Origin of the sequence: Streptomyces sp. NPDC050704 (genome assembly GCF_040654355.1) — a bacterium.
In the GTDB taxonomy this organism is placed as follows: domain Bacteria; phylum Actinomycetota; class Actinomycetes; order Streptomycetales; family Streptomycetaceae; genus Streptomyces.
In genome coordinates, this window is record NZ_JBFAHW010000087.1 from 1 (window position 1) to 44493 (window position 44493).

General features: G+C 70.9%; 41 protein-coding genes and 2 pseudogenes. 29 read left to right on the plus strand and 14 right to left on the minus strand.

The genetic code is table 11. The features are described from left to right. Window positions 1-571 (minus strand): annotated as a pseudogene (locus tag AB0I18_RS36835) (hypothetical protein); the annotation flags it as partial. Here AB0I18_RS36835 and AB0I18_RS36840 point away from each other — a divergent pair. Both AB0I18_RS36840 and mycP read left to right on the plus strand, forming a co-directional pair. Beyond that, window positions 549-1643 carry a hypothetical protein gene (locus AB0I18_RS36840; protein ID WP_363110054.1) on the plus strand — a complete coding sequence of 365 codons (1095 nt, stop codon included), beginning with the start codon at window positions 549-551 and terminating at the stop codon, window positions 1641-1643. The pseudogene AB0I18_RS36835 and the gene AB0I18_RS36840 sit on opposite strands and share 23 nt — an antisense overlap. Then, the gene (mycP, locus tag AB0I18_RS36845; protein ID WP_363110055.1) at window positions 1640-2887 is read left to right on the plus strand and encodes a type VII secretion-associated serine protease mycosin; all 1248 of its coding nucleotides are present in this window, start codon (window positions 1640-1642) and stop codon (window positions 2885-2887) included. Before AB0I18_RS36840 ends, mycP begins: the two co-directional genes overlap by 4 nt. A gap of 22 nt (window positions 2888-2909) precedes the next feature. Here the strand turns inward: mycP and AB0I18_RS36850 are convergent, their stop codons facing one another. After that, window positions 2910-3872 carry a serine hydrolase gene (locus tag AB0I18_RS36850; RefSeq protein ID WP_363110056.1) on the minus strand — a complete coding sequence of 321 codons (963 nt, stop codon included), beginning with the start codon at window positions 3870-3872 and terminating at the stop codon, window positions 2910-2912. A gap of 171 nt (window positions 3873-4043) precedes the next feature. On the opposite strand from AB0I18_RS36850, the gene AB0I18_RS36855 reads away from it, so the two are divergent. Next, the gene (locus AB0I18_RS36855) at window positions 4044-4775 is read left to right on the plus strand and encodes an SseB family protein (RefSeq protein WP_363110057.1); all 732 of its coding nucleotides are present in this window, start codon (window positions 4044-4046) and stop codon (window positions 4773-4775) included. 48 nt (window positions 4776-4823) lie between these two features. Here AB0I18_RS36855 and AB0I18_RS36860 read toward each other — a convergent pair whose 3' ends face one another. Further along, the gene (locus tag AB0I18_RS36860; RefSeq protein WP_363110058.1) at window positions 4824-5180 is read right to left on the minus strand and encodes a DUF1844 domain-containing protein; all 357 of its coding nucleotides are present in this window, start codon (window positions 5178-5180) and stop codon (window positions 4824-4826) included. A gap of 337 nt (window positions 5181-5517) precedes the next feature. Between AB0I18_RS36860 and infC the strand changes: the two are divergent. The 10 genes and pseudogenes from infC to AB0I18_RS36910 all read left to right on the plus strand — a co-directional run bounded on the left by infC (window position 5518) and on the right by AB0I18_RS36910 (window position 17281). After that, window positions 5518-6220, plus strand: a pseudogene (infC, locus tag AB0I18_RS36865) (translation initiation factor IF-3). Window positions 6221-6350: 130 nt separating this feature from the next. Next, a complete protein-coding gene (gene rpmI, locus AB0I18_RS36870; RefSeq protein ID WP_003947156.1) occupies window positions 6351-6545 on the plus strand; it encodes a 50S ribosomal protein L35 in 195 nt (64 codons plus the stop codon). A gap of 95 nt (window positions 6546-6640) precedes the next feature. Then, window positions 6641-7024, plus strand: coding sequence for a 50S ribosomal protein L20 (rplT, locus tag AB0I18_RS36875; RefSeq protein WP_003970214.1), 384 nt, complete (start codon window positions 6641-6643; stop codon window positions 7022-7024). 542 nt (window positions 7025-7566) lie between these two features. Next, entirely contained in the window at window positions 7567-8409 is an 843-nt protein-coding gene (locus tag AB0I18_RS36880) for an RNA methyltransferase (RefSeq protein ID WP_363110059.1), read from the plus strand. 80 nt (window positions 8410-8489) lie between these two features. After that, a complete protein-coding gene (locus AB0I18_RS36885) occupies window positions 8490-9635 on the plus strand; it encodes an ATP-binding protein (RefSeq protein WP_363110060.1) in 1146 nt (381 codons plus the stop codon). A gap of 159 nt (window positions 9636-9794) precedes the next feature. Further along, entirely contained in the window at window positions 9795-10934 is a 1140-nt protein-coding gene (gene pheS / locus AB0I18_RS36890) for a phenylalanine--tRNA ligase subunit alpha (RefSeq protein WP_363110061.1), read from the plus strand. After that, complete coding sequence (gene pheT / locus AB0I18_RS36895) at window positions 10934-13441, plus strand: phenylalanine--tRNA ligase subunit beta (RefSeq protein ID WP_363110062.1); 2508 nt, start codon at window positions 10934-10936, stop codon at window positions 13439-13441. Before pheS ends, pheT begins: the two co-directional genes overlap by 1 nt. A 391-nt stretch (window positions 13442-13832) precedes the next feature. Next, on the plus strand, window positions 13833-14858 hold the full coding sequence (locus AB0I18_RS36900) for a PP2C family protein-serine/threonine phosphatase (RefSeq protein WP_363110091.1): 1026 nt from the start codon (window positions 13833-13835) through the stop codon (window positions 14856-14858). Between the two features lie 340 nt (window positions 14859-15198). Continuing rightward, window positions 15199-16539 (plus strand): transcriptional regulator, encoded by a 1341-nt coding sequence (locus AB0I18_RS36905; RefSeq protein WP_363110063.1) that lies wholly within the window; start codon window positions 15199-15201, stop codon window positions 16537-16539. Between the two features lie 196 nt (window positions 16540-16735). Beyond that, window positions 16736-17281 carry an NUDIX hydrolase gene (locus tag AB0I18_RS36910; RefSeq protein ID WP_363110064.1) on the plus strand — a complete coding sequence of 182 codons (546 nt, stop codon included), beginning with the start codon at window positions 16736-16738 and terminating at the stop codon, window positions 17279-17281. A gap of 24 nt (window positions 17282-17305) precedes the next feature. Here the strand turns inward: AB0I18_RS36910 and AB0I18_RS36915 are convergent, their stop codons facing one another. Beyond that, entirely contained in the window at window positions 17306-17563 is a 258-nt protein-coding gene (locus tag AB0I18_RS36915) for a hypothetical protein (RefSeq protein ID WP_363110065.1), read from the minus strand. A 207-nt stretch (window positions 17564-17770) separates the two neighbouring features. Then, a complete protein-coding gene (locus AB0I18_RS36920; protein ID WP_363110066.1) occupies window positions 17771-18643 on the minus strand; it encodes a 3-hydroxybutyryl-CoA dehydrogenase in 873 nt (290 codons plus the stop codon). Window positions 18644-18834: 191 nt separating this feature from the next. Between AB0I18_RS36920 and AB0I18_RS36925 the strand changes: the two genes are divergently transcribed. Further along, a complete protein-coding gene (locus AB0I18_RS36925; RefSeq protein ID WP_363110067.1) occupies window positions 18835-20070 on the plus strand; it encodes a family 10 glycosylhydrolase in 1236 nt (411 codons plus the stop codon). A gap of 13 nt (window positions 20071-20083) precedes the next feature. On the opposite strand, the gene AB0I18_RS36930 is transcribed toward AB0I18_RS36925, so the two are convergent. Further along, window positions 20084-20278, minus strand: coding sequence for a DUF1918 domain-containing protein (locus tag AB0I18_RS36930; RefSeq protein ID WP_363110068.1), 195 nt, complete (start codon window positions 20276-20278; stop codon window positions 20084-20086). Window positions 20279-20371: 93 nt separating this feature from the next. Next, window positions 20372-21361, minus strand: coding sequence for a DMT family transporter (locus tag AB0I18_RS36935; protein ID WP_363110069.1), 990 nt, complete (start codon window positions 21359-21361; stop codon window positions 20372-20374). On the opposite strand from AB0I18_RS36935, the gene AB0I18_RS36940 reads away from it, so the two are divergent. From AB0I18_RS36940 to AB0I18_RS36950, 3 genes are all read left to right on the plus strand, one after another. Beyond that, window positions 21360-22808 carry a PLP-dependent aminotransferase family protein gene (locus AB0I18_RS36940; protein ID WP_363110070.1) on the plus strand — a complete coding sequence of 483 codons (1449 nt, stop codon included), beginning with the start codon at window positions 21360-21362 and terminating at the stop codon, window positions 22806-22808. The two genes, AB0I18_RS36935 and AB0I18_RS36940, sit on opposite strands and share 2 nt — an antisense overlap. Window positions 22809-22825: 17 nt before the next feature. Continuing rightward, window positions 22826-23263, plus strand: coding sequence for a GNAT family N-acetyltransferase (locus tag AB0I18_RS36945; RefSeq protein WP_363110071.1), 438 nt, complete (start codon window positions 22826-22828; stop codon window positions 23261-23263). 77 nt (window positions 23264-23340) lie between these two features. Beyond that, window positions 23341-23925: a histidine phosphatase family protein gene (locus AB0I18_RS36950; RefSeq protein ID WP_363110072.1), complete on the plus strand. Its 585-nt coding sequence runs from the start codon at window positions 23341-23343 to the stop codon at window positions 23923-23925. Here AB0I18_RS36950 and AB0I18_RS36955 read toward each other — a convergent pair. After that, complete coding sequence (locus AB0I18_RS36955; RefSeq protein WP_363110073.1) at window positions 23907-24392, minus strand: DUF6314 family protein; 486 nt, start codon at window positions 24390-24392, stop codon at window positions 23907-23909. The two genes, AB0I18_RS36950 and AB0I18_RS36955, sit on opposite strands and share 19 nt — an antisense overlap. A gap of 134 nt (window positions 24393-24526) precedes the next feature. Here AB0I18_RS36955 and AB0I18_RS36960 point away from each other — a divergent pair, with 134 nt between their 5' ends. From AB0I18_RS36960 to AB0I18_RS36990, 7 genes are all read left to right on the plus strand, one after another. Next, entirely contained in the window at window positions 24527-27022 is a 2496-nt protein-coding gene (locus AB0I18_RS36960) for an alpha-L-arabinofuranosidase C-terminal domain-containing protein (protein WP_363110074.1), read from the plus strand. A gap of 68 nt (window positions 27023-27090) precedes the next feature. Beyond that, the gene (locus AB0I18_RS36965) at window positions 27091-27615 is read left to right on the plus strand and encodes an ATP-binding protein (protein ID WP_363110075.1); all 525 of its coding nucleotides are present in this window, start codon (window positions 27091-27093) and stop codon (window positions 27613-27615) included. A gap of 89 nt (window positions 27616-27704) precedes the next feature. Further along, the gene (gene argC, locus AB0I18_RS36970) at window positions 27705-28733 is read left to right on the plus strand and encodes an N-acetyl-gamma-glutamyl-phosphate reductase (protein ID WP_363110076.1); all 1029 of its coding nucleotides are present in this window, start codon (window positions 27705-27707) and stop codon (window positions 28731-28733) included. After that, window positions 28730-29881: a bifunctional glutamate N-acetyltransferase/amino-acid acetyltransferase ArgJ gene (argJ, locus tag AB0I18_RS36975; protein ID WP_363110077.1), complete on the plus strand. Its 1152-nt coding sequence runs from the start codon at window positions 28730-28732 to the stop codon at window positions 29879-29881. Before argC ends, argJ begins: the two co-directional genes overlap by 4 nt. After that, window positions 29878-30804: an acetylglutamate kinase gene (gene argB / locus AB0I18_RS36980; RefSeq protein WP_363110078.1), complete on the plus strand. Its 927-nt coding sequence runs from the start codon at window positions 29878-29880 to the stop codon at window positions 30802-30804. The genes argJ and argB overlap by 4 nt, the downstream gene beginning before the upstream one ends. Next, window positions 30801-32027 carry an acetylornithine transaminase gene (locus AB0I18_RS36985; RefSeq protein ID WP_363110079.1) on the plus strand — a complete coding sequence of 409 codons (1227 nt, stop codon included), beginning with the start codon at window positions 30801-30803 and terminating at the stop codon, window positions 32025-32027. The genes argB and AB0I18_RS36985 overlap by 4 nt, the downstream gene beginning before the upstream one ends. 7 nt (window positions 32028-32034) lie before the next feature. Beyond that, window positions 32035-32571: an arginine repressor gene (locus AB0I18_RS36990; protein ID WP_363110080.1), complete on the plus strand. Its 537-nt coding sequence runs from the start codon at window positions 32035-32037 to the stop codon at window positions 32569-32571. 131 nt (window positions 32572-32702) lie between these two features. On the opposite strand, the gene AB0I18_RS36995 is transcribed toward AB0I18_RS36990, so the two are convergent. The 6 genes from AB0I18_RS36995 to AB0I18_RS37020 all read right to left on the minus strand — a co-directional run bounded on the left by AB0I18_RS36995 (window position 32703) and on the right by AB0I18_RS37020 (window position 38164). Then, window positions 32703-33440, minus strand: a complete 738-nt coding sequence (locus AB0I18_RS36995; protein WP_363110092.1) for an FAD:protein FMN transferase — start codon at window positions 33438-33440, stop codon at window positions 32703-32705. Between the two features lie 61 nt (window positions 33441-33501). Then, window positions 33502-34329 carry an FMN-binding protein gene (locus tag AB0I18_RS37000; RefSeq protein WP_363110081.1) on the minus strand — a complete coding sequence of 276 codons (828 nt, stop codon included), beginning with the start codon at window positions 34327-34329 and terminating at the stop codon, window positions 33502-33504. A gap of 40 nt (window positions 34330-34369) precedes the next feature. Then, window positions 34370-35740, minus strand: coding sequence for a ferredoxin reductase family protein (locus AB0I18_RS37005; protein ID WP_363110082.1), 1371 nt, complete (start codon window positions 35738-35740; stop codon window positions 34370-34372). Window positions 35741-35891: 151 nt separating this feature from the next. After that, window positions 35892-36590: a L,D-transpeptidase family protein gene (locus AB0I18_RS37010; RefSeq protein WP_363110083.1), complete on the minus strand. Its 699-nt coding sequence runs from the start codon at window positions 36588-36590 to the stop codon at window positions 35892-35894. Window positions 36591-36593: 3 nt separating this feature from the next. Beyond that, the gene (locus AB0I18_RS37015) at window positions 36594-37181 is read right to left on the minus strand and encodes a pyridoxamine 5'-phosphate oxidase family protein (RefSeq protein ID WP_363110084.1); all 588 of its coding nucleotides are present in this window, start codon (window positions 37179-37181) and stop codon (window positions 36594-36596) included. Between the two features lie 110 nt (window positions 37182-37291). Beyond that, window positions 37292-38164, minus strand: coding sequence for a hypothetical protein (locus tag AB0I18_RS37020; RefSeq protein ID WP_363110085.1), 873 nt, complete (start codon window positions 38162-38164; stop codon window positions 37292-37294). Between the two features lie 218 nt (window positions 38165-38382). Here AB0I18_RS37020 and AB0I18_RS37025 point away from each other — a divergent pair, with 218 nt between their 5' ends. From AB0I18_RS37025 to AB0I18_RS37045, 5 genes are all read left to right on the plus strand, one after another. After that, the gene (locus AB0I18_RS37025; protein ID WP_363110086.1) at window positions 38383-39576 is read left to right on the plus strand and encodes an argininosuccinate synthase; all 1194 of its coding nucleotides are present in this window, start codon (window positions 38383-38385) and stop codon (window positions 39574-39576) included. A gap of 98 nt (window positions 39577-39674) precedes the next feature. Further along, window positions 39675-41108 carry an argininosuccinate lyase gene (gene argH, locus AB0I18_RS37030; RefSeq protein WP_363110087.1) on the plus strand — a complete coding sequence of 478 codons (1434 nt, stop codon included), beginning with the start codon at window positions 39675-39677 and terminating at the stop codon, window positions 41106-41108. Between the two features lie 166 nt (window positions 41109-41274). Next, a complete protein-coding gene (locus tag AB0I18_RS37035) occupies window positions 41275-42261 on the plus strand; it encodes an aldo/keto reductase (protein ID WP_363110088.1) in 987 nt (328 codons plus the stop codon). Between the two features lie 88 nt (window positions 42262-42349). Then, a complete protein-coding gene (locus tag AB0I18_RS37040) occupies window positions 42350-42901 on the plus strand; it encodes a helix-turn-helix domain-containing protein (protein ID WP_363110089.1) in 552 nt (183 codons plus the stop codon). After that, window positions 42898-44436, plus strand: a complete 1539-nt coding sequence (locus AB0I18_RS37045) for an MFS transporter (RefSeq protein WP_363110090.1) — start codon at window positions 42898-42900, stop codon at window positions 44434-44436. The genes AB0I18_RS37040 and AB0I18_RS37045 overlap by 4 nt, the downstream gene beginning before the upstream one ends. Window positions 44437-44493 lie beyond the last annotated feature (57 nt).

Here is a 44493-nt window from a genome sequence, read left to right on the forward strand (position 1 = left end):
GCACCCCGCCGCGTCCGGCGACCGCGTCGCGTACCCCGGTGCGGAGCCCCGCGGACACCGGCGCCCCGCCCCGCCCCCCGGCCGGGCCGGGGATAGGTACGAGGAGCGCCGGCCCGGCGGGCACCCCGCCGCGTCCGGCCGCGGAGCCGCAGGCGAGCACGAGGACCGGGGCCCCGGGGACGGGGGTTCCGCCCCGGCCCGGCACCGAGCCGAGGGCGACCACCGGCAACGTCCAGGAGCGGCCCGGCTCCGGTACGCCGGAGCGGCCCTTCGTCCCGCCGAGGGCGAACGCCCCGGAGCGCCCGCTCACGCCACCCCGGTCAGGGGCCGCGGAGCGCCCGGGCGCACAGTCCGGGCCCGGCGCCACGGAACGCCCGCCGAGGGCGACCACCGGCAACGTCCAGGAGCGGCCGGGCTCCGGTACGCCCGAGCGGCCCTTCGCCCCGCCGGGGCCGGGTGCCCCGGAGCGCCCGCTCACGCCACCCCGGTCAGGCGCCGCGGAGCGCCCGCCGAGGGCGCCCATGCCGAGGGCCGGGGAGCGCTCGTTCGTGCCGCAGCCCCGGCCGGGCACCGTGCCTCCCGCCGCCACGCGGCGCGTCGGCGAGTCCTGGGAGAGCCTGTCGGAGACCACGAGGCGGCTCCGGCCCATCCCGGCCGCCCCCTCCGCGACACGCACCGCCGTCACCACGCCACCCACCGCGCCACCACCCGGCGTGGCCCCGGCGGCTCCGGCGACACACTCCTCGGGCTCCTCGGGCCTCCCCCGACACCTCGCCGAAGACGAGGACCTGAGGCTGGGCGGCGCCCCTGTCCACCGTCCCTTCGTCTCCCTCGCGCCCCCGGACACGTACGACCCCGACGCCGCCCGCCCGTCCGCCGGGGGCACCCGGATCCGGCCCCGGGTCGCGGCCGCCGCGGCCTGTGTCGTACTGGGACTCGGGCTCATCGGCGGTGCGGTGACGGGGAGTTGGCTCACCGGGGACAACGATGGAGCGCCCGGGGCGCGGGACGCCTTCACGGCGGCCGGGGACCTGTGGCACAGCATCCCCGTGGACGAACTCTTCCCGCCGACCGTCAAGGGCGAGGGCGCGGGACCAGGCGGCGCCGACCGTACGTGGATCCGGGTCGCCGTGGCCCCGGCCAGTGGCTGCGAGGACGCCTTCGACCCGCTTCTGCGCAAGGTCCTCACCCCCGTGGGCTGCCTGCGCCTGCTGCGCGCGACCTACACGGACGCGACCCGCAGCCACGTCACCACCGTCGGCCTGCTGTTCACCAAGGCGGACTCGGCGGCGATGAGCGCCCTGAACAGCCGGTTCACGGCGCAGGGTCTCGACCGGCGGCGCGATCTCATGCCCCGCCCGTACGCCCCGAAGGACAGCGCCGCCGCCGGGTTCGGCGACGACCAGCGGGCGTCGTGGACGGTGTCGGTCCTGACCGACGCCCCGGTCGTCGTCTACGCGGTCTCCGGCTTCGCGGACGGCCGTGCCGTCACCGACCCGCAGCCCGCCGAGGAGGCGATGAAGACCGACGCCGGCACGCCCCCCGCGCAGGCCGGCCTCGGCCACGACGCGCAGGGCCTCGCCGACCGCGTCGAGCGAAGCCTCCGCAAGACCGTCAACTCGGCCACGGAGAAGCCGTCATGACCCGCAGATCCGGCCCCCGCACCACTCACACGACCAGCGGCACGGGCACCCGTACGCCCTCGCGCACGGTCTCCCGCAGAGCCGGAGCCCTGGCCGCGCTGCTGGCCGCCACACTCGCCCTCCTGCCCGCCACCACGGCCCACGCCGCCGACGGCATCCGCGGCCAGCAGTGGGCGCTGGCCGCGATGAACACGCGGGAGGCCTGGCGTACGACGGAGGGCGAGGGCATCACCGTCGCCGTCCTCGACACGGGCGTCGACGCCGAACACCCGGACCTGGCGGGCAACGTGCTCAACGGCAAGGACCTGGTCGGCTTCGGCGCCGGCCGGGGCGACCGCGCCTGGGCCCGGCACGGCACGGCGATGGCGGGCATCATCGCGGGCCACGGACACGGCCCCGGCAATGCCGACGGCGTCATGGGCATCGCCCCGGAGGCGAAGATCCTCCCCGTCCGCGTGATCCTCGAAGACGGCGACTCCGCCCGCGGCAAGGCCCGCAACACCCGCGGCAACGCCCTCGCCGAAGGCATCCGCTGGGCCGCCGACAACGGCGCCGACGTCATCAACCTCTCCCTCGGCGACGACTCTAAGTCCGCCCACCCCGAGGCCTCCGAGGACGCCGCCGTCCAGTACGCCCTGAAGAAGGGCTCCGTCGTCGTCGCCTCGGCCGGCAACGGCGGCGAGAAGGGCGACCACATCTCGTACCCGGCGGCGTACCCGGGCGTCATAGCCGCCACCGCCGTCGACAAGTACGGCACCCGCGCCTCGTTCTCCACCCGCCGCTGGTACGCCACCGTCAGCGCGCCCGGCGTCGACGTCGTCATCGCCGACCCGGACCGCGAGTACTACGAGGGCTGGGGCACCAGCGCCGCCTCGGCCTTCGTCTCCGGCGCGGTCGCTCTCGTCAGGGCGGCCCACCCGGGCCTGTCCCCGGCCCAGATCAAACAGCTCCTGGAGGACACCGCCAGCGACGCCCCGGCCGGCGGCCGCGACGACTCCCGCGGCTTCGGCTTCGTCGACCCCGAGGCAGCGATCAAAGCGGGCGCCAAGCTCAAGCCGGAGGGGCTCAGCGCGGCGGCCTACGGCGACAAGTACTTCGGCCCGGGCCCGGACACCCCGGAGGACGACAAGAGCACGACCGCCTGGGCGGGCCCCCTGGCGGGAAGCCTGGGCGGCGTACTCCTGGTGGCGGCGACCGTCCTGTGGCGCAACAGCCGCAGACCACGCCGACCCGACATCCCTTGAGAGGCGCGCTCAAGAGGCACGCTCAGGCGTTCCCGAGCGACGCCACCGCCACCTTCACCGCCGCCTCCACCAGCGAAATCCCGTTCTCCTTCGTGGAGTTGCCGTCGGACAACGCCGCCACAAGGTACTCGCGGCCGTGCACGGTCACCCGTCCGATGCTGTTGATGTCCCACAGCCCGGTCGCGGTACGCGGCAACCAGCCGTTCTTCAGGGCGAACGGGGCGCCCGCGGCCGACACCCCCCAGTCCTGGCCCGCGGCGATGTCCCCCATGAGCCCCCGCAGATACGTCCGAGAGGCCTCACTCAGCTCCGACTCGTCCCCGAACACCTGCCGGAGCAAGGCGAGTTGATCGGCGGCCGTGGTCTGTGTCAGTCCCCACAGCGCGCCGTCCCCGCCCTCGGTGTGTCCGAGCCCGAAACGTTCGTTCGCCGCCCGCAGGCCCCGCGCCTGACCGATCGCGTACCACAGCGCCGTCGCGGACGCGTTGTCGCTGTTCTGGATCATCGCGGTGGCGTACGCCTTCTCCTGCGCCGACAGATACCTGCCCGCGTCCTGCGCCTGGAGCAGCAGCGCGGCCAGGATGTCGACCTTCACGATGCTCGCGGTGTCGAACGCCCCGTCCCCGTACGCCGCGTTGTCACCCGACTCGACATCCAGCACCGCCACCGCCACGTCCGCACCGTGCTCGACGGTCACGGACTTCATGGCCGCGGCCAGCAGCGCGTCCCGGTCCACCGAGGGTGCCGTCGCGGGTTCCACCTGCACCTCCGTCGGTTCGGCCGCCGCCACGCTCGGAGTGGGCGACGGTGAGGAGGATACGAGCTCGTCGGCGTCGTGCGCCTGCGCCTTCACGTACGCGGTGCCCGAGGCTGTGGCACCGACCAGGACGACGGAGGCCAGCCCGGCGTAGAGGAGCAGCCTGCGGCGGGGCGGACGGTACTCGCTGCGCCGGGAAGCTCTGGTGGGGTCCGAGTCCGGGTCCATGGCGCGATCGTGGGCCCCGCCACTGTGCGTCTGATTAGCTGCGTGTTAGAAGCGCGTCAGGAATCACCGGGCAATCTGTGAAACTCGTGAACGGCACGTTTCCGGGGCGCACAAAGCACGCGAGTGGCCCACGGACAGGGCCTGCGCCCCTCACCGATAGGGTCGGTGACCGTGGCGAACAAGAACATCCCCGACCCCGGCTTCTCCGACGACGACGGCTCCGCCGACCCCCGGCTGAGCGCGGCGCTGGCGGCCTGGGCCGAGGACCGGTCCGCACACGGTCCCGTCCTCGCCGCGCTCAAAGACGCGCGGCTCCTCGTCCCCGTCGTGGCTGTCCTCGGTGAGGTCGAGGAGGACGAGAACGGGCTGCGCCGCGAGAAGACCAGCGACATGGCCGTCCCCACCCTCAAGGCCGGGAACCGCACCGCACTGCCCGCCTTCACCTCCACCGCGTCGCTGGCCCGCTGGGACCCGGCGGCCCGCCCTGTCGCCGTACCCCTGCACCAGGCCCTCCAGGCCGCCGCCCACGAGAAGGCCGACACGGTCGTGCTCGACCTGGCAGGTCCGGTCCCGTACGAGCTGACGGGCCCGGCGCTGCTGGCGCTCGCCGAGGGACGTACGACGACGGACCCGCTGGCCGATCCCGCCGTGGTCGACGCGGTACGCGCCGCGGTGACCGCCGAGCCCCTGGTGCGCCGCGCCCACCTCGGGCCTGGCCGGGCGGACGGCACCCTCGCCCTCGTACTGGACCCGTCCGCCGCCCCGGCCGAGACCACCCGCGCGCTCGCCCAGCGGCTGGCCGCCGACGAAACACTGCGGGCCCGCCTGGTCCGCGGCCTCGACCTGGCACTTCTGCCGGCCGAGGCGACGCCACCGGGCGAGCCCCTGTTCGTACGCCAGTAGGAAGGCACCCGTAACAGGGCGCCAGTAATAACCAGTAAGTAAGAGGGGTCAGCCGAAGACCGGCCCCGTGTACTTCTCGCCCGGGCCCTGGCCCGGCTCGTCCGGGACGATCGAGGCCTCGCGGAACGCCAGCTGGAGCGACTTCAGGCCGTCGCGCAGCGGCGCGGCGTGGAAGGAGCTGATCTCGGTCGCGGACGCGTCGAGGAGCCCGGCCAGCGCGTGCACCAGCTTGCGCGCCTCGTCGAGGTCCTTGTACTTGTCGCCCTCCTCGGTCAGACCGAGCTTCACGGCGGCGGCGCTCATCAGGTTGACGGCGACCGTCACGAGGACCTCGACCGCGGGGACCTCCGCGATGTCGCGGGTCATGGCGTCGAAGTCGGGGGTCTCAGGAGGGGTGTCACTCATGCCCCACACGATAGGCCCCGGTGCACGACGATTCGCACCACCCCCGGGGAGCTGCTAACCTTGTGTAACGACCGGCCGGACACTCCTGTGCCCGGCCCGCAAGTGGAGGCTCCGATCTCCCACCCGACCATCCTCCGGGACGGCGGGTCACCCGGTCAGGCGGCCACCATCGTTCCGTACGGACGATGGAGTCGCTGGATATGCGCCCCGCGGGCCACCGCGGCGGTGCTCCGGTAGTCCTTGGAGCCCCGCCTGCGATCCGTCCGGGGCATTTTTCATGTGCCGCGGTGGTTGGTCCCAGTGAAACAGACGTACGCGAGCTGTCTGCCAGGCAGCCGTGTGGTGCTATCCGAGGAGGATCCATCAGCGCCGAGCCCCGCATCAACGACCGGATTCGCGTTCCCGAGGTGCGACTTGTCGGTCCCAGCGGCGAGCAGGTCGGGATTGTCCCGCTTGCCAAGGCCCTGGAGCTTGCGCAGGAGTACGACCTCGACCTGGTCGAGGTGGCCGCGACTGCGCGTCCGCCGGTCTGCAAGCTCATGGACTACGGCAAGTTCAAGTACGAGTCGGCCATGAAGGCCCGTGAGGCGCGCAAGAACCAGGCGCACACGGTCATCAAGGAGATGAAGCTCCGGCCGAAGATCGACCCGCACGACTACGACACCAAAAAGGGTCACGTCGTCCGGTTCCTCAAGCAGGGCGACAAGGTCAAGATCACGATCATGTTCCGTGGTCGCGAGCAGTCCCGGCCGGAGCTCGGCTACCGACTGCTGCAGCGCCTTGCGGAGGACGTGCAGGACCTCGGGTTCATCGAGTCGAACCCGAAGCAGGACGGCCGAAACATGATCATGGTTCTCGGCCCGCACAAGAAGAAGACCGAGGCGATGGCCGAGGCCCGTGAGGCTCAGGCGGCCCGCAAGGCGGAAGCGAAGGCCAACCCCGGCAAGTCGCAGAACCACGCGGACGACGACATCCCCGACGGGGACGTCGACGACGCCGAGATCGCCGAGGCCCCGGCCGAGGCTCCCGCCGAAGCCTGATCCCGGGACGGCAGTCCAAGGGGGTTCCCGAACGCGAGTCCGGGGACGCCGACCGATACATATGACGTTCCGTTGTGCCCGGTTTCACGACCGGGCACAGGAACGCCACTGACGAGGAGAGAACGGCGCTATGCCGAAGAACAAGTCGCACAGCGGTGCCAGCAAGCGCTTCAAGATCACCGGCTCCGGCAAGGTGCTCCGTGAGCGCGCCGGCAAGCGCCACCTGCTCGAGCACAAGTCGTCGCGCCTGACGCGCCGCCTCACCGGCAACGCCGAGATGGCCCCGGGCGACGCCAAGAAGATCAAGAAGCTTCTCGGCAAGTGATGTCGGGTGCGCACCGCGCGCCTGATCTCTGACCGGGACCCAATCGATTTCGGGCCGTGTGAGTCCCACCACGGCCCCGCTACAAGGAGTTAAAAGTGGCACGCGTCAAGCGGGCAGTCAACGCCCACAAGAAGCGCCGGGCGATCCTCGAGGCGGCCTCCGGCTACCGCGGTCAGCGTTCGCGCCTGTACCGCAAGGCCAAGGAGCAGGTCACCCACTCGCTGGTCTACAACTACAACGACCGCAAGAAGCGCAAGGGTGACTTCCGTCAGCTGTGGATCCAGCGCATCAACGCTGCGGCCCGCCAGAACGGCATGACGTACAACCGCCTCATCCAGGGTCTGAAGGCCGCGAACATCGAGGTCGACCGCAAGATCCTCGCCGAGCTGGCCGTCAACGACGCCAACGCGTTCGCCGCGCTCGTCGAGGTCGCGCAGAAGGCTCTGCCGTCGGACGTCAACGCGCCCAAGGCTGCGTGACGCTGGCGCTGGCCTTGGCCGGATCTAGCTGTGGACCCGTTTGCCTTTTGGCTTACGGGTCCACGTGTGTTTTCGCTGCCTTCGGTCGGTATGGCTGGTGTGGCACCGCCGGAATCCGTCGTCGTGGCTGAGCGCCGCCGCGGCGGAAATCAGGGGCCCGGCCCCGTGAACCCAGCGGAAATCAGGTACGCCGGCCCCGTGGCCCCAGCCGAACGAGTCGCCCAGCCCCGTGCGACAGCGGAATGACTTGCCCCACCCGTGAACCAGCGGAACGAGTCGCTCAGCCCCGTGCGACAGCGGAATGACTCGCCCCACCCGTGAAGCAGCCGAACGAATCGCCCAGATCCGTGCGGCAGCGGAATGACTGACCCCACCCGTGAACCAGCGGAACGAGTCGCTCAGCCCCGTGCGACAGCGGAATGACTCGCCCCACCCGTGAACCAGCGGAACGAGTCGCCCAGCCCTGTGCGACAGCGGCCTGACTCACCCCTCCCGTGAACCAGCGGAATGACTTGCCCCACCCGTGAACCAAAGGTGAACCGATGTCCGCCGCCCCCGAGTTGATCTCCTCCCGTTCGCCGCGCGTCAGCGCCGCGCGGCGGCTCGCCAAGCGGAGTTTCCGGGGGAAGGAACGGCTGTTCCTCGCGGAGGGGCCGCAGGCCGTGCGGGAGGCCGCCGGGCATCGCACCGGGAGCGGCCCGACCCTCGTGGAACTGTTCGCGACCCTCGACGCCGCGGAGCGGTACGCCGACATCGTGGGCGAGGCCCGTGCCGCCGGGGCCCGCCTGCACCTCGCCGCCGACGACGTGATCGCGGACATCTCGACGACCGTCACCCCGCAGGGCCTGGTCGGGATCTGCCGGTTCCTGGACACCCCGTTCGAGGACATCCTCAAGGCGGAGCCCAGGCTGGTCGCCGTGCTGGCGCATGTGCGGGACCCCGGGAACGCCGGGACCGTGCTGCGCTGCGCCGACGCCGCGGGAGCCGACGCCGTCGTCCTCACCGACGCGTCCGTCGACCTCTACAACCCCAAGGCCGTAAGGGCCTCGGTCGGTTCGCTGTTCCATCTGCCCGTCGCCACGGGCGTACCCGTGGAGGAGGCCGTGCGGGGCCTGAAGGACGCCGGTGTGCGCATCCTCGCCGCCGACGGCGCCGGGGACGACGACCTGGACGACGAGCTCGACAAGGGGACCATGGGCGGGCCGACCGCCTGGGTGTTCGGTAACGAGGCGTGGGGGCTCCCGGAGGAGACCCGCGCGCTGGCGGACGCCGTCGTGCGCGTACCGATTCACGGGAGGGCCGAAAGCCTGAACCTCGCGACGGCCGCCGCCGTATGTCTCTACGCGTCGGCTCGTGCACAGCGTGCCCGCGGTGCTGGTTCCTGAGGGGGTCCGTTCCGTCACTCCCAGCTAGTAGGGTGACGGGCTCGGGGGCCTCTGCGCCAGACGAGAGGTGGGGTACGGGGATGAGTGTCGGCACGAGCGGTGCGAAGAGCGCACTGCGTGCACACGACGTGCGGAGCGCGTCCGCGCCCCGGCACGGTGATCTCGCCGAGCTCGGCATCGACCCCGACGACCTGCCCGACGGACTCGTGATCGCCGACGAGCACGGCCGCGTGATCTGCTTCAACGCCGCGGCCGTCCGGATCACAGCCACCCCCGCCGCCGACGCCCTCGGCCGACAGCTCGACCGGGCCCTGCCGTTAGAGGACCTCGAAGGCCGCCGCTGGTGGCAGATCACCGACCCGTACGGCGGCCTCGCGATCCGGGTCGGACAGCCCGAGCGCAATCTGCTGCTCCCCGGCGGGCGGGAGGTGCTGGTCACCGCGCGCTATGTACGCACCCGGCCCACCGGGCCCATCCGCCGCGTCGTCGTCTCGCTGCGCGACACCGAGGCCCGCCGTCGCACCGAGCGCAGCCACGCCGAGCTGATCGCCACGGTCGCCCACGAACTGCGCTCGCCGCTCACCTCCGTCAAGGGCTTCACGGCGACGCTGCTCGCCAAGTGGGAACGGTTCACCGACGACCAGAAGAAGCTCATGCTGGAGACGGTGGACGCCGACGCCAACCGCGTGACACGTCTCATCGCCGAGCTCCTCGACATCTCCCGCATCGACTCCGGGCGCCTCGAACTGCGCCGCCAGCCCGTCGACATAGGGGCCGCCGTCGGCCGCCACATCCAGGCGTACGTGGCTTCCGGCCAGTCCGCCGACCGCTTCCTGCTGCGCATCGGCCAGCCGCTGCCCGCCCTGTGGGCCGACCCCGACAAGGTCGACCAGGTGCTCAGCAACCTGCTGGAAAATGCGGTGCGGCACGGCGAGGGAACCGTCACCATCGACGTAGAGCCCGCGCCGTCACCCCGCGAAGCGGAGGACGCCGGCACGTCGGTCACGGTGAGCGACGAGGGCCCCGGCATCCCGGAGGAGTCCATGAACCGCGTCTTCACCCGCTTCTGGCGGGGCAGCAAGCGCGGCGGCACCGGCCTCGGGCTGTACATCGTCAAGGGCATCGTCGAAGCCCACGGCGGCACCATCACGGTCGGCCGCGCCCCCGAGGGCGGCGCGCAGTTCCGATTTACGCTGCCCGTGGGCACCCCGGCCTATCTGGCCTGAGCCCGGCCCGCCCCGGCCGGCGCCGCCCGCGGGCGCATTCGTCCACCTCACCCCCGTTAGACTCGGCCTTTGGCACCTTTGCGTCCCCGTTTCAGGGACGATGCGTCCCCCGAGTCGCGACGGGGACCTCTGGCCAACCAATCGGAAGCACGGGAAGAGATGTCGGCACCGAACAAGTCGTACGACCCTGTTGAGGTCGAGGCACTGAAACCGGAAGAGATCGAGCGCATGCGGGACGAGGCGCTCGCCGCCTTCGCCGCCGCCGGTGACCTCGACGCGCTCCAGGAGGCCAAGGTCGCCCACACCGGCGGCACCTCGCCGCTGGCCCTCGCCAACCGCGAGATCGGCGCCCTGCCCCCGCACGCCAAGGCCGAGGCAGGCAAGCGCGTCGGCCAGGCCCGCGGCGCCGTGAACAAGGCCCTCGCCGCCCGCCAGGCCGAGCTGGAGGCCGAGCGCGACACCCGGGTGCTGGTCGAGGAGGCGGTGGACGTCACACTGCCCTACGACCGCGTACCGGCCGGCGCCCGGCACCCGCTGACCACCATGATGGAGCGGGTCGCGGACGTCTTCGTGTCCATGGGGTACGAGATCGCCGAGGGCCCCGAGGTCGAGGCGGAGTGGTTCAACTTCGACGCCCTGAACTTCGGCCCGGACCACCCGGCCCGGCAGATGCAGGACACCTTCTTCGTCCAGGGCACTCCGGGTCCTGAGGGTGCCGACAGTGACGGCGAGTCCGGTGTCGTCCTGCGTACGCACACCTCGCCCGTGCAGGCCCGCGCGCTCCTCGACCGGGAGCCGCCCGTCTACGTGGTGTGCCCCGGCCGCGTGTACCGCACCGACGAGCTGGACGCCACGCACACCCCGGTCTTCCACCAGATCGAGCTGCTGGCCGTCGACGAGGGCCTGACCATGGCCGACCTGAAGGGCACCCTGGACCACATGGTCCGCTCGCTCTTCGGCGCGGACATGAAGACCCGGCTGCGCCCGAACTACTTCCCGTTCACGGAGCCGTCCGCCGAGATGGACATGCTCTGCTACGTCTGCAAGGGCGAGTCCGTCGGCAACCCCGACCGCTCCTGCCGCACCTGCTCCAGCGAGGGCTGGATCGAGCTCGGCGGCTGCGGCATGGTCAACCCGCGGGTGCTGACCGCCTGCGGTGTGGACCCGGAGAAGTACAGCGGATTCGCCTTCGGGTTCGGCATCGAACGGATGCTGATGTTCCGCCACAACGTCGAAGACATGCGAGACATGGTCGAGGGTGACGTCCGGTTCACCCGGCCGTTCGGGATGGAGATCTGATGCGGGTCCCGCTTTCTTGGCTGCGGGAGTACGTCGACCTGCCGGCGACGGAGACCGGGCGCGACGTCCAGGCCAAGCTCATTTCGGCAGGCCTGGAGGTCGAGACCGTCGAGCAGCTCGGCGCCGGCCTCAAGGGGCCGCTCGTCGTCGGCAAGGTGCTGACCATCGAGGAGCTGGAGGGCTTCAAGAAGCCCATCCGCTTCTGCACGGTCGACGTGGGTCAGGCCAACGGCACCGGTGAGCCCCAGGAGATCGTCTGCGGCGCCCGCAACTTCGCCGTCGGCGACAAGGTCGTCGTGGTCCTGCCGGGCGCGGTGCTGCCCGGCGACTTCGCGATCGCCGCGCGCAAGACGTACGGCAAGACCTCGCACGGCATGATCTGCTCCGCCGACGAGCTGGGCATGGGCGACGACGGCACGCACGGCATCATCGTGCTGCCGCCCGAGTACGAGGTCGGCACCGACGCCGTCGAGCTGCTCCAACTCGTCGACGAGGTCCTCGACATCGCCGTCACGCCCGACCGCGGCTACGCCCTGTCGATGCGCGGCGTGGCCCGCGAGGCCGCCACCGCCTACGGCCTGCCGCTGCGCGACCCGGCGCTGCTCGACGTGCCGGGTCCGAACGCGTTCGGCCACCCGGTGCGGGTCTCCGACCCGCAGGGCTGCGACCGCTTCACCGCGCGCACCGTCACGGGCCTGTCGCCCGAAGCACGCTCGCCGATCTGGCTGCGGCGCCGCCTCCAGAAGGCGGGCATGCGCCCGATCTCGCTCGCCGTCGACGTCACCAACTACGTGATGCTGGAGCTCGGTCAGCCCCTGCACGCGTACGACCGCTCCCGCATCCAGGGCACCATCGGCGTGCGCCGGGCCGAGCCGGGGGAGAACCTCACCACCCTCGACGGCGCCAAGCGCACGCTGGACGCCGAGGACCTGGTGATCACCGACGACCGCGGGCCGATCGGCCTCGCGGGTGTCATGGGCGGCGCCGACACGGAGATCGCGGATCACGCGGTCGAGGCCGGCACCACCGATGTCGTGATCGAGGCCGCGCACTTCGACGCGATCTCCATCGCGCGCACGGCCCGCCGCCACAAGCTGGCCTCCGAGGCGTCCAAGCGCTTCGAGCGCGGCGTCGACCCGGAGGCCGCGTCCGCCGCCGCCCAGCGCACGGTCGACCTGCTGGTGCTGCTCGCGGGCGGCTCCGCCGACGCCGGCGTCACCGAGGTCATCGCGCCCTCCGCGCCGCACACCATCACCATCCCGGCGAACCACCCGGACAAGGTCGCGGGCGTCGACTACGGCCGCGAGACCGTCGTACGCCGCCTCCAGCAGGTCGGCTGCGACGTCTACGGGCAGGACGAGCTGATCGTCACCGTGCCGTCCTGGCGGCCCGACCTGACGGACCCGAACGACCTGGCCGAAGAGGTCATCCGGCTTGAGGGTTACGAGAACCTGCCCTCGACCCTGCCCAAGCCTCCGGCGGGCCTGGGCCTGACCGAGCGCCAGCGGCTGCACCGGCGGGTCGGCCGCGCGCTGGCCGGTGCCGGGTATGTCGAGGCGCTGAACTACCCGTTCATCGGGACCGAGGTCCTCGACCAGCTCGGCATCGAGGCCGACGACCCGCGCCGCACCATGGTCAAGCTGGTCAACCCGCTCTCCGACGAAGAGCCGGCGATGCGCACCACACTGCTGCCGGGACTGCTCGGCGCACTGCGGCGCAACGACGGCCGGGGCTCGCACGACCTGGCGCTCTTCGAGACCGGCCTGGTCTTCCGGCCGACCGGCCAGGAGCACAAGGCCGAGCGGCTGCCCGTCGACCGGCGCCCCACCGACGAGGAGGTCGCCGGGGTCGACTCCGCGCTGCCGCGTCAGCCGCGGCGCGCCGCCGTCGTCCTCGCGGGCGCCCGCGAGCAGGCCGGCTGGTGGGGCAAGGGCCGTCCCGCCGACTGGGCGGACGCCGTCGAGGCCGCTCGTATCGTCGCCGGCGAAGCCGGTGTCGAGCTGACCGTGCGCAGTGACCAGCACGCTCCCTGGCACCCGGGCCGCTGCGCCGCGCTGTACGTCGCGGTGAACGGCGAGGAGACCCTCGTCGGGCACGCCGGTGAGCTGCACCCGCGCGTCATCAAGGCGCTGCACCTTCCGGAGCGCAGCTGCGCCATGGAGGTCGAGCTCGACATCCTGGAGCAGGCGGGTACGGGCGTCCTCGGGGCGCCGCGCATCTCCGCCTTCCCGGTCGCCACGCAGGACGTCGCGCTGGTCGTCGACAAGTCCGTCCCGCACGCGGACGTCGAGGCGGCCCTGCGCGAGGGCGCGGGTGAACTCCTCGAGTCCATCCGGCTGTTCGACGTCTACGAGGGCGAGCAGCTCGGCGAGGGCAAAAAGTCCCTGGCGTACGCGCTGCGGTTCCGTGCCGACGATCGCACGCTGACCGTGGATGAGGCCTCCGCGGCTCGTGACGCGGCGGTTGCCCTCGCGGGCGAGCGGGTGGGGGCCGTTCTGCGGGGCTAGCTCCGCTGGTGGTGCCGGGGAACTGTGGGCCGTTGTTCTGCTGCGGGTGCGTCGTGGCTGGGCGCGCAGTTCCCCGCGCCCCTTGAAGGGGCGCTCCCTTGTGGCCGTCAGTAGTCACCTCACTCTTTTGGGTGACAAGTGCGGGCGATCTGGTCCGATCGGGGCATGCGATCGACAGAATCGATCCGGCCGAAGTGGCCGGTGCCTGCGCGCTGAACAGGGCCTTAGGGGGGCCATCGGCATGATCGATACCAAGGCTGGGGCGCCCCGCCGGGCCAGGCCCCGGGTGAACCACCGGACACGATGGCGGAAAAACATCGCCCGCAGGCTCGGTCGCGGCGAGGCCAGACGCCTCGGCCGGGACCGCCGGCGGCTGCGCCGGGTGCTCGAAATGGGGCTCCCCACGGTGTGGGGCGCGGCGGCGGTCGCGTACAAACTCACCTGTCCGCTCGCCCAGCAGAACGGGCTCGGCGCCCGGATCGTCACCTGCGCGGTCTTCTTCGCGGTCGGTACGGGTCTGATACTGCATGTCAGACGTGGGCCGCTGCGGGAGCTCCGGCAGATCCGCAAGGTCGCGGTCGCCGCCCAGGGTGTCCTCCTGCGGCCGCTCCCGCCGCGGATCGACGGGCTGAACGTGGCCGCGGCACAGTTCTCGGCGGACCGCGGGGCCACTGTCGGCGGCGACCTGTACGAGGTGATCGGCACCGAGCACGGCGTACGGGTCGTGATGGGCGACGTCCGCGGGCACGGGCTCGCCGCCATCGGGACCGTCGCCGCCGTCCTCGGGAGCTTCCGCGAGGCCGTTCACGACGAGGCCGAACTCCCCGGCGTGCTGCGCAGGCTGGAGCGTGCTCTGGCCCGGCATCTGCGAGAGCGGGCGAAGGCCGAACATCCTTCGTCGGGACTGGACCCGGACAGCCCGGTCGCCGAGGACTTCGTCACCGTGCTGCTCCTGGAGATCCGCCGCGACGGCGAGGTGCACGCCCTCAACTGCGGTCATCCCTGGCCGTATGTGCTGAGCGGCGGCCGGGCCGAACCACTGGCCCAGACCGAACCCCTGCCTCCGCTCGGGCCGTTCCCGCTCCCGGCCGAGCTGACAACCGCCGACTGCGGTCAACTGCTGCCCGGCGAGGCACTGTTCCTGCACACCGACGGAGCCGAGGACGCCCGCGACAGCCGTGGCCGGTTCTTCCCGCTGCCCGCCGCACTCACCGAGGCCGTCCGCACCCAGCCGCTCTCACCCCAGGCCGTACTCCGCTCGGTCTTCGCCCAACTACTGCGCCACGCGGGCGGACTTCCCACCGACGACGTAGCCATACTCGTACTCCGAAACGACCGAGCCCGCGTACCGATGCAACAGGGCGAACCGGTACCCCACGTAGAACCTGTACCCCACGTGATCGGCCGCGCCCCGTAAGACCTAAGGGGCGCGGGGAACTGCGCGACCAGCCACGAGCGACCCGCAGCCAGCCAACGAACCCGCAGTTCCCCGGCCCAACCAGCGGAGCGAACCGTCCGCCCCGCCACGGAGTGTCGGGCAGGCGGCTGGGCGGACGGCGCGGGAACGGGCCGCCGCACTGTACGAGGGGGAGCCGGCGGCCCGGCCGGCCTCTTTACGAGGCATCTCAGTCAACCGGTCCGGAACTCTCTGCGACAGCGCGCACACGGTGCGGATTCGAGCACTCCGTTCACACCCCGTGTGAACAGGTTGGCGCTACGTTGAACAGCACCGTCGGCACCGAGCCACCGGAGGATCCATGCAGCCCAACACCCTGCTCGACGCGATCCTCGACGAGGCCGGGATCTCGCACTCCGGACTCGCGGCCCATGTGAACCAGGCGGGGCGGGCCCGTGGCCTCGCACTTCGGTACGAACACACCGCTGTGGCGCGGTGGTTGAAGGGCCAGCGGCCGCGCGGCCAGGTGCCCGACATGATCTGCGAGGTGCTCGCCAACCGGCTCCAACGGCCCGTCACGCTCGACGACATCGGCCTCGGCGTCCCGGGCGAACCGGCCGCTCCGCACGGTACGACGCTCTCCGGGTTCGTCGAGCGTGCCACCGCGCTGTGGCGCTGCGACGAACAGCAGCGCCCGCACATCCTCGGCGCCCCCGCCGTCACCGGGACGCCCGCCGTGATGCCCGTGTGGGAGTGGGAGAACCCGCCCGAGGACGTGGACGTCTCGCGCGGCGGCCGGCACCGCGTGAGCATGTCCGACATCGAGATGCTGCGTTCCGCCCGCGCCCACTACGAGCAGATGTACCGCAAGGCCGGCGGCATCGCGACCCGCACCCGCATCGTCGGCTTCCTCAACGCCGAGACGGCGCCGCTGCTGCGGGGCAGCTACACCGACGCCACCGGCCGCCAACTCCACCGGGCCACCGGCGGGTTGGTGGCGATCGCGGGCATCTGCGCGTACGACTCCGACGCGCACGGTCTGGCCCAGCGCTACTTCCACCAGGCGCTGCGTCTGGCGAAGGCCAGTGGTGACAGAGGACTTGGCGCGTATGTCATCGCGCTGCTCGTCAACCAGGCCCTGTTCATGCGCGAGCACCGGCAGGCCGTCGCCTTCGCCGAGGCCGCGCTGCGCGCCGCCGGACGGCAGATCACTCCGGCGCTCGCGTCGGACCTCTACGCGATGCAGGCCAAGGCGTACGCGCACCTAGGCGACGGCAGCAGCGCGCTGTCCTGCATCCGGCGTGCCGAACAGGCCGCCGACCGCATCCGTCGTGGGTACGAACCTGACGAGACCGGCTATGTCCAGCCGGGCCTGGTCAATGTGCAGGTGGCGGAGGCACTGTTGAGCCTCGGTGACCTGTCCGCCGCGCGGGAGCACGCCGCGGCCGCCGTGGACAATCCGGCGCACGACCGGGGCAGGGTGCACCGGCTCGGGATGCTCAGCCAGATCGAACTGCGCCAGGGCAACGCCGACAAGGCGGTGGTCACGGCGGTTCAAATGGCGGAGCAGGCCCGGGGGATGGAGTCCCAGCGGTTGCGCGACAGACTGCGGGCGGTACGCGAACATCTGGTGGCCAGTGGCTGCGCGGGCACGGCCGAGGCCGCCGAACTCATCGACGGGGCACTGCGCGTACCGCTCTAGGACGAGCTTGCGGGGGAACTCCGGGAAGAGCCCCGGGGAACCCCGCGGGGTCACGCCCCGTCCACTGCCGGGGGCCCCGAGCCCTCCGTGGTGCGGAACACTGCGCCTACCGCTGCGCTGAGCGGCCGTCGCGAGCCTGCTGTGCGGACGCTCCTGCTGCGATATTGCCATCTACTCGGCGGAAGGTGGCAGAACCGTGCAGTGGACGAAACAGAACGAACAAACTGTGTACGCAAACCGCTGGTTCAGCGTCAATCTCGCAGATGTCGAGCTGCCGGACGGTCGGCACCTCGATCACTTTTTAATACGGCTGCGGCCCGTCGCCGTGGCCACTGTGGTGAATGAGGCAAATGAGGTGCTCCTCCTGTGGCGGCACCGCTTCATCACCGACAGCTGGGGATGGGAGCTCGCGGCGGGCGTCGTCGAGGACGGCGAGGACATCGCCGTCGCGGCGGCCCGCGAACTGGAGGAGGAGACCGGTTGGCGACCGGGACCCCTGCGGCATCTGATGAGCGTCGAGCCGTCCAACGGGCTCACCGACGCCCGGCACCACATCTACTGGGCCGACGAAGGCGCGTACATCGGACACCCCGTGGACGACTTCGAGTCGGACCGTCGGGAATGGGTTCCCCTCAAGCTCGTCCCCGACATGGTCGCCCACGGCGAGGTCCCGGCCGCCAACATGGCAGCCGCGCTGCTCCTCCTGCACCATCTGAGGCTCGGGCAGGACGCCGTGCCCTGAGATTCCCCCCATGCGTCCTGGGACCTAGTGGCCCAGAGCCTGCCAGACCGCCACGGCGAGTGCGCCCACGGCCGTGACGACCGCGACCGCGCGCAGCGGCCAGCGGGTGTGCTCCAAGGCGACGACCCGTGCGCTCAGGTCGTCGACATCCTTGGCGGTCTGTTCGGCGCGGTGACTGAGCAGAGCCAGTCCTCCCTCGACGTGGGCATACGTCACATCGAGGCGGCGACGTAACTCTGCGAGTTCCCCATGGACCACGGGATGATCCGGGTCGGCGGTCACGAGTCCGCTCCTTTCCGTAGTCGTCACATCCCTTACATGCGCACGGAAAGTCAACTCGCCTGGTGGACGCGTGGGGAGAGTGTGCGAGGGGCATATGCGAGCCCAGCGCGCACACAGTGTGTGAATGCCACGGGCCCGGCCCTCGGAAGAGAGCCGGGCCCGTGTCCGGCCTGAGATGTACGGAACGTAGTCAGGACGGGGGTGCCGCTAGGGGTACGTGTAGAAGCCCGAGCCCGACTTCCGGCCCAGCCGGCCCGCGTCGACCATGCGCTGGAGCAGCGGGGGAGCGGCGTAGAGCGGCTCTTTATATTCTTCGTACATCGAGAACGCGACCGAGGCGACCGTGTCCAGGCCGATCAGGTCGGACAGCTTGAGCGGGCCCATCGGGTGGGCGCAGCCCAGCTCCATGCCGTTGTCGATGTCCTCGCGGCTGGCCATGCCGGACTCGAACATCCGGATCGCGGAGAGCAGATACGGGATCAGCAGCGCGTTGACCACGAAGCCCGAGCGGTCCTGGGCGCGGATCGCGTGCTTGCCGAGGATCTTCTCGACCAGCGCCTGCGCCCGGCTGATGGTGCCCTCGGAGGTGGTGAGCGCCGGGATCAGCTCGACGAGCTTCTGCACCGGGGCCGGGTTGAAGAAGTGGATGCCTATCACCTGGTCGGGGCGGGACGTGGCGACGGCGAGCTTCACCAGCGGGATCGAGGAGGTGTTGGAGGCGAGGATCGCGTCCTGCCGGGTCACCACCTGGTCGAGTACCTGGAAGATCTCGGTCTTCACCTGCTCGTTCTCGACGACCGCCTCGATCACCAGGTCGCGGTCGGAGAACTCGCCGAGGTCGGTGGTGAAGCTGAGTCGCGCCTGGGTGGCGTCGTGCTCCTCGGCGGAGATCTTGCCGCGCTCGGCCGCCTTGGAGAGCGAGTTGTAGAGCCGGGTGCGGCCGATCTCCAACGCCTCGCCGGTGGTCTCGGCGACCTTCACGTCCAGGCCCGCACGGGCACACACCTCGGCGATGCCCGCTCCCATCTGGCCGCAGCCCACCACTCCGACGCGCGCGATATCGCCCCAGGTGTCCGTCACTTCGTCCTCTTTCGCCTGCTATCGGGCCTTCGCAGGTCTCCGTTGGCCGGCGCCTGCTCCAAACCTGCACGTTACCTTCGGCGGCCGGTGATCAATTGTCCGGGTACCGCATGACACGCTGTCCCGCAAGCGGACCGCGACCGGGCCCGCACACGGCACATGGAGGTATGAGGATGCACCGGAAACCACGAATGTCACGCCGGGCGTTCGCGGTGACCGCGCTGTCGACCCTCGTGGTGGGGGGCGGCACGGCGGCGGGCGTCGCGATGGCCGGCGGGGAACCGAAGCGCCGGCACGCGAGTGGCGCGCTGCGCGGCATGTGGCTGGCGACCGTCGCGAACCGCGACTGGCCGTCGAAGGCCGGGCTGACCGTGTCCCAGCAGCGCGCCGAACTGCTCACGCATCTGGACACGGCGGTGAAGCGCCGGCTGAACGCGGTGATCTTCCAGGTGCGCCCCACGGCCGACGCCCTGTGGCCCTCGCCGTACGAGCCCTGGTCGCAGTCCCTCACCGGTGTCCAGGGCCAGGACCCCGGGTGGGACCCGCTGGGCACCGCGGTCAAGGAGGCCCACGCACGCGGTCTGGAACTGCACGCCTGGTTCAACCCGTACCGCATCGCCAACCACGCCGACCCGACGAAGCTCGTCGCCTCGCACCCGGCCCGCAAGAACCCCGACTGGGTCGTGACGTACGGCGGGAAGCTCTACTACAACCCCGGCCTGCCCGAGGTCCGCGCCTTCGTCCAGGACGCGATGCTGGACGCGGTGCAGAAGTACGCCGTGGACGCCGTGCACTGGGACGACTACTTCTACCCGTATCCGGTCGCGGGGCAGGTCTTCGACGACGACGCGGCGTTCGCGGCGCACGGCGGGGGCTTCACCGACCGGGCCGCCTGGCGGCGGGACAACATCGACAAGCTGGTGCGCGAGACGGCGGCCAGGATCAAGAAGATCCGGCCGGGTACGCAGTTCGGGATCAGCCCGTTCGGGGTGTGGCGCAACATCGCGACCGACTCGGAGGGCTCGGACACCAAGGCGGGCGTGCAGACGTACGACGACCTGCACGCCGACACCAGGAAGTGGGTCCGGGAGAACTGGATCGACTACATCTGCCCGCAGATCTACTGGAACATCGGCTTCGCCGCCGCCGACTACGCGAAGCTGATCCCCTGGTGGTCGGAGGTCGCGCGCGGCAGCGGGACGAAGCTGTACGTGGGCGAGGCGCTCTACAAGGCCGGCGATCCGGCGCAGCCCGCGGCCTGGCAGGACGCGGCCGAGCTGTCCAAGCACCTCACCTTCGCCAAGGATCACCCAGAGGTGCGCGGGCACGTCTTCTTCTCGGCCCGGGAAGTGGGCGAGGACAAGATCGGCGCCATGGCACGCGTGGTCGCCGACCACTACCAGAAGCCGGTGAAGCCCCCGCGCTGACTCAGAGCCTGTGTCAGCGGGCGGTGTCCTTGTGCTGGACCACGCAGTCGGGGCCGGGCGACATCAGGGCCTCGTGGCCGTCCTCGAAGCGGACGCGGTAGGGGGGATTCCCCTGCTGTCCGAGTACCTCGATGACTTCCGCGACCCGGTCGTGCTGCCCGACGATCCTGCCGTGTACCAGCAGGTGGTCGCCTTTGGTTGCTTGCATCTGTAGGGCCTCCTCGTGTCGCACGGGAGTAGCGGTTCGTGGTCGCAAGTCTACGGCGGGTGGCCCCGGTTGGGACCGGCCCGTACGCGCCGCTCAGCCCCGCGCCCGTTGGGTGACGGCGATGCAGACGAGCACGGCCGTCGCCGTCAGCGGGGCGGCCGCCGTCAGGTGCTCGCCCAGGAGCAGTACCGACCACACCAGTGTGAGCAGCGGCTGTGCCAACTGCAACTGGCTGGCCTTCGGGATGCCGATCGCGGCCATGCCGCGGTACCAGGCGACCAGGCCGAGGAGCTGTGAGCCGGCCGCGACCCAGAGGAGTCCGGTCACGCTGTGCGCGGTCAGCCGGGCGGGCTCGTACGACAGGGCGATCACGGCCGCCGGCACCGCGAGCGGCAGGCACAGGACCAGCGCCCAGCCGATGACGTGCCAGCCGGGCAGCACGCGGGCCAGCCGGCCGCCTTCCGTGTAGCCGGCCGCACAGACCAGCAGCGCCGCGAAGAGGTAGGCGTCCGCACCGGTCAGGGCGCCGCCGCTCTGCCGCACGGTGAACGCGATCACCACGGCGGCGCCCGCGAGCGCCGCGGCCCAGAAGGTGCGGGACGGGCGGGTGCCGACGCGCAGGGCCGAGAACAGGGCGGTCGTGAGGGGGAGCAGGCCGACCACGACCGCGGCGTGCGCGGTGGTCGACGTCTGCAGCGCCAGGGTCGTGAGCATCGGGAAGCCGAGGACCACGCCGGCGGCTACGACGGCCAGGCCCGCCCAGTGGCGGCGGGCCGGGAGCGGGACTCGCAGGGCGAGGAGGCAGGTGCCCGCGATGGCCGCCGCCAGGACTGTGCGGGCGGCTACGAGGGACCAGGGGCCGAAGCCTTCCAGGCCCCAGGCCGTGGCGGGGAAGGTGAGGGAGAAGGCGGTGACTCCTAGGGCGGCCTGGAGTGTGCCGGGCCCGGCCGGGGGCTTGGTGGGGTTGGTGCTGTGATTTGGAAGCTGCGGGTTCGTTGGGGCTGGGCGCGCAGTTCCCCGCGCCCCTGAAGGGGCGCCCATCGCTATCGATGCTGGGTGAGTAGCGCTACTCTCTGGTCTCATGCATGAGCGTAGCAGTGTGGGTGAGCTGGTGGAACGGTTGAGAGGGGAGCTTGACCGCTACTCTGCTGGTGGGAAGCTGCCGTCCAGTCGGGCGCTTGTCGAGCGGTATCGGGTTAGTCCGGTGACCGTGTCCCGGGCGCTGGGGCAGTTGGCTGCCGAGGGGCTGGTGGTCACTCGGCCCGGGGCCGGGGTGTTCCGGGCGCAGCCGCGCGGGGCCGGGCCGGCCGTCGGGGACACCTCCTGGCAGGAGGTCGCGCTCAGTGCGGACGCCACCGCCGAACTCGTACCGCGCGCCGTGGACGCGTCCGGAGTGCTGGTCTCACTGGCCGCGCCGCCGCCCGGAGTCGTCGAGTTCAACGGCGGCTATCTGCACCCGTCGCTGCAGCCGGAACGGGCGATGGCCGCGGCCCTGTCCCGGGCCGGCCGGCGCCCCGGTGCCTGGGGGCGTCCGCCGGTGGAGGGGCTGCCGGAGCTGCGCGAGTGGTTCGCGCGGGGCATCGGCGGCGCGATCACCGCCGCCGAGGTGCTGATCACGGCGGGCGGCCAGTCCGCGCTGACCACCGCGCTGCGGGCGCTCGCCCCGCCCGGCGCTCCGGTCCTCGTCGAGTCGCCCACGTACCCCGGCATGCTGGCGATCGCCCGCGCGGCCGGACTGCGGCCCGTGCCGGTGCCCGTGGACCCGGACGGCGTGAAACCGGCGCTGCTCGCCGATGCCTTCAGGGCGACCGGCGCCCGCGTCTTCGTCTGCCAGCCGCTGTTCCAGAACCCGACCGGTGCGGTGCTCGCGGCGGAACGCCGCGGCGAGGTGCTGAGGATCGCGCGCGACGCGGGCGCGTTCGTCGTCGAGGACGACTTCGTACGCCGGCTGGTGCACGAGGACTCCGGACCGCTGCCGCGCCCGCTGGCCGCCGACGACCCCGACGGAGTCGTCGTGCACGTCGGCTCGCTGACCAAGGCGACCTCGCCGAGCTTCCGGGTGAGCGCGCTGGCCGCCCGGGGACCCGTCCTCGAACGACTGCGGACCATCCAGGTCGTCGACACGTTCTTCGTGCCGCGCCCGCTCCAGGAGGCGGCCCTGGAACTCGTCGGCTCGCCCGCCTGGCCCCGCCATCTCCGCGCTGTCTCGGCGGAGTTGAGGAACCGTCGCGACACGATGACCGCCGCGCTGCGCCTGGATCTCCCCGAACTCTCCCTGCCGCACATCCCGTCCGGCGGCTACCACCTGTGGCTGCGCCTGCCCGACGGCACGGACGAGCCGGCCCTGGTCGCCGGCGCCCTGCGTGCGGGCGTGGCCGTCACTCCCGGCCGCCCCTACTTCAGTGCTGAACCCCCGGCCGCCCACCTGCGGTTGAGCTTCGCGGCCGTCGCGGGGGCGGGGGAGATCGCGGAGGGTGTGCGGAGACTGCGTACGGCGTACCACGAAAATGGTTCGACAGGCGGACTCTGACCTGCGACTCTCCCGCCATGAGCGACGTACCGGATCTCGCCGAGGGCTACGAGATCTCCACCGACCCCGACCGCATCGACTTCGACCGCGTCCACCGGTGGCTCGCCACCGACGCGTACTGGGCGATCGACCGGCCGCGCGAGAAGCACGATCGGGCCGTGGCCGGTTCACTCAACTTCGGGGTGTACGACACGGCTTCGGGCGAGCAGGTGGCGTACGCGCGGGTGGTGACCGACGAGGCGACCTTCGCGTGGCTCTGCGATGTGTACGTGGACCGGTCCGTGCGGGGCAAGGGGATCGGCACCGCACTGGTCGACGCCGTGCGCGCGTATCTGCGACCGATGGGCCTGCGCCGCATTCTGCTCGCCACCCTCGACGCGCACGGTGTCTACGAGCAGCTCGGGTTCAAGGGGCTCGACAAGCCCGAGCAGTGGATGGTGCTGGGTCCTGGGTGAGCTACCGTCCGTGAGCATTCCGTGCGTGCCGCAGATCACCCCTTGACCTGCGGAGTTCCTGGCTCCACGATCACCGCATGCATGTTCGGCTCACGCTGATCGCCGCCGCCCGCAGCTCCGCGCTGCTCGCCGAGCGCTTCGACGACGACCGGCCGCTGGACCAGGCGGGCTGGGAGGAGGCGCAGCGTGTCGCGCACGCGCTGGCACCGCTGGCGGCGGCCGAGCTGCGGTACTGCTCGCCGACGCCGCGCAGCCGGGCCACCGGTGACGCGCTGGGCCTCGCGCCGCTGGCCCAGCCGGCCCTGCGGGACTGCGACATGGGCCGGTGGCGCGGCCTGACGCTCGGCGAGGCGATGGCCCGCGAGCCCGAGGCCGTGGACGCCTGGCTCGCCGATCCGTACTCAGCCCCGCACGAGGGCGAGCCGCTGGTGTCCTTCATCCAGCGCGTGGGCCACTGGCTCGACACCCGCCCCGCCGACGACGGCGGCCGCATCGTCGCCGTGGCGGAGCCTGCGGTGGTACGGGCCGCGCTCGTCTATGCCCTGAAGGCTCCCGCGCCGACGTACTGGAGTCTCGACGTCCGTCCTTTGTCGACGGTCACGCTCACGGGTCGGGCCGGGCGCTGGAACCTTCGCCTCGACGCTCAGCCCGTGCCTGCGTAGTCCCGCCCGCCGTCCTGCTCATCGTCCCGCGTGTAGTCCGTAGTGAGGACCAGGTCCTTGGCCGGTCCGCCGACCCGCCAGACCGTCCGCCAGTGGTCCGCGTCGGACACGGTGAACTCGCCCCGGTAGAGGTCCGCCGCGCACGGATGGTCGGCGATGTGCCGCCCGGAGGTCAGGTCCAGGTCATGGAAGGGGCGACCGTCCGAGAAACGCACGTCGGCCCGGCCCGGCCCGTCGCCCGGCAGGAACCGCAGGGTGCGCTCGGCGGGCCGGGCCACGCCCTCCCACACGAACGTGCCGGACTCGTGGTGGAGCAGCCCGGCCTCTCCTTCACCCAGCGCCTCGAACACCGTCGTCCCGCTGAAGGAACCCGCCGCCCCGCTCACGAGATCCCGCACCGTACGCTCCACGCGCCAGCTCCCGGCCAGGTATGCCAACACATCGGTCACCGGCCAGAATTCGGCCATACCACCCGCCTCCCCGGCCTCTCCTGCGCAACCCATTGACGCACTCCTGCCCCCTACCTATCTTGCCGTTCGAAGTATTGATCACTGTCCGATATTTCGAACGTGCTGCATCCCTCCAGAGCCGCGGAGAATTCATGTCACGCACCCGTACGCGCACCCGTGGGAGAGTCGCTCTCACGGCCACCGCGCTACTGGCCGCCTCCTTCCTCGTACCGGCCCCGGTGAACGCCGCCGAGGACGCCGCCGATGCCACCGACTACGCGATCACCGTCGACCCGAAGGCCTCGGGCGCGAAGATCGACAACACGATGTACGGGGTCTTCTTCGAGGACATCAACCGGGCCGCGGACGGCGGCCTGTACGCGGAACTCGTGCAGAACCGGTCCTTCGAGTACTCGACGGCCGACAACGCCTCGTACACGCCTCTCACCTCCTGGGCCGCCGAGGGCACCGCGAAGACCGCGGACGACGACGGCCGCCTCAACACCCGCAACCGCACCTACCTCACCCTGGACGGCGGTTCGTCGGTCACCAACTCCGGCTACAACACCGGTATCGCGGTCCAGAGCGGCAAGACCTACGACTTCTCGGTCTGGGCCCGCGCCGACCAGGCGTCCGCCCTCACGGTGACCCTGGCCGACGCCGATGGCGCGCTCGCCGAGGCTCGCCGTGTCACCGCGCGCGGCGGCTGGGCCAAGTACAAGGCCAGGTTCACCGCGAACCGCACCAGCTCCACCGGCCGTCTCACCGTGGCCGCCGACGGCCCGGTCGCGCTCGACATGATCTCGCTCATCCCGCGCGACACGTACAAGGGCCACGGCCTCCGCAAGGACCTCGCCGAGAAGATCGCCGCCCTGGACCCCGGCTTCGTCCGCTTCCCGGGCGGCTGTCTCGTCAACACCGGCAGCATGGAGGGCTACGACGAGGCCTCCGGCTGGCAGCGCAAGCGCTCGTACCAGTGGAAGGACACCATCGGTCCCGTCGAGCAGCGCGCGACGAACTCCAACTTCTGGGGCTACAACCAGAGTTACGGACTCGGCTACTACGAGTACTTCCAGTTCTCCGAGGACATCGGCGCGATGCCGCTGCCCGTGGTTCCCGCCCTCGTCACCGGCTGCGGCCAGAACAAGGCCACCGACGACGACGCGCTCCTCAAGCGCCACATCCAGGACACCCTGGACCTCATCGAGTTCGCCAACGGCCCGGTGACCAGCGAGTGGGGCAAGAAGCGGGCGAAGTTGGGCCACCCGAAGCCCTTCCGCCTCACCCACCTCGGGGTCGGCAACGAGGAGAACCTGCCGAACGAGTACATCGCCCGCTTCAAGCAGTTCCGTACGGCCATCGAGGCGAAGTACCCGGACATCACCGTCATCTCCAACTCAGGGCCTGACGACAGCGGTTCGACCTTCGACACGGCCTGGAAGCTCAACCGGGAAGAGAACGTCGACATGGTCGACGAGCACTACTACAACAGCCCGCAGTGGTTCCTGCAGAACAACGACCGCTACGACTCGTACGACAGGAAGGGCCCCAAGGTCTTCCTCGGCGAGTACGCCTCGCAGGGCAACACCTTCAAGAACGCCCTCTCCGAAGCCGCGTTCATGACCGGCCTGGAGCGCAACGCGGACATCGTGAAGCTCGCCTCGTACGCGCCGCTGCTCGCCAACGAGGACTACGTCCAGTGGCGGCCCGACATGATCTGGTTCAACAACCACGCGTCCTGGAACTCGGCCAGCTACGAGGTCCAGAAGCTCTTCATGCGCAACGTCGGCGACCGCGTACTGCCGTCGCGTGCCACCGGCACGCCCTCGGTGAGCGGTCCCATCTCGGGCGCGGTCGGTCTGTCGACCTGGGCGACGAGCGCCGCGTACGACGACGTGAAGGTGACCGGCGCGGACGGTACCGCGCTGCTCGGTGACGACTTCTCCGGCGACGCGTCGAAGTGGACCCATACGGGCGGCGGCAGTTGGAGCATCCAGGACGGGCAGTACGTGCAGACCGACGGAGCCGCCGAGAACACCATGGTGTCGGCGGGCGACCCGGCCTGGCACGACTACGACCTGCATGTGAAGGCCACCAAGAAGTCCGGCAAGGAGGGCTTCCTCGTCGCCTTCGGGGTCAAGGACACGGGCAACTACTACTGGTGGAACCTGGGCGGCTGGAACAACACCCAGTCCGCCGTCGAGCAGGCCTCGGACGGTGGGAAGTCGACGCTGATGTCCAAGGCGGGCTCTGTCGAGACGGGTCGCGCGTACGACATCGACATCAAGGTGCGAGGTCGGCAGGTGACCCTCTACCTCGACGGCCAGGAGTGGGGCAGCTTCACCGACGACAAGCCGGCCGAGCCGTTCCGGCAGGTCGTCACGCGGGACGCGAAGAGTGGTGACCTGATCGTCAAGGTGGTCAACGCGCAGGGCGTGGATGCCCGTACCGCGGTCGACCTCGGTGGCGTGAAGGCCGGTTCGAAGGTCGCTCGGGTGACCACACTCGAGGCCGCGCCGGAGGCCGTGAACACCGAGACGGAGACGCCGGTCGCGCCGGTCACGTCGACGTTCTCGGGGGTGGCCGACAAGTTCACCTACACCTTCCCGGCGAACTCGGTGACGTTCCTGAGGATCAAGAAGGGGTGACCCTTCGGGGCGGCTCAGGCACAGGGCGTGCCTTGGCCTGAGCCGCTCACACCGTTAGCGTCGGGCCCATGATCGTATGGCTCAACGGCACCCACGGGGCAGGCAAGACGACGACCAGTGCACTCGTGCAGCGGCTGATCCCGGACTCACGGGTGTTCGACGCCGAGAAGGTCGGCGAGACGCTCATGGACATCACGCCCGGGCTGCCGGGGACGGACAACTTCCAGCACTGGCCGCCGTGGCGGCCGCTGGTCGTCGAGACCGCCCGCCGCGTACTCGACTACACCGGCGGCACCCTGGTGATGCCCATGACCGTCCTGGTCGAGCAGTACTGGCGCGAGATCAGCACGGGCCTCGCCCAACACGCCATCCCGGTAAGGCACTTCGTCCTCCACGCCGACCAGGACACCCTCCGCGGGCGCATCGCGGGCGACACCGTTCTCGGCCCCGACTCCCCGTTCCGTCTCAAATACCTCGAGCCCTACGCCGAGGCCGCCCGCACGTGGCTGCACGCCGAGGCCGAGGTCGTCGACACCACGCACCTCACGCCCGCCCAGGCCGCAGCGCGGATCGCGGAGGCCGTCAAGGGCTGAGGTCCGGCCCCGTCACCCGCCCTGCACGGAGAGAGATTGCATAAACGTGCATGGAAACGTATAGTCATGCCATCCAAGAGGAGGGTTCCATGGCGGTACGTGCGGCAGTGGCCGGAGCGAGTGGGTACGCGGGCGGGGAACTGCTGCGTCTGCTCCTGGTGCACCCCGAGATCGAGATCGGCGCTCTGACCGGCAACTCCAACGCGGGGCAGCGGCTGGGCGCGCTGCAACCGCACCTGTTGCCGCTGGCCGACCGCGTGCTCCAGGAGACCACACCCGAGGTCCTGGCGGGGCATGACGTCGTCTTTCTCGCACTGCCCCACGGGCAGTCCGCCGCCGTCGCCGAGCAGCTCGGGACGGACGTGCTGGTCGTCGACATGGGTGCCGACTTCCGGCTGAAGGACGCGGCCGACTGGGAGAAGTTCTACGGCTCGGCGCATGCCGGGACCTGGCCGTACGGCCTGCCCGAACTGCCGGGTGGCCGCGCCGCGCTGGAGGGGTCCAAGCGCATCGCGGTACCCGGCTGCTATCCGACGGCCACCTCGCTGGCCCTCTTCCCGGCGTATGCGGCCGGGCTCGCGGAGAACGAGGCCGTGATCGTCGCCGCCTCCGGGACCTCCGGCGCGGGCAAGTCGCCCAAGGCGCATCTGCTCGGCAGTGAGGTCATGGGCTCCATGTCCCCGTACGGCGTCGGCGGCGGGCATCGGCACACCCCCGAGATCATCCAGAACCTCGGCGCGGCCGCCGGTGAGCCCGTCACCGTCTCCTTCACACCGACCCTCGCCCCGATGCCCCGCGGCATCCTCGCCACATGCAGCGCGAAGGCGAAGCCCGGGGTCACCGCCGAGTCCGTACGGGCCGCCTACGAGAAGGCGTACGCCGACGAACCGTTCGTGCACCTGCTGCCCGAGGGGCAGTGGCCGGCCACCGCGTCCGTCTACGGTTCCAACGCCGTTCAGGTGCAGGTCGCGTACGACGAGGCCGCGCACCGCATCATCGCGATCAGCGCCATCGACAACCTGACCAAGGGCACCGCGGGCGGCGCGGTGCAGAGCATGAACATCGCCCTCGGGCTGCCCGAGGGCACGGGTCTTTCCACGATCGGAGTCGCACCGTGAGTGTCACCGCCGCCCAGGGCTTCACCGCCTCCGGCATCGCAGCAGGCATCAAGGAGAACGGGAACCCGGACCTGGCCCTCGTGGTCAACAACGGGCCCCGCCTGGCCGCCGCGGGCGTCTTCACCTCCAACCGCGTGAAGGCCGCGCCCGTACTGTGGTCCGAGCAGGTGCTGAAGGGCGGCCTGGTCTCCGCCGTCGTCCTCAACTCCGGTGGTGCCAACGCCTGTACGGGACCCAAGGGCTTCCAGGACACGCACGCCACCGCCGAGAAGGTCGCCGAGGTCCTCGGGCAGAACGCCGGGGAGGTCGCCGTCGCCTCCACCGGACTCATCGGTCTCCTGCTGCCGATGGACAAGCTCCTCCCGGGAGTCGAGCAGGCCGCCGCCCAACTCTCCGAGCACGGCGGCGAGAAGGCCGCCATCGCCATCAAGACCACCGACAGCGTGCACAAGACGGCCGTCGTGACGCAGGACGGCTGGACCGTCGGCGGCATGGCCAAGGGCGCCGGCATGCTCGCCCCCGGCCTCGCCACCATGCTCGTCGTCCTCACCACGGACGCCGACGTCGAGAGCGACGCACTGGACAAGGCCCTGCGGGCGGCCACGAAGGTCACCTTCGACCGGGTCGACTCCGACGGCTGCATGTCGACGAACGACACCGTACTGCTGCTGGCCTCCGGCGCCTCCCAGGTCACCCCGGAGTACGCCGAGTTCGCCGAGGCCGTACGGCAGGTCTGCGACGACCTCGGTCAGCAGCTGATCCGGGACGCCGAGGGCGCCAGCAAGGACATCAAGGTCGAGGTCGTCAACGCGGCGAGCGAGGACGACGCCGTCGAGGTGGGGCGTTCCATCGCCCGCAACAACCTCCTCAAGTGCGCCATCCACGGCGAGGACCCCAACTGGGGACGGGTGCTGTCCGCGATCGGCACGACGTCCGCGGCCTTCGAGCCGGACCGGCTGAACGTCGCCATCAACGGCGTCTGGGTCTGCAAGAACGGCGGCGTCGGCGAGGACCGCGACAAGGTCGACATGCGCTACCGCGAGGTCCACATCGTCGCCGACCTCGCCGCGGGCGCCCAGACCGCCACGATCTGGACCAACGACCTCACCGCCGACTACGTCCACGAGAACAGCGCGTACTCGTCATGAGCACCACTCGCAAGCACACCGCGCTGCCCAAGGCGCAGATCCTCATCGAGGCGCTGCCCTGGCTGACCCGGCACAACGGCAAGACGGTCGTCATCAAGTTCGGCGGCAACGCCATGGTGAACGAGGAGCTGAAGGCCGCCTTCGCACAGGACGTCGTCTTCCTGCGGCAGGCCGGCCTCAAGCCCGTCGTCGTGCACGGCGGCGGCCCGCAGATCAACGCACAGCTCGACCTGCACGGCCTGGAGAGCGAGTTCAAGGCGGGGCTGAGGGTCACCACCCCGGAGGCCATGGACGTCGTACGCATGGTCCTGGCCGGACAGGTCCAGCGCGAGCTCGTCGGGCTGCTCAACCAGCACGGTCCGCTCGCCGTCGGCATGACCGGCGAGGACGCGCACACCATCACCGCCACCCAGCACCGGCCGGAGATCGACGGCGAGTTGGTCGACATCGGGCGGGTCGGCGAGATCACCGAAATCAACACAGGCGCGATCGAGGCGCTGCTCTCCGACGGCCGTATCCCGGTCGTCTCCTCGATCGCCCGTTCCCAGGACGACGGACATGTCTACAACGTCAATGCTGATACGGCGGCTGCGGCACTCGCTGCGGCGCTTGGTGCCGAAACCCTGATGGTCCTGACCGACGTCGAGGGCCTCTACGAGGACTGGCCCAACTCCGACGAGGTCATCAGCCGGCTCACCGCGAGAGAGCTGGAGAAGCTGCTGCCCGACCTGGCCAGCGGCATGGTGCCGAAGATGGAGGGCTGCCTGCACGCCGTGCGCAACGGCGTGAACACCGCCCGCGTCATCGACGGCCGGGTCCAGCACTCGATCCTGCTGGAGATCTTCACCGACGAGGGCATCGGCACGATGGTCGTGCCCGACGCCCCGAACGACGTAGCGAACGACGCAGTGGGGGAGTCATGACCAACCAGGAACTGACCGCGCGCTGGCAGGGCGCGCTCATGGACAACTACGGCACCCCGCGGCTGCCCCTCGTCCGCGGCGCCGGTGCCAGGCTCTGGGACGCCGACGGCAAGGAGTACGTGGACTTCGTCGGCGGGATCGCCGTCAACGCGCTCGGCCACGCCCACCCGGCGATCGTCGAGGCCGTGAGCAGGCAGATCGCCTCGCTCGGCCATGTCTCCAACCTCTTCGTCGCCGAGCCGCCCGTCACGCTCGCCGAACGGCTGCTCCAGCTCTTCGGGCGCGACGGACGCGTGTACTTCTGCAACTCGGGTGCCGAGGCCAACGAGGGCGCCCTCAAGATCGGCCGGCTGACCGGGCGTCCGCACATGGTCGCCACCGACGGCGGCTTCCACGGCCGGACCATGGGCGCACTGGCGCTCACCGGCCAGCCGGGCAAGCGGGAGCCGTTCCTGCCGCTGCCGGGCGACGTCACGCACGTCCCGTTCGGCGACCCGCAGGCGCTGGCCGCCGCGGTCACCGAGGACACCGCACTGGTGATCATCGAGCCGGTCCAGGGCGAGAACGGCGTGGTCGTGCCGCCGCCGGGCTACCTCAAGGCGGCCCGCGCCATCACCGCGGCCACCGGCACCCTCCTCGTCCTGGACGAGGTGCAGACGGGGATCGGCCGGACCGGGCACTGGTTCGAGTACCAGGCCCACGAGGGTGTCCTGCCGGACATCGTCACGCTGGCGAAGGGCCTCGGCGGTGGACTGCCGCTCGGCGCGACCGTCGCCTTCGGCCGCGCCGCCCAGCTGCTGAAGCCCGGCCACCACGGCACGACGTTCGGCGGCAACCCGGTCGCCTGCGCCGCCGGACTCGCCGTCCTCGACACGATCGAGGCCGAGGGACTCCTGGAGAACGTGAAGCGGGCGAGCGGGAAGCTGCGGGACGGAATCGAGGGCGCCGACGGCAGTGACCGTCACCCGCTGGTCGATCATGTCCGGGGCTCGGGCCTCCTCCTGGGTATCGTGCTCACCGAGCCGCTCGCGCCCCAGGTGCAGCAGGCGGCTCAGGACGCCGGATTCCTGGTGAACGCGCCCGCCCCCGATGTCGTACGGCTGATGCCGCCGCTGAACCTCGGGGATGACGAGGTGGACGCGTTCCTCCGGGCCCTCCCCGGTGTTCTCGACGCGGCGGTCAACGGCGCAGCAGCCAACGGGGACGGACGAGCCGGAGAATGAGACGACGATGAGTCATGCGCAGGATCACGAGCACGCCGGGCCTGCCGTGCCGCAGACCCGTACCGCCCGCCACCGCCGGATCGTGGACATCCTCAACCGGCAACCGGTGCGCTCGCAGAGTCAGTTGGCGAAGCTTCTCGCCGATGACGGGCTGAACGTCACGCAGGCGACGCTCTCCCGGGACCTCGACGAGCTGAACGCGGTGAAGATCCGCAACAACGACGGCGATCTGATCTACGCGGTGCCGAGCGAGGGGGGTTTCCGTACTCCCCGCGCGCCGCTGGGGGAGTCGGCGAAGGAGGAGCGGATGCGGCGGCTTTCCGCGGAGCTGCTGATCTCCGCGGAGGCTTCGGCGAACCTCGTGGTGCTGCGGACCCCGCCGGGGGCCGCGCAGTTCCTCGCCTCGGCGATCGACCAGGCCGAGTTGCACGACATCCTCGGGACGATCGCCGGGGACGACACGCTGCTGCTGATCAGCCGCAACCCCACGGGGGGGCAGGCGCTGGCCGACCACTTGCTGCGATTGGCTCAGAACCACCACTGAGGCTGGTGTTTCGGGTGCGGGTGCGGGTGCGTTGTGGTTGGGCGAAAGGCAGGGGCGCAGCCCCGCCTTTCAGGGGCGCGGGGAACTGCGCGAGCAACCACGACGCACCCGCACCCGAAGAACGAACCGGCTCAGCCCAGCCGGCCGGCCAGGCCACCCGTGCACCGGACCTCGTCACCCGCCGTGATCAGCAGTGCCTCCACGTCCGGCAGGGACTCCAGCCAGTCGAGCGCCTGCCGGGAGCCCATCGCGAAGGCCGCCGTGGCCCAGGCGTCCGCCCAGGTGATCCGGGGCCCGACCACGGTCACGGCCACCAGGTCGGTCACCGCGGACGTACCGGTGCGCGGATCGACGATGTGCGTGCCGCGCTCGGCGGAGCCGGAGGTGGCCACGGCCAGCTCGTCCACACCGGCCGCGGAGACCACGGCGGCCAGGCCGCCGGGCCGCAGCGGGTCCGACACACCGACCCGCCAGGGCCGGGCAGGGCCGGGCACGCCGTACATCTGCACGTCGCCGCCGCCGTTGACGCTCACGCCGGTCGCCCCGGCGGCGGCGAGACGCCGCGCGGCGCGCTCGACGGACCAGCCCTTCACCATGCCGGTCGGGTCGATGACGCCCCCGTACGTCGTGCTGAACCAGCCGTCGCTCAACCGCTCGGCCTCGGCGCACAGGCCGAGCACCTCGGCGACCTCCGGGTCGCACTCGTCGACGGTCAGTTCGCCGCGCCCGAGTCGCGAGATCTGGCTGTTCTCGCGATAGGTGCTGAACACCTCGTCCACCACGTGGAGTTGGGCGACCGCAGCCTCCAACGCGGCCTGCACGACCTGAGGTTCGCCGCCGCGCACGTCGAAGGAGAACACGGTGCCCATCACCTCCTCCGCGTGACGCAACACGGCGGGCGCCTCGGCGAGTTCAGCCGGGTCGGCGGGTTCAGCCACCGGCCTGGTCCAGGGCCGACTGCAGGGACTCCTTGTAGCCGCCGCTGGTGTAGGTGGCACCCGAGACCGCGTCGATGTCGGCACTGCCCGCCGCGACCGCGGCCTGGTTGAGCTTGGGCACCGAGTCACCGCTGATCTGGTCGCTGCGGCCGCCCTTGGGCTGCTGCACCGCCTCGGCCTTGGTGATCTTGCCGCCGCTGACGGTGATCCGGACCTGCACGGGGCCGTAGTCGGTCGTGACGGCCTTGCCGGTGAGGGTCTGGGCCTGGGCGGCACCCGACCCGCCGGCCTCGGCCGAACCACCGCCACCACCCGCGCCGCTCGCGTTGCCCGCGCCGCCGGAACCCGCCGCCGCGCCCGAGCCGACCTTGTCCAGCGCCGACTGCAGGGACTTCTTGTACCCGCCGCTGGTGTAGGTGGCGCCGGAGACCGCGTCGATGTCGGCGCTGCCCGTCTGGATCGCCGCCTGGTTGAGCTTGGGCACCGAGTTGGTGCTGACCTCGGTGCTGCGCCCGCCGCTGGGCGACTGCACGGCGGCAGCCGAGGTGATCTTCCCGCCCGCCATGGTGATCCGGACCTGGACGTTGCCGTAGTCCGTCTTGACGACGTCACCGGTGAGGGTCTGGGCCTCCGCGTTGCCGGCGGCCTGCGCGCCGCCGGACCCTTGCGGCGCGACCGACTGCTGTCCCTGTGGTGGGGTGCCCTGGGCCGACGCGGACGCCGGGTCCGACGACGGCTTCAGCGTCAGCAGCAGCACGACTCCGGACACGGTGGCGGCACCGGCCAGTACGACACGTCGCAGGGGATGGCTCTTCTTCATCGGTGCGAACTCCCGTTCCTCACAGCTCTCAGAACAGCTCTCAGAGCTCGAACGACTCGTGATGGATGCGGCGGGCGGGCACGCCGGCGCCGCGCAGTGCGTTGTACGCGTCCTGTGCGAAGCCGGGCGGCCCGCACAGGAACACGTCGTGGTCGTCGATGTCCGGCATCTTCCGGCGCAGCGTCTCCGGGTTGATGTCCGGACGCTCCCCGTCGGGGCTGTTCACCGCGTACATCAGCCGGGCACCGCGCTCGTCGGCGATCGCCGACAACTCGTCCCACAGGGCCAGGTCCTGTGTGCTGTTGGCCCGGTACAGCAGCGTGAGGTCGCCGCGCGCGGCGGGCAGCGTCTCGAACAGCGCCCGCATCGGCGTGATCCCCACCCCGCCGGCCATCAGCAGCACCTTGCCCTGGCTGCGCCGGGAGGCGGTCAGCGCCCCGTACGGGCCCTCCGCCCACACCCGCGTGCCCCGCTTCAGCCCGCTCAGCGCGCTGCTGTGGTCACCGAGTGCCTTGACGGTGATCCGCAGCAGACCGGGCCGGGGCGCCGCCGACAGCGAGAAGGGGTGCGAGCTGAGCCGCAGGCCCGGTGCCAGGAACCGCCACCGGAAGAACTGCCCCGGCTCGGCACCGATGCGGTGCAGCCGCTTACCGCTGATCAGCACGGAGACGATGCCGGGCGCCTCCTCGACGACCTCCTCCACCCGCATCTGGTGCCGCAGGTTCAGCCGGATCGGCGTGATCACCCGGTACCAGAGCACCAGCGCGGTCACGGTTCCGTACAGCGCGTACCAGGCCGTGGTCGCGGCGGGCTGGACGGCGAAGTCATTGCCGGTGGACAGCTGGTGCCAGAACGACAGGTACACGGCCGCGTACGTGAGCAGATGGATGTGGTACCAGGTGTCGTACGGGATCCGCTTGCGCAGCCCGCCCACGGAGATCAGGCCGATGAACAGCAGCAGACCCGTGCCGATCGCCGCCTTGCCCATGTCGGGCAGCGTGGTGACCGAGTCGATGGTCTGGTCGACGACACCGGTGCCGGCCTGCAACGACATGCCGTACATCGTCAGGCCGATGTGGGCCAGCGTCAGACAGAGCGTGTAGCGGCCGCTCATGGCGTGCCAGCGCGCGACCCGGTCCGAACCGACCCGGCGTTCCAGCGCGGGCACCCGGGCCATCTGCAGGACCACGAGCGCCATCAGGTATCCGGCGAGCAGACCGGTGATCCGGCCCGCGTTCAGGATCCGGCCCTTGTCGTCCGCGATGGACGGGGTGTTGCTCCACCACAGCCAGATCACTCCCGCGGCGCCCGCCCACACGGCGATCAGCAACGGGATGGCGGGGGAGCGGCGAGGGCGGATACGGCGCAACGTCTGGCGCCGCGCGGCGCGACCGCCGGCGATCGTGCTCACGGTTCCTCCGTGGGGATGCTGGGTAGGGGAGTGGCCCCTTGGCCCAGAGGTACGTCCCGGGGCGGCCGTGTGTTCAACGGTCCGCCGAGCAAGCCGTGAACTGCTGCGACCCGCGGTAACCCGCGGCGGTGCCGAAGTCGGTGGCGCGGGGTCAGTAGCGGACGACCGAGGTCGGCCCGCTGTCCGTCCCGATCGCGATGTGCGGCCTTCGCCCGGGATCGGCCCAGTCCAGCACGCGCCGCATCGCGTCCTTGGACACGGACACACAACCGGCCGTCGCCCCACGCCCGTTGACGTGCAGGAAGATCCCCGCGCCCCGCCCTCGCACCGGTCGCTCGTAGTTGAAGCCGATGACCAGCGCGTGCGCGTACTGCGTCCCGTACGAGATCAGGTGCTCGGACTCGGCGGCGCGGCAGTCGGCCGGGCGCGGCTCGGTCCAGCGGTTGTAGGAGCGGGAGCCGTTGTCCTGGCACCACCAGGAGTTCTGCCTCACCCGGCGGTACGTGGCCGTCGTCCCCTCGGGGGCGGGCTCGATGCCGAAGGCGTACGGCAGGCCGTAGAGGCCGGTGGGTGTGGTGTTCGTGCCCTGCTTGCGGGAGCCGCCCTCGACGAGCCCCTTCGCGCCGAAGCGGGCGGGCGCGGAACCGGCCCGCACCCAGTGCCCGGCACGGCGGTTCCACCAGGTGACCGTGCCGGTCGTCGAGGAGGTCCGGGAGGCCCGGGCGGTGATGAGCTGGCTGCCGCCGCCCGTGTCCGCCATCCGCTCGGGCAACGGGAGCCGGTCGGCCGGGCCGCTGGGAGCCAGCACGAGGAGGGACGCGGACGCGAGGACGGCGGCTCCGAGACGCATGCCTCAGACGGTACGGGGAGGCAGGGGCAGCGGCAGCCCGGGCAGGCCGTCCAGGCTGGTTCCCACGTGGTCCTTCTTCTCGAAGTACGCGCTCAGGGAGGCGTCGTCCTCGCGCGCGAAGCGCTTGGCGTGCAGGTCGCGGTCCTCGTCGTACGACATGGTGGGCACCGCGTACCCGCAGGTGTCGCGAATGAGTTCGGCCGTCACCACGATGACCGCGCGCAGCCCGTGCGGGGTCGGGTCGATGCCCGGGAAGTGGGTGAGGAGTTCCGCGAAGCGCGGGTCGTCGCGGAAGACCGGCTCGCCGTGACCGTGCACCCGGACGATGTTCGGCGGGCCCTGGAAGGCACACCACATGAGCGTGATCCGGCCGTTCTCCCGCAGATGCGCGATCGTCTCGGCGTTGCTGCCGGCGAAGTCCAGGTATGCCACGGTGTGCTCGTCGAGCACCGCGAACGACCCGGTGAGGCCCTTGGGGGAGAGGTTGACCGTGCCGTCGCCGGACAGGGGCGCGGTCGCGGTGAAGAAGATGGGCTGCGCCTCGATGAACGTACGCAGCCGGCCGTCTATGCGCTCGTGTGTCTTTCCCATGTCCAGCGATTATCCGGGAAAGTCGTTTGCCTGTCTAAGGAATTACGAAGATCGTGGCCGCGACCGCGGCCGCCCCGGCCGGCGCTTGTGCGGGGCGGCCACGGCGCCTGTCACCCGTTGAGGGCGCAGGCGGCGAGGGCGTCGAGGCCTACGGGCTTCTCGGCGGTGCGGCCGATGGCGGTGGCCATGCGGTTGATGGTGGCGATCCGCTTGTCCTCCAGCGGGCCGAGGATGGCGTTGTCGACGAAGTTGGCGCCGCCCTGTCCGACGGTGTCGATGAGCCGCTGGTTCGCCTCGGCGAGCTGGGTGTCGAGGAGGGCGAGGTTGCGGTCGATCTCGGCCTGCGCGGAGGCGGGGACCGCGGGCAGTTGGGACGCGACGTCCGGGCAGCTGATGGTGCCGGCCGCGCCCGCGTCGCCGGTGTCCCCGGCCTCGCCGGCGTTCCCCGCTTCTTCCGCAGGTTCGGTGGCCGGCGCGCTCGGAGCCGCCTCGGCCTCTTCGCCGGCGCCCGCCTCCTCGCCGGCCCCGGCCGCGCCGCCCGCGTCGAGGCTGCAGGTGGCCAGCGAGTCGAGGCCCACGGGCTTCTCGGCGGTGCGGCCGATGGCGGTGGCCATGCGGTTGACGGTGGCGATGCGCTTGTCCTCCAGCGGGCCGAGGATCGCGTTCTGGACGAAGTTGGCGCCGCCCTGGCCGACCGTGTCGACGAGGCGCTTGTTGGCCTCCGCGATCTGCGTGTCGAGGAGGGCGAGGTTGCGGTCGATCTCGGCCTGCGCGGAGGCGGGGACCGCGGGCAGCTGGGACGCGACGTCCGGGCAGCTGATGGTGCCCGGCGACGCCTTCGTCGAGGCGGACTCGTTGTTGCTCTTGGACGTCTCCCCGGCGAGGGCGGAGCCGGCGATCACCGCTCCTGACAACGCCACCGCGGCGGCGCCGCCGATGATCGCCACGCGGCGCTTGTTGTACTTCGGAAGGGCCCTGGACATGCGGGTGCCTCACTCAGGTCGGGGGTGGCTGCTGTGTCTTCAGTGACTTCGGTGTCTTTGGAGACTGCGGTTTACAAACGCGGCGCCTGCGTTCGGGGAGAGATACGAGAAAGCGGTTTCAGGTGTTCAAACCTCTTCGGGCTTCTTCCAGATTGACGAACCATGCAGAGTCCTGCATACTCATGCATGTCAGCGAATGCACTGTGAGGAGAAACCCCGTGACCGAGCGCGTCGTACTCGCCTACTCAGGCGGTCTGGACACCTCCGTCGCCATCGGCTGGATCGCCGAGGAGACGGGCGCCGAGGTCATCGCCGTTGCGGTCGACGTCGGCCAGGGCGGCGAGGACCTGGACGTCATCCGCAAGCGCGCGCTCGCCTGCGGTGCCGTCGAGGCCGAGGTCGCGGACGCCAAGGACGAGTTCGCCGAGGAGTACTGCCTCCCGGCGATCAAGGCCAACGCCCTCTACATGGACCGCTACCCGCTGGTCTCCGCCCTCTCCCGGCCGACCATCGTCAAGCACCTCGTGGCCGCCGCCCACAAGCACGGCGCCGGCATCGTCGCCCACGGCTGCACCGGCAAGGGCAACGACCAGGTGCGGTTCGAGGCCGGCATCCAGGCCCTCGGTCCCGACCTCAAGTGCATCGCCCCGGTCCGCGACTACGCGATGACCCGCGACAAGGCGATCGCCTTCTGCGAGGAGAAGGGCCTGCCGATCGCCACCACCAAGAAGTCGCCGTACTCCATCGACCAGAACGTCTTCGGGCGTGCCGTCGAGACGGGCTTCCTGGAGGACATCTGGAACGCGCCGATCGAGGACGTCTACGAGTACACGAAGAACCCGGCGCTCCCGCGTGAGCCCGACGAGGTCGTCATCACCTTCAAGGCGGGCGTCCCGGTCGCCATCGACGGCAAGCCCGTCTCCGTCCTCCAGGCGATCCAGCAGCTCAACCAGCGCGCCGGCGCCCAGGGCATCGGCCGGATCGACATGGTCGAGGACCGCCTGGTCGGCATCAAGTCCCGTGAGGTGTACGAGGCTCCGGGCGCGATCGCGCTGATCACGGCCCACCAGGAGCTGGAGAACGTCACCGTCGAGCGCGAACTGGCCCGCTACAAGCGGCAGGTCGAGCAGCGCTGGGGCGAGCTGGTCTACGACGGCCTGTGGTTCTCCCCGCTCAAGCGCGCCCTGGACGGTTTCATCAACGAGGCCAACCAGCACGTCTCCGGCGACATCCGGATGACCCTGCACGGCGGCCGCGCCGTCGTCACCGGCCGGAAGTCCGAGGAGTCCCTCTACGACTTCAACCTCGCCACCTACGACTCGGGCGACACCTTCGACCAGTCCAAGGCGCAGGGCTTCATCGACATCTTCGCCCTGTCGTCGAAGATCGCGGCGAAGCGGGACCTGGCGTAAGCCTCGTACGACCTCGCACGTACTAGCCTGACAGCCGCCTCCTCACTTGCAAGAGTGGGGAGGCGGTCGTACATCCACAGCTTTGAGGAGCAGCGCAAGTGAGCAGCAACAGCGGTGACGTACGGCTCTGGGGCGGCCGTTTCGCCGACGGTCCCGCCGAGGCCCTGGCCAAGCTGTCCGCGTCCGTCCACTTCGACTGGCGGCTCGCGCCGTACGACATCGCCGGTTCGCGGGCCCACGCGCGCGTGCTGCACAAGGCGAACCTCCTCACGGACGACGAGCTGGAGCGCATGCTCGCGGGGCTCGACCGGCTCGAAGCCGACGTGGCGGACGGCACGCTCGTCGGGACCATCGCCGACGAGGACGTGCACACCGCCCTGGAGCGGGGCCTGTTGGAGCGGATCGGCCCGGACCTCGGCGGCAAACTGCGCGCCGGCCGCTCGCGCAACGACCAGGTCGCCACGCTCTTCCGGATGTACCTGCGCGACCACGCCCGGATCATCGGCGGCCTGATCGCCGACCTCCAGGACGCGCTGGTCGGCCTGGCCGAGGCCCACCCGAACGTGGCCATGCCCGGCCGTACGCACCTTCAGCATGCCCAGCCCGTCCTGTTCGCCCACCATGTGCTGGCCCACGCGCAGTCCCTCTCCCGGGACGCCGAGCGGCTGCGCCAGTGGGACGAGCGGACGGCCGTGTCCCCGTACGGCTCGGGTGCGCTCGCCGGTTCCTCGCTCGGCCTCGACCCGGAGTCGGTCGCCAGGGACCTCGGCTTCGAGCACGGCTCCGTCGGTAACTCCATCGACGGCACGGCCTCCCGTGACTTCGCCGCCGAGTTCGCCTTCATCACGGCGATGATCGGTGTGAACCTCTCCCGGATCGCCGAGGAGATCATCATCTGGAACACGAAGGAGTTCTCCTTCGTCACCCTCCATGACGCGTTCTCCACCGGCTCGTCGATCATGCCGCAGAAGAAGAACCCGGACATCGCGGAGCTGGCGCGCGGTAAGTCGGGCCGGCTCATCGGCAACCTCACCGGTCTGATGGCCACGCTCAAGGCGCTGCCCCTCGCGTACAACCGCGACCTCCAGGAGGACAAGGAGCCGGTCTTCGACTCCTGCGACCAACTGGAGGTCCTGCTCCCGGCCTTCACCGGCATGATGGCCACGCTGACCGTCAACCGCGAGCGCATGGAGGAACTGGCCCCGGCCGGCTTCTCGCTCGCCACCGATATCGCCGAGTGGCTGGTCAAGCAGAACGTGCCGTTCCGCGTCGCCCACGAGGTCGCCGGCGAGTGCGTGAAGGTCGCCGAGACCGACGGCATCGAACTCGACGGCCTCACCGACGAACAGTTCGCGAAGATCTCCGCCCACCTGACGCCCGAGGTCAGGACCGTTCTCAACGTCCCGGGCGCACTCGCCTCCCGCAACGCCCGCGGCGGCACAGCCCCCAGCGCGGTCGCCATCCAACTGGCAGAGGTGAAGTCGGACGTGGCGGCTCAGCATGAGTGGGCAACGGCTAAAAGCAAGCAGTAGACGAGCGCCCCCTAAGGGGCGCGGGGAACTGCGCGACAAGCCACAACGAACCCGCACCCGCCAAAACACCGCACGACCCGAGCTCTGAGGCGCCCTGTCCTCACCGAAGGTCATCGCGGGTACGTTGGTCAGAGGCCGCACCGGAGCCGACCGAACGGAGCCCGCGATGCCCTTCGCCCGTCTCGCCTCAGCGACGACACCGACCTGCCACATCGGACTGGGCCTAGCCGCAGTCGGCCGCCCCGGCTACATCAACCTGGGCCGGGACCAAGACCTAGGAGAGAACCGCAGCGTCGAGACGCTGCGCACCCGCACACACGAACTCCTCGACGCCGCCTACGCCCAGGGCGTCCGCTACTTCGACGCGGCCCGCTCGTACGGCCGCTCGGAGGAGTTCCTCGCCGACTGGCTGAACAACCGCCCGGACATCGACGACATCGTCGTCGGCAGCAAGTGGGGCTACACCTACACGGCCGGCTGGCGCACCGACGCCGAGGCGCACGAGGTCAAGGACCACGGCGTCGGGACGTACGAGAGGCAGCTCGCGGAGACCACGGAGCTGCTCGGCGACCGGCTCGACCTCTACCAGATCCACTCGGTGACCCCGGACAGCCCGGCCCTCACCGACAAGGAACTGCACGCCAAGCTGGCCGAGGCGGCCGCGCGGGGCCTGACGATCGGCTTCTCCACCAGCGGGCCCGCCCAGGCCGACGCGATCCGTACCGCGCTCGCCGTGACCGTCGACGGCGAGCCCCTCTTCCGTACCGTCCAGGCCACGTACAACGTGCTGGAGACCTCCGCCGGGCCCGCGCTCGCCGAGGCGCACGACGCCGGGCTCACCGTGATCGTCAAGGAGGGCATGGCCAACGGCCGGCTCGCCGATCCGCACGCACCCGACGTCGTACGAGCCATCGCCGAGGAGGCGGGCGCCGAGGAGACGGGCCTCGGCTCCGACGCGGTCGCCCTCGCACTCGTGCTGCGGCAGCCGTGGGCGGGAGTCGTCCTCTCCGGCGCGGCCACAGCCCTTCAGCTCGCCTCGAACCTGCACGCCGCCGTGGTCGACCTCGACGACGAGCAGCTGACCCGGCTCGCCGCACTCGTCGAGGAGCCGGGAGCGTACTGGGAGCGGCGCGGGCAGCTGCCCTGGCACTGAGCGCCTTCTGAATACCGGAACACCGGGTCAGTGAGACTCGTACGCACCCGATGAGACATTCATGTCTCATGTGGGTTATGGTTGTCTCATGGCTGTCGATCGTGAACACGTGCTGCGCAGTGCCGCGGCCCTCCTGACCCGGAAATCCACCGCGACCATGGACGAGGTCGCCAAGGCCGCCGGGATCAGCAGGGCGACGCTGCACCGCCAGTTCGCGGGCCGTGACGCTCTCGTACGGGCCCTTGAGGAGCTCGGCATCCAGGAGTGCGAGGCCGCGCTGGAGGCCGCGCGGCTCGACGAGGGCCCCGCCCCTGATGCCGCACGCCGCGTGGTGAAGGAGCTGGAGAGCGCCGCCGGGCTGCTCGCCTTCCTCTACTCCGAGAACCAGCTGTTCGAGGGCGAGGCGCGGAACGAGGGCTGGGACCGGCTCGACGCCCGGCTCGGCGCGCTGTTCCGGCGCGGCCAGCAGAGCGGCGAGTTCCGTATCGACCTCACCCCGGCCTGGCTGACGGAGGCGGTCTACGGACTCATGGCCTCGGGCGTGTGGGCCGTGGCCGAGGGCCGGGTCGCCGCCAAGGACTTCCACCACATGGTCGTCGAGCTGCTGCTCGGCGGCGCGCTACGGAGAGAGGAATCATGACCAGCACTGTGCAGTCGGCCGGCTCGGCGGAGACGGAGAAGCGGCCGGGCCGCTGGCTCGCGCTCGCCGTCCTCGTCCTCGCCGTGCTGCTGGTGGCAGTCGACGCGACCGTCCTCGGTCTCGCGACCCCCTACATCAGCGAGGACCTGAAGCCGTCCGGTACGCAGCTGCTGTGGATCGGCGACGTCTACTCGTTCGTGATCGCGGGACTGCTCGTCTCGATGGGCAGCCTCGGCGACCGGGTCGGCCGCAAGAAGCTGCTGCTCATCGGCTCGGTCGCGTTCGGTCTGATATCCGTGCTCAACGCCTATGCGAGCACACCGGAGCTGATGATCGTGGCGCGGGCGCTGCTCGGTGTCGCGGGCGCGACCCTGATGCCCGCCACCCTCGCGCTCATCCGCAACCTCTTCCACGACCCGCGCGAACGCAGCCTCGCCATCGGCATCTGGGGCGCCACCGCCTCGGCCGGTACGGCGGTCGGTCCGGTCGTCGGCGGATTCCTGCTCGAACACTTCTGGTGGGGCTCGGTCTTCCTGATCAACCTCCCCGTGATGGCGGTCCTCGTCCTCGTCGGCGTGAAGCTGCTGCCCGAGTCCCGCAACCCCGAGCCCGGCCCCTGGGACCTCACCAGTGTCGTGCTCTCCCTCGTCGGCATGGTCGGCATCGTGTACGGGATCAAGGAAGCGGCCTCGCACGGGCCGACCCTGGAAGCGGTCGCGGCGGGGCTGCTCGGTGCCGTCGCGCTCCACCGCTTCGTACGCCGTCAACTCACGCTGTCCACCCCACTGTTGGACATGCGACTGTTCCGCAACCGCGGCTTCTCCGGTGCCGTGCTCGCCGATCTGCTGACCATCCTCGGCCTGTCCGGCCTGGTCTTCTTCCTCTCGCAGTATCTGCAACTCGTACAGGGCAGAGGGCCGTTGGAGGCCGGGCTCGCCGAACTGCCCGCAGCTGTCGGCGCGGTGGCGGCGGGACTCGCCGCCGGTACGGTCGCGCGCCGGTACTCGGTACGTGCCGTGGCCGCGGGCGGGCTGGCCGCGATCGGGCTCGCCCTGGGCACGCTGACCCTGCTCAGCCAGTCCACCGGCTATCCGCTGATCGGCGGGGCCCTGCTGGTCGTCGGCGTCGGCGCGGGCTTCGCGTTCACCGTGACCGCAGACGTGATCCTCTCCAGCGTGCCCAACGAACAGGCGGGCGCCGCGTCCGCGGTCTCCGAGACGGCGTACGAACTGGGCGCGGCGCTCGGAATCGCGCTGCTCGGCTCGATCGTCACCGGCGTCTACAGCGGGTTCGCGGCCCCGGCGGGTACGCCGCCCGCGGTGGCCGACGCGGCGCACGAGTCCCTCGGCGGGGCGGTGGAGGCGTCGGCGGGGCTGCCGAATTCGGAGGCGCTGGTCGATGCGGCGCGCTCCGCGTTCGTCGACGGGATCACGCTTGCGGCGGGCATCGGTTCTGTGGTGTTGCTCGCGGCGTCGGTGGCGGCGTGGGTGCTGTTGCGGGGGCAGAAGCTGGAGGGTGGGGTGGAGATTTCGTAGGGGCGGCTCCTGAGCTTGACGCAGTTCCCCGCGCCCCGTCAGGGGCGCGGGGAACTG

Excerpts from the sequence above, each read along its gene's own strand:
- mycP (WP_363110055.1), top strand. The coding sequence starts at position 1,640 with ATGACCCGCAGATCCGGCCCCCGCACCACTCACACGACCAGCGGCACG.
- AB0I18_RS36850 (WP_363110056.1), bottom strand. The coding sequence starts at position 3,872 with ATGGACCCGGACTCGGACCCCACCAGAGCTTCCCGGCGCAGCGAGTAC.
- AB0I18_RS36860 (WP_363110058.1), bottom strand. The coding sequence starts at position 5,180 with ATGAGTGACACCCCTCCTGAGACCCCCGACTTCGACGCCATGACCCGC.
- rpmI (WP_003947156.1), top strand. The coding sequence starts at position 6,351 with ATGCCGAAGAACAAGTCGCACAGCGGTGCCAGCAAGCGCTTCAAGATC.
- AB0I18_RS36880 (WP_363110059.1), top strand. The coding sequence starts at position 7,567 with ATGTCCGCCGCCCCCGAGTTGATCTCCTCCCGTTCGCCGCGCGTCAGC.
- AB0I18_RS36885 (WP_363110060.1), top strand. The coding sequence starts at position 8,490 with ATGAGTGTCGGCACGAGCGGTGCGAAGAGCGCACTGCGTGCACACGAC.
- pheS (WP_363110061.1), top strand. The coding sequence starts at position 9,795 with ATGTCGGCACCGAACAAGTCGTACGACCCTGTTGAGGTCGAGGCACTG.
- pheT (WP_363110062.1), top strand. The coding sequence starts at position 10,934 with ATGCGGGTCCCGCTTTCTTGGCTGCGGGAGTACGTCGACCTGCCGGCG.
- AB0I18_RS36900 (WP_363110091.1), top strand. The coding sequence starts at position 13,833 with ATGGGGCTCCCCACGGTGTGGGGCGCGGCGGCGGTCGCGTACAAACTC.
- AB0I18_RS36905 (WP_363110063.1), top strand. The coding sequence starts at position 15,199 with ATGCAGCCCAACACCCTGCTCGACGCGATCCTCGACGAGGCCGGGATC.
- AB0I18_RS36925 (WP_363110067.1), top strand. The coding sequence starts at position 18,835 with ATGTCACGCCGGGCGTTCGCGGTGACCGCGCTGTCGACCCTCGTGGTG.
- AB0I18_RS36930 (WP_363110068.1), bottom strand. The coding sequence starts at position 20,278 with ATGCAAGCAACCAAAGGCGACCACCTGCTGGTACACGGCAGGATCGTC.
- AB0I18_RS36940 (WP_363110070.1), top strand. The coding sequence starts at position 21,360 with ATGCATGAGCGTAGCAGTGTGGGTGAGCTGGTGGAACGGTTGAGAGGG.
- AB0I18_RS36935 (WP_363110069.1), bottom strand. The coding sequence starts at position 21,361 with ATGAGACCAGAGAGTAGCGCTACTCACCCAGCATCGATAGCGATGGGC.
- AB0I18_RS36945 (WP_363110071.1), top strand. The coding sequence starts at position 22,826 with ATGAGCGACGTACCGGATCTCGCCGAGGGCTACGAGATCTCCACCGAC.
- AB0I18_RS36950 (WP_363110072.1), top strand. The coding sequence starts at position 23,341 with ATGCATGTTCGGCTCACGCTGATCGCCGCCGCCCGCAGCTCCGCGCTG.
- AB0I18_RS36955 (WP_363110073.1), bottom strand. The coding sequence starts at position 24,392 with ATGGCCGAATTCTGGCCGGTGACCGATGTGTTGGCATACCTGGCCGGG.
- AB0I18_RS36960 (WP_363110074.1), top strand. The coding sequence starts at position 24,527 with ATGTCACGCACCCGTACGCGCACCCGTGGGAGAGTCGCTCTCACGGCC.
- AB0I18_RS36965 (WP_363110075.1), top strand. The coding sequence starts at position 27,091 with ATGATCGTATGGCTCAACGGCACCCACGGGGCAGGCAAGACGACGACC.
- argC (WP_363110076.1), top strand. The coding sequence starts at position 27,705 with ATGGCGGTACGTGCGGCAGTGGCCGGAGCGAGTGGGTACGCGGGCGGG.
- argB (WP_363110078.1), top strand. The coding sequence starts at position 29,878 with ATGAGCACCACTCGCAAGCACACCGCGCTGCCCAAGGCGCAGATCCTC.
- AB0I18_RS36985 (WP_363110079.1), top strand. The coding sequence starts at position 30,801 with ATGACCAACCAGGAACTGACCGCGCGCTGGCAGGGCGCGCTCATGGAC.
- AB0I18_RS36990 (WP_363110080.1), top strand. The coding sequence starts at position 32,035 with ATGAGTCATGCGCAGGATCACGAGCACGCCGGGCCTGCCGTGCCGCAG.
- AB0I18_RS36995 (WP_363110092.1), bottom strand. The coding sequence starts at position 33,440 with ATGGGCACCGTGTTCTCCTTCGACGTGCGCGGCGGCGAACCTCAGGTC.
- AB0I18_RS37000 (WP_363110081.1), bottom strand. The coding sequence starts at position 34,329 with ATGAAGAAGAGCCATCCCCTGCGACGTGTCGTACTGGCCGGTGCCGCC.
- AB0I18_RS37010 (WP_363110083.1), bottom strand. The coding sequence starts at position 36,590 with ATGCGTCTCGGAGCCGCCGTCCTCGCGTCCGCGTCCCTCCTCGTGCTG.
- AB0I18_RS37015 (WP_363110084.1), bottom strand. The coding sequence starts at position 37,181 with ATGGGAAAGACACACGAGCGCATAGACGGCCGGCTGCGTACGTTCATC.
- AB0I18_RS37020 (WP_363110085.1), bottom strand. The coding sequence starts at position 38,164 with ATGTCCAGGGCCCTTCCGAAGTACAACAAGCGCCGCGTGGCGATCATC.
- AB0I18_RS37035 (WP_363110088.1), top strand. The coding sequence starts at position 41,275 with ATGCCCTTCGCCCGTCTCGCCTCAGCGACGACACCGACCTGCCACATC.
- AB0I18_RS37040 (WP_363110089.1), top strand. The coding sequence starts at position 42,350 with ATGGCTGTCGATCGTGAACACGTGCTGCGCAGTGCCGCGGCCCTCCTG.
- AB0I18_RS37045 (WP_363110090.1), top strand. The coding sequence starts at position 42,898 with ATGACCAGCACTGTGCAGTCGGCCGGCTCGGCGGAGACGGAGAAGCGG.